The organism is Luteibacter sp. OK325 (assembly GCF_003050935.1).
Classification (GTDB): Bacteria; Pseudomonadota; Gammaproteobacteria; order Xanthomonadales; family Rhodanobacteraceae; genus Luteibacter.
The window spans coordinates 170,536-225,877 of the sequence record NZ_QAOX01000008.1 but is presented as its reverse complement, the minus strand read 5'-3'; the positions used below and the strand labels follow the sequence as shown (position 1 = coordinate 225,877).

Here is a 55,342-nt window from a genome sequence, read left to right as displayed (position 1 = left end):
CAGCTGGCTGCAGTGGCCGGCGGTGCGTGAGTTGAGCAAGACGCATGAGGTGTCGTTACGGCCGATGCTGTTCGGTGCCCTGTTGAAGCAGATGGAACAACGTGGCCCGGCCGAGATCGAGGGCAAGCGCGAGTTCACCTATCGCTACGCCTTGTGGCGCGCGCGGCAGGCCAACGTACCGCTGAAGTTTCCGCCGACCCATCCGTTCAATCCGTTGCCGGCCCTCCGTCTGTGCGTTGCGGCGGGTGGCACCGTCGAAGCCGTGGGATCGATCTTCGAGTGGATCTGGGCTCATGGTCGCGCGGCGGATACGCCGGAGGCGCTGGCACCGCTGGCTGCCTCGCTGGGTATCACCGACCTGCGTGCCGCGCTGTCGGCACCCGAGGTGAAGGCGTCGCTGCAGGCCAACTTCGAGCTGGCCATGCAGGCCCGCGTTTTCGGCGTACCGACGCTCGCCATCGGCAGCGAATTGTTCTGGGGCGCGGACGCCCACGCCTTCGCCATGGATTTCCTTGCTCATCCCGATCTGTTCGACGACGAGGAGATGGCCCGCCTCGGCGATCTTCCGATCGGTTTGTCGCGGATCTAGGCCACGGCCTTTTCGATGCCCGCGATAGCGGTGTCGATCATGAAGTCGATCTCGCCTTCGGTAATGACATAGGGCGGCATGAAGTACACGATGTTGCCGAGGGGCCGCAGCAGCGCGCCCTGTTCCAGGCCGTGGCGGTACACGCGAAGACCACGCCGGTCGGCGGCGGGGAAGGGCGCGCGCGTCGCCTTGTCGGCGACCAGTTCGATCGCGGCGATCAGGCCGGTCTGGCGGACGTCGGCGACATGCGGATGATCGACGAGCGGCGCAATCCGCTTTGCCATGTGGGCGGCAAGCGCGCGGTTGCGCTCGAGCACGGGGTCGTCCCGGAAAATCTTCAGCGTGGCGGTGGCGGCACGGCAGGCCAGCGGGTTGCCGGTATAGCTGTGCGAGTGCAGGAACGCTTTACCCGCCGCGTACTCGGCATAGAAAGCCTGGTAGACGTCCTGCGTGGTGACGACCGCCGATAGCGGCAGGAAGCCGCCCGTCAGGCCCTTGGACAGGCACATGAAGTCGGGCGAGACGCCTGCCTGTTCGCAGGCGAAAAGGCTGCCGGTGCGACCGAAGCCGACGGCGATTTCGTCGGCGATGAAGTGCACGCGGAATTCGTCACAGAGGGCGCGCAGGCCAGTGAGGTACGAGGCGTCGTACATGCGCATGCCACCGGCACACTGGACCAGGGGCTCGACGATCACCGCACAGGTTTCGTGTGCATGGCGTTCGAGCAGTGCGCGCATCTGGCCCAGGCGGCGCGTCGCAATTTCCTTCGGGGTCTCGCCGGGTTCGCCTTCGTAGGTATCCGGTGAGGGTGCGAGCTCGGGGGTCAGCAGGAGCGGTGCGTAGGTCTTGCGGTAGAGCGCCACGTCGCTGACCGAGAGTGCGCCAAGGGTCTCGCCGTGGTAGCTGCCGGTGAGGGCGATGAAGCGGGTCTTCTCGCCATGACCCTGGTTGAGCCAGTAGTGGAAGCTCATCTTCAGCGCCACTTCGATCGCGGCTGAGCCGTTGTCTGCCAGGAAGACGCGATCGAGTCCCTGCGGCGTGATACGGACCAGCTCTTCGGCCAGTTCCACCGCCGGCTCATGGGTGAAGCCGGCGAAGATGACGTGCTCGAGGCGGTCCAGTTGGTCTTTCAGGGCGCCGGCGATGCGCGGCTCCGCATGGCCGAACAGGTTGGTCCACCAGGAGCTGACGGCATCCAGGTAACGTTTGCCGTCCGCGCCGACCAGCCACGCCCCTTCGCCGCGTACCACGGGTACCATGGGCAGGGTTTCGTGGTCGTGCATCTGGGTGCACGGGTGCCAGAGGACGGACAGGTCGCGCGCGACGAGCGCGTCGGCTGCCTGAGGAACGAAAAGGGCGTCGGTCATCCGCCCATGATCGCCCCCTGCCGTCCGGTCCTCAAGTCGAAAGGTGAGGTGATCGTTTGAAGTGGTTCCGTCGGATCGGCCTGGTTGTCGTCCTGCTGGCGTTCGCCGCCGGTCTGTTCTACTGGTTCATGCCCGCCGGCGTGGCCGCGTCCCTCCTCGCCCGGCGCGCGCACGGTTTCGTGCTCGACGACGTCTCGGGGACCGTCTGGAACGGCCGGGCCGGCAAGGTCACGACCGTCGATGGACGCGAGCTGGGCGCCCTGACCTGGCACCTGGGCCGTGATGCCATCCTCGGGCGCACCCATCTTGACCTGAATCTCGACGGTCGTGCGGGTCGGTTCCAGGGGCACCTGGAGCGCCCCGACGCGGACCACTCGATCTGGACGGGCATCGACTTCCGCCTGGATGCGGCAGCCCTGAGCGGTCCGGCGCTCCCACCGGAGCTGATTCCGGTCGGGGTCATCGAAGGCAAGGTGCCGCGCGCGGAGCTACAGGGCAACTGGCCGGTGGCACTGGACGCCGACGTGCTCTGGCGCGCCGCTGCCGTCAAAACACCCGAAGGCCACATCACGCTCGGCGGTATCGCGCTGAAGGCCGCCAGCCAGGGCGGCATCCTGCGTGCGACGCTCGCCGACGACGGTCAGGGCTCACTGGTGGTTCATGCCGCGCTTGCCGCGACGCCACTTGGCTGGCGACTCGATGGCAAACTGGTGCCGCGCATCGAGGACACCGCGCTGTCCCACCTCATCGCGCGTTTCGGTCCGCTGGGCCGCGACGGCGCCGTCAACCTTCAACGCAAGGCGGGGCTCGCGCCCTCGATCATCACGCCATGACCGACACCCTCGACAAGGCCCTCGCCGCCGCTCGCGACGCTGCCGGCGCGGCCGCCGACATCATCCTGCATTACTGGCGCACCGGCGTTGACGTGATCGTCAAGGGCGACGACACACCGGTGACCATTGCCGATCGCGAAGCGGAAATGGCCATCCGCGGCATCCTCGCCAAGGCGCTGCCCGAGGCAGGCATCTATGGCGAGGAATATGGTGCGGACGATACCTCGCGCGAATACCTCTGGCTGGTCGATCCCCTCGACGGGACCAAAAGCTTCGTCCGCCGCACGCCGTTCTTCTCGACCCAGATCGCGCTGATGCACCGCGGCGAACTCGTGCTCGGGGTTTCCTCGGCGCCTGTCTACGGCGAGCGCATGTGGGCCGTGCGCGGGCGTGGCGCATGGCTCGATGGCGAACCGGTCCGCGTCGCTGCCACGGCATCGATGGCCGATGCGTCGATATCCACCGGTAACGTGAAGACACTGACCGCGGATGCTCGCTGGAATGTACTGGGTGGCATGATTCGCGACAGCAACCGCATTCGCGGATACGGCGATTTCTGCCATTACCATCTGCTCGCACGTGGTGGACTCGACCTCGTCGTCGAGTCCGATGTGAACATTCTCGACATCGCGGCACTGGCAGTCATCGTGCGCGAGGCCGGTGGTGTGTTCACCGATCTCGACGGTGCGCCGCTCGGTCTGGAAACACGCGGCGTGCTGGCGGGAACGCCGGCCATCCATGCCACGGCGCTGGCGAGACTGACCGGGGCTACAATCGACCGATGAACAAACGTCCGAAGATCCTGGCGACGCGCGACGCGCCCGACAGCCCCTTCCGCCGCGTGGAAGACGTGGACCTGGAGTTTTCCAACGGCGAACGCCGCACGTACCAGCGCCTCAAGGGTGGCGGGTTCGGTGCCGTGCTGATTGTCGCGATGCGTGATCCGGAAACCGTGTTGCTGGTGCGCGAATACGGCGTCGGCGTGGATCGCTACGAACTGGGCGTGCCCAAGGGGCGCCTCGATCGCGACGAAACAGCCGAGCAGGGCGCCGACCGTGAGCTGAAGGAAGAGGTCGGTTTCGGCGCACGCAAGCTGAAGATCCTCGGGACACTCTCCTTGTCGCCGTCGTACATGACGCATCTGGGTCACGTCGTGCTGGCCGAGGATCTCTACCCGGAACGCCTGCAGGGCGACGAACCCGAGGAACTGGAAGTCGTACCCTGGCGGATGGACAACCTGCACGAGTTGATCGCCCGCGACGATGTCACCGAAGGGCGCTCCATCGCCGCCCTCTTCATGGCCCGCGAGTACCTCGCCGGCCGTTACAAGCCTACGTGACCGCGGCGCCCTGCGACCGCTGGCTCGACCCCGTCTGTGCTATCGCACAGCGTGCGGCCGAAGCGATCCTCACCGTTTACTCGCAGGATTTCGAGGTCATCTGCAAGGATGACAATTCCCCGGTCACCGCCGCCGATCTCGCCGCGCAGCGCGTGATCGAAGAAGGCCTGCATGAACTCGCGCCCGGCGTGCCGGTGATCTCCGAAGAAGCGCTTGCCGCGCCCTGGTCCGAGCGACGCACCTGGCGCCGCTACTGGCTGGTCGACCCGCTCGATGGCACGCGCGAGTTTGTCAAACGCAACGGCGAGTTCAGTGTGAACATCGCGCTGATCGAAGACCATCGTCCCGTGCTCGGCGTGGTGCTGGCACCGGTCACCGGCGATCTCTACGCCGCCGCGCGCGATTGCGGGGCCTGGCGGCAGAGTTCGCCTACGGCCGAACGGGTCGCCATCCGCGTCCGGCCGGCCGGCGGGTTGCTGCGCGTGACCGGTAGCCGTTCGCATACGGGCGTGCGCGCTGCGACACTGCTCGACCGCCTCGGCGAACACGAGACCTTTGCGCTCGGTTCCTCGCTGAAGTTCTGCGTCATCGCGCGCGGCGATGCGGACATCTACCTGCGTCTGGGCGCGACATCGGAGTGGGATACCGCGGCCGCGCAGTGCGTCCTCGAGGAAGCCGGCGGAGCCGTACTGGATCTCGCCGGTCGCCCGTTCCGTTACAACACGCGCGATTCGCTGATCAATCCAGAATTCATCGCCTGCGGCGACACGTCCATCGACTGGGCCGGGCGACTCATCGATCCCGAGGATGCCGCATGACGCGACCGGTGGACGAACTCATCGCCATCATGGCGCGCCTGCGCGATCCGGAAAACGGTTGCCCCTGGGACGTGAAGCAGAGCTTCGCGACCATCGCGCCGTACACCATCGAGGAGGCGTACGAAGTCGCCGATGCGATCGATCGTAACGACATGGTCGACCTGCGCGACGAGCTGGGCGACCTGCTGCTGCAGGTGGTGTTTCATTCCCGTATGGCCGAGGAAGCCGGGCATTTCGCGTTTGGCGACGTGGTCGCGGGTATCTGCGACAAGATGGTCCGCCGTCATCCGCACGTGTTCGAGGACGTCAGGCACGAAGACCTGGCGGCACAGTCGCGCGACTGGGACCGGCTGAAGGCCGAAGAGCGGGCGGCGAAGGGTGGTGAAGACAACAGCGCGCTGGCTGGTATTTCGCACGGCCTGCCAGAATGGCAGCGTGCGGTGAAGCTGCAGAAACGGGCGGCGAACGTCGGTTTCGACTGGCCCGATCATCGTCCGGTGCTCGACAAGATGGCGGAAGAAATCGAAGAAGTGCGCCACGAGTTCGACAACGGTGCCGACGAAGAGCGGCTTGCCGACGAAATCGGTGACGTGCTGTTTGTCGCGGCGAACCTTGCACGGCATGCGAAGGTCGATGTAACGCGCGCGTTGCGTGGAGCGAACGCGAAGTTCGAGCGCCGGTTCCGGGCGATGGAGGCGGTTGCGGCATCCGAGGGACGCTCGCTGGCGTCGTATCCATTGGAAGAGCAGGAAGCGTTGTGGGTTCGTGTGAAGCGCGAGGGTGTTTGAATTGGCGCTGCGCGCCATCGCCGCTGAAGCGGCTCCCACATTTATGCGGCTCCCACATTTATGCGGCTTTCTGTGGGAGCCGCTTCAGCGGCGATGGGTGCTCGCGATAACGCACGAAGAAACGGGGCCCAAGGGCCCCGTTTCTGTCTAACGACTTACTTGCTGCTCGAAGCCGAACCCGCCGCAGCGCGCTGCTGCATGCGTGCCTTGAACGCTTCCATCTCCTGGTGACGCTTCTGGTCCAGGGCGAGGTTCTCGTCGAGGCTCTTGCGCAGCGTGGAGATCGCGGTGTCCACGTTGGCCGGCTGCATCTGCACGCGGGCAAGGTGACGGTAGGCGTAGTCGCGTACGCGCGGGTTCTGCGACTTGGCGAGGACTTCGTTGTACAGCGCTGGCAGTTCCTTGCTACGGCCGGTCAGCACGTAGAGGCGCTCGAGGCTGTGCAGGTCGCCGATGACGCCGCCCTGTTCCTTGCCCCGGCCGTGCCCGGCCCATTCGCCGCGGCCATGGTCACCACCACGGCCCTGGTGGCCGTCACGGCCCCACTGGCCGTCGTGACCCCACTTCTGGCCCTGACCAGCGGAGGCGCCCGCCTGGGCGGAGCGTGCGGCTGGCGCCGACGGGGACTGCGGAGCGGCATCCTGCGCGAACGCGAAGGCGGTCGAGCCGGCGAGGAGGAGGGACGCGGCACTGGCGATCAGGGTCTTGCGTTGCATAGGTTGTCTCCCGGTTAGGTGTTGCACGGGGAAAAACGTGCCGCCTCGCCACCGGTTGACCGGTTCGTTGCCGGCCGGTCAGCTTCGTGTGAAGAAATGAGAAAGCTGCAACCTTTTTCACCTGGGCGGCATCCATCACCGGTACACCGAATCACTACAGGAGCAAAATCATGCGCCACCTGATCCTCGCCGCCCTTCTCCTGGCGCCGGCCGCCGCCATGGCCGACAGCAGCGACTGCAAGTTTCACGCGGACCGTAACCTCGACCTCAACCTGTCCGGCGTTCGCAGCGTGACCTTCGTCGTCAATGCCTACGAGCTTCATGTCGAAGGGAGCGCACCCGCGGGCAAGGGCACCGTGAGGGGCAAGGCCTGCGCATCCACCCAGGACGCGCTAGACAGGCTATCGGTGACGCAAAGGCGCGAGGGCGACACCGTCGTCGTCGAATTGACGAACGACACCTACCACACCTGGAGCTTCGGCCACAGCGCCAGCGACCTCAAGGTCGAAGCGGCCGTGCCGGCGTCCATCGCGGTGACGATCAATGTGGGCTCGGGTGAAGCGAAGGCGCGCGGTCTCGCGACGCTCGACAGCACGGTGGGTTCTGGCGAACTCGAGGCTCATGACATCAAGGGTGCCTTCAACACCACGGTGGGCTCCGGTGAGGTGAAGATCGACAACACCGGTGCGGTCGAAGTGAGCACGGTGGGCTCGGGCTCATTCGCGGCAACCGGCGTGAATGGGGGTGTCCGCATCGCCACCGTGGGTTCGGGTGAAGCGAAGCTTCGCGATGTCACCGGTGATGTCAGCGTGGGAACGGTCGGCTCCGGCGAGATCGACGTCGACGGCGTCAAGGGCAACCTGACCGTCAACACCAAGGGCAGCGGCGATGTATCGCAGCGTGGCGTGACCGGCAAGGTCGACGTTCCGCGGGACCGCTAAAGCATCGCGCCGGGGCATGCACGCTCCGGCGACGCGACCACCCGATATGATCCCGTCCTGGCCGGCGGGATCCTATTCATGACGTGGTTGCCCGAATCGTTGCGCGCCCTGCGACGCGACGTTTTCTTTCTCGTACTTCTGGCGGTGCTCGTCGTCCTGGCGATCGCGAAGCCCTCGCGCCTTCCCGACTGGCCGGCGCTCGTGGACTGGCCGACCATCGCCGCGCTGGCGGGCCTGCTCTTGTTGACCAAGGCCGTGGAATCCAGCGGCGCGCTCCATGTGGCCGGACACTGGTTGATCGAACGGACGTCGACACGCCGCATCGCGGCGCTCGGCCTGGTTGCCGCGACGGCCCTGTTGTCGATGCTGCTCACCAACGACGTATCGCTGTTCGTGATGGTGCCACTCACCCTGAGCATGTGCCGCATCGCGCGCATGCCCGCGACGCGCCTGGTGGTGTTCGAAGCACTCGCGGTGAACGCGGGTTCGATGCTCACACCGATCGGCAATCCGCAGAACCTGTTCCTGTGGCAGCAGTGGAACAACGGATTCGGCGCCTTCGTCTGGGCCATGTTGCCGCTGGTGGCGATCACACTGGCACTCCTGCTCGTGGTGACCGCGCTGGCCTTTCCGGGCGTGGCGCTGCAGGTGCACGAGGAGAGCGAGCAGCAGGTCGACCGACAGATGTTGATCGTTGCCGCGGTGCTCTACCTACCCTTCCTGATCCTGGCCGATTTCCATCATGCGGCATGGGGACTGCTCGGCGTGATGGTGGTCTTCCTGGCCTTCCGCCGTCGTATCGTCGCGAGCATCGACTGGGGGCTGCTGCTGACCTTCGTGCTGATGTTCATCGACCTGCGCATGCTTGCCGGGCTCGACGGCGTGAAGCACTTCCTCGGCGGCCTGGGGCTGGACCAGCCATCGCATCTCTACGCGACGGGTGCCCTGGCTTCGCAGGTGGTCAGCAATGTGCCGGCGGCGATCCTGCTCGCGGAGTACTCAAAAGACTGGCGCACGATTGCCTGGGGCGTGAACGCGGGTGGCTTCGGCTTCGTGCTGGGTTCGTTGGCGAACCTGATCGCCTTGCGGCTGCTGGGTGAGCGCAAGGCGTGGGCTACGTTCCACCTGTGGTCGCTGCCGTTTTTCGTCGTCGTCGGCGTGATCGGCTGGGCGCTTCTTTGATTGAACTGTGGGAGCCGCTTCAGCGGCGATCCCGCAGGGCCATCAAGCTTTGCGGTTGCCGTGCGCGCCGGTGTTGCTGTTGCCCTTGTCGAACTTCGCGATGAAATCGCGGACATCGGGGTAAACCACATCGCGCCAGCGGCGGCCGCTGAAGATGCCGTAGTGACCGGCGCCTTCCACAGTGATGTGCTTCTTCAGCTTCTTCGGAATGCCCTTGCACAGGCCGTGCGCGGCTTCGGTCTGGCCGAGGCCGGAGATATCGTCGAGCTCGCCTTCGATGGTGAGCAGGGCCGTATTCTTGATTTTCGCCGGCAGCACGCGCTCGCCGTGGACGTCCCACGTGCCCATCGGCAGGCGATGTTCCTGGAACACGGTTTCGATGGTGTCGAGGTAATACTCTGCCGGCATGTCGAGCACGGCGTTGTACTCGTCGTAGAACTTGCGATGCTGCTCGGCGTCGTCGAGGTCGCCCTTGCGCAGGTTCTCATAGAAGTCCCAATGCGACATGACGTGGCGGCTCGGGTTCATCGCCAGGAAACCCGCATGCTGCAGGAAGCCGGGGTAGACCTCACGGCCGGCGCCCGGGTACTGGTAGGGCACCTTGTGGATCAGCTGGTTGCGGAACCAGGACAGCGGCCGCGTCGTCGCCAGGTTGTCCACGCTGGTGGGGCTCTTGCGCGTGTCGATCGGGCCACCCATGAGGGTGAGCGTCAGCGGCGTATCTTCACCGCGAGCGGCCATGAGCGAGACGGCGGCGAGCACCGGCACGGTCGGCTGGCACACCGAGACCACGTGCGCGCGATGCACGCCGACGTGGCGGATGAACTCTTCCACGTAGGTCACGTAATCGGCGAGCGAGAACGAGCCTTCGTCGGTGGGAATCATGCGCGCGTCGACCCAGTCGGTGATGTACACCTTGTGGTCACGCAGCAGCGTGCGCACGGTGTCGCGCAGCAGGGTCGAGTGGTGGCCCGACAGCGGCGCGACGATGAGTACGGCCGGGTCGTTCTTCATGCGGTCGACCGTGGCCTGGTCGTCGGAGAAACGCTTGAAGCGCTTGAGCGTGCAGAACGGCTTGGCCATGGCGACCTGCTCGACGATGGCGACTTCGTGGCCGTGCGCCTGCACCGTATGGATGCCGAACTCGGGCTTTTCGTACGCCTTGCCCAGCCGGAACATGAGCTCATAGCCCGCGGCAGCGCGGTCGGCGCCTGGCATGCGGGCAAACGGGCTGGCGATGTCGCCAAACATCTTCGCGCTCGCTTCAGCCCAGTAGGTGAGGGGGCTGAGCATCGAGCGTTGGAATTCGTGCATGAGATAGAGCATGCAGGGTCCGGGGGGCGGGGAGGTGGCGCATCATAACCACTTGCGCCGCGTCATATGTAAAGCCCCTGTTTTTACTCGATTTAAGTGCTGGCCTTGCGGCAGACCAGCAGGACTTCGTCGACGCCGGGGGCCGGGGCGAAGCCCGGTGTGAAGGCCAGGGCCTTCTGGAAGCGGACGCCGAGAGGCATGAAAACCTTGTTGTACCACCACATGGCGCGGGCCCTCTTGTGGGTGAGGTACCACTGGCCCAGGTCGAGCAACTTCGAGGATTTGGGCTGCATGCCGTACACGGCGCTGCGTTCGATGGTGAAGCCGTGCCGGGCCAGCAGGGCGCGGATGGCCTCGGGCTCGTAGCGGCGGAAGTGGCCGACGAAGTCATCGAAGGCGGTCCAGGCCTCGGGATGCAGGGGCACCGAGATCAGCAGGCGGGCGCCGGGCTCGGCCACGCGGGCGAGTTCACCCAGGGCGCCTTCGTCATCCACCACATGCTCGAGGATGTCGAACGCGCACACGAAGTCGAAACTGCCGTCGCGGAAGGGCAGTGCGCCGATCATGGCGTTGGCGACCCTGGCCCCGTGGCGGGAGAGCTCAGCCAGGGCTGGCCGGCTGAGGTCGACGAATTGGGTATCGGCCAGCGGGAGGCGCGGACGCAGGCCTGGTGCCACTTCCAGCCGGCGCGAGGTCTGCGCCGCCAGTTCGGCCACCAATGGCCAGGTGTTGAAACGCTCCGGCGCGAACAGCTTCGCTTCGGACCACAGCGCGTCGTAGAAGCGCTTGTTTCTGCCGATCAGGTCGGCGTCGGTACGCGGGGCAGGCGGGCCCGAGGTAAAGGATGCAACAGTCATGCGGTACCTCGGGCGGTAGACAGCGATCAATCAGCGCAGGCGGGCGAACTCGCGAAGCAGGGGCAGGCGACGCACTCGCACGGCCGTGGCACGGAATACCGCGTTTGCCAGCGCCGGTGCCGCCGAGGGTACGCCGATCACGCTGGCACCGGTCGGCTCGGCCGTCGACGGCACGATGACGGTCTCGATCTCATACGGCAGCGGCTGCGTCGTGGCGATCGGATAGTCGCGGAAGCCCGTCTGCTGCACCTTACCGTCTTTGACCGTGATGGCGAGGTTCAGGGCGGTGGAGAGCGCGTCCATCGTCGCGCCCTGCAACTGGGCTTCCAGGCCCAGCGGATTGATGGCACGACCGACATCGGCCACGCAGACCACGCGGTGGATGTCGATGCCGTCGGCCGTGGGGGCCACCTCGATCGCATGCGCGACGTAGGCGCCAAAGACGTAGGAACAGGCAATGCCCAGGCCATTCTCGCTGCGAAGCCATCGGCTCCAGTCGATCTTGTCGGCGGCCAGCTTGAGCACATTGGCCAGGCGCGCGGTGTCGATCGGGCCGCCGCGTCCGCTGTAAGGCAGCTGGCGCGGCTCACCGAGCAGGGCAAGGCGGAAATCGAGCGGATTGGCCTTGACCGAATGAGCCAGTTCGTCGATGAAGCTTTCCGAGGCGAACGTGGGCGTCACATGGGGCGATCCACGCCATTCGCCGCGGGCAAGTTTCGAGTCGAGCGGATACCAGTCGCTGCGGAAGTTCGGCACGAGACCGGCCGGCAGGGCGTCGGCGACCAGTTCGGATTGCCACAGGCGATTGTCGGGCGTGCTGCGGCCGACGAGGGCGGAAGGGCTGGCCATGCGCTGGTGCCAGCCGACGATTTTCTTACTCTTGTCGAGCGAGGCATTGAGGCGGTGTACGGCCATCGGACGGTAGTAATCGCGGGCGAGATCGTCGTCGCGGGTCCAGAGAACCTTGAGCGGTCGACTGCGGATGGCCTCGTCTTTCTTGGCCAGCGCCACCGCCATTGCCTCGGCGATGTAGTCCTGCTCGAGCCGGCGACCGAAGCCGCCGCCGCCGCGTGGCACCTGGATATCGATCTGGTCGGGGCGGAACCCGGTCATCCGCTGCACGACGGTGTAGACCTGGCGCGGCGACTGGGTCGCCGCGATCACGGTCACGCTGGTGTCCGGATCCAGGCGAACGACGCAATTGGGGGTTTCCGCAGTGGCATGCGCCACCCACGGCTGGAAATAAGTGGCCTCGAGGGCCCTCGCCGCTTTCTTCCGCGCGACGGCGATGTCGCCATTTTCGCGCACGATGGTGGGCGTGGCGGTGTCGTCACCGAACAGCTCCAGCGCCTTCTGTTCCAGCACGGAGGAGGAGGGCTCGGGGCTGTCGCCGGCTTTCCACGTCGCGTTGAGCGCCGCGCGGCCGGCCAGCGCCGCCCAGGTGTCCTCGGCCAGCACGGCCAGCGCCGGCGCCTGTGCGGCCATGCCTGCCGGCTGGCCCTGCTCGGGTGTGATGGTCACGACGTCATAGACGCCCTTGACCTTCTTCGCCGCGTCGCGGTCGGCGGTATCGAGCGTGCCGCCGGGATAGGGGCAACGCGCGATCACGACGATCACCGGATTTCCCAGGCTGTCGTCGAGCGCGTAACGCAGGCTGCCCGTCACCACGGCCGTGGCGTCCACGTCGCCGGCCGGCTGGCCGATGAGCGTGTAGCGCTCGGGCTGCTTCAGCGGCGGCAGGGTCGCCGGGGCGTCGATGCCGGCGGCCGCGGCGGCGAGGTCGGCGTAGGAAATCTTGCGGCCATCAGCGGCGACGGCCATGCCGTTCTCGCCACGAAGCTGGTCGGCCGGTACGCCGAGGCGGCGGGCTGCCGCCTGTAACAGCAACCACCGCGCCAGTGCGCCGGCCTGACGCAGGTCGGCCCAGGCCGCCGGAATGCTGGTGGCATCGCCGCTGCGTTGACGGCCGTAGGTGAAGCGCGGCTCGCCGTTGCCTTGCTCGACGCCCAGCCCGAGCGGCTCGACGATGACGCGGCCCCAGTCGGCGCTCATTTCTTCGGCGATGATCCGTGCCAGCGACGTGGACGTGCCTTCACCGTTGTCCGGGTCACGCACGCCGATGAAGATACGACCGTCCGCGGCGACACGCAGATAGGGGCCGAGCTGGCTCCAGGCATCGCCGAGCAGGGCGACCGGCGTGGGACGATCGAGCGCCTCGGCACTGCCGATGCCGATGACCAAGGCACCCGCGGTGCCCGCGGCGTACCTCAGGAAGCGGCGGCGGGAAAGACGGACTTCACCGCTCATGCCTTCGAATCCTTCATCGCGCCCGCCGCACGCTTGATCGCCTTGCGGATGCGGCCATAGCTGCCGCAGCGGCACAGGTTGCCGATCTTGTCGATGTCCGCGTCCGAAGGATTCTTCTGGTGCGAGAGCAGATCCACCGCGGCCATGATCTGGCCGGGCTGGCAGAAGCCGCACATGATGGCGTCCTCGTCGATCCAGGCTTGCTGCACCGGGTGCAGCTTGCCGTCGGCGCCGGCCAGGCCTTCGACCGTGGTTACGCGCTTGCCACTCATCTTTTCCATCTTCGTCTGGCAGGCGGCGAGCGCCTTGCCGTCGACGATGACCGTGCAGAAACCACAATCGCCCTGGTCGCAGCCGTACTTGGCGCCGGTGAGGCGAAGCACGTCGCGCAGATACCAGAGCAGGGGCATGCCTGCTTCGCCGGTATGGCGATAGCGTTTGTCGTTGACGATGAGGTCGATGCCTTCACGTACGGGTTTGGACACCGGTTGACTGGCATCCTTGTTGGGGACGGGTACGGGAGACGTCGGGCCTTGCTGTGCCATCTGCTTTCCTCAGCTGAACCGGGCCATTGTGGCATCGGTGCCCTTGTTCAGCGAGTCACTTTACTGAACAGACGTCGCCACACGGCATACACGGGCAGGCCGGCAAGGACGACGAGGCAGACCACACCGGCGCTGAGCGGCTTGTCCAGGCTATAGGCAACGACTACGCCGATGACCGCGACGAGGAACAGAAGTGGCAGTAGTGGATAGGCAGGTGTGGCAAACACCGGACGTTCCTTACTGCGCCGGCGGTACCAGAACAGCGTGGCGATAGTGACCGCATAGGCTGCCCAGTCACCGAACGTGGCGAAGTCCAGCAACTGGCCGTAATTGGCCAGCAGGACCAGCACGATCGCCCACGCCGAAAGCATCATTAGCGCGATGTTCGGCGTGCGGTAGCGCGGATGCAGCCGTGCCACGCTGGAGAAGAACAGGCCGTCCTGCCCCATCACCTGCAGTACGCGCGCACCGGCGACAAGAGTGATGTTGCAGAAGCCGAGGGTGGAAATAGCGATGCCGATGGCGATCAGCTTTGCACCCGGCGCACCGAAGACGCGGCTCATCACGTCGGCAGCGGGCGCGTTACTGTTGGCCAGTCCGTCATGGCCGAGGACGGCCAGGTACGCATAGTTGACCAGCACGTAGGCCGTAATTACCACGAGCATGCCGACGACCAGGGCGCGGGGAAGAGTCCGCTGCGGATCGCGCACTTCGCCGGCGAGGTTGTTGAGATAACTGAAGCCGGAGAAGGCGAACAGCACGGGCAGCAGGGCGCCAGCCAGCGAACCGGTTACCGCGGTCGGACTGGTGGCCAGTGCCTGCGTCGTGCCGACGCCGGCGAAGGCCAGGCCGGTGACCACGAGCACGGCGATGGCGGCCAGCTTGAGGATCGCGAACACGTTCTGTACCTGGGCGCCGAAGCGGATACCGAACAGGTTGATACCGGTGACGAAGACCAGGGCACCTACCGCGAGCGGCTTGACCAGGCCGGGCGAGAGGCCGAAGACGGAGGTCGCATAGCTGCCGAAGATCGTGGCCACGGCGGCGGCGCTGCCGCTGTAGATCACCAGCAGCATGGTCCAGCCGAACAGGAAGCCCGCCAGCCGGCCGAAGGCCTCGCGCAGGTAGACATAGCTGCCGCCCGCCTCGGGGCGACGCGCCCCGAGTTCGGCGTAGCAAAGGCAGCCGATCAGGGTGAGCAGGCCACCGGCCACCCACAGGCTGAGCAAGACCCAGCCGGAGGCGGTGCGCTGCGCCACGATGCCCGGATTGAGGAAGATGCCCCCGCCAATGATGCCGCCGACGACGATGAGCGCGGCGTCCATAAGGGTGAGACGGCGGGCGTATCCGGGATTTTCCATGTGTGTCGATGGCCTTCGTGCGAGAAATGAATCATGCCATGTGGGAGCCGCTTCAGCGGCGAAAAGCCAACGGAGCGGCTTGGCGGGAGAGGCCATCGCCGGCACAGCCGGCTCCCACACAGGGCAGCATCCCCGATACCTGGCTCCCCACATTGCCTTTTTTCCGTTGCAGCGCAACACTTCGGGGGTTTTTCACTGCAAAGAATCCCGTGAGCGAAAACGCAAACGCGCCGTTGCCCGCCAACGCGCCCTGGATCGTCATGAAGTTCGGTGGCACCTCCGTGGCCACCGCCGCACGCTGGCGCAACATCCTCGAGCTGGCCGCCAGCCGCCGCGCCGAAGGCGCGCGCGTGCTGATCGTGGTCTCGGCCTTGTCCGGAATCACCGACGGCCTGAAACAGCTTTGCACGCACGCGGATTCGAAACGGCGCTCGGACGCGGCCGCCGCCCTGGCCGATCGCCACCACGCCCTGCTGGCCGAGATGTCGCTGGCAGTGCCCGATACCCTGGGCACACGTTTGGTCGATCTGGCCGATCTGGCGCAGGCAGGCGCGGCCGACCTGGGTGAGCTGGCCTGGCAGGCACGCGTGCAGGCCCACGGCGAACTCATGTCCAGTGCGCTGGGTGCGGCGTTCCTCAGTGCGAACGGCTTGCCGACCACCTGGGTGGATGCGCGCGAGTGCCTTCACTCGGTGGCTTTACCCAACCAGAACGAGCGCACACGCCTGCTCTCGGCCATGGTCGAGCCGCATCACGATCCGGCTTTGTCGGCGGCGTTGGCCGCACGTGGCGAGGTCTTCATCACCCAGGGCTTCATCGCCTGCGACGAAGCCGGTCGCACCGTGCTGCTCGGCCGTGGCGGCTCGGACACCTCGGCGGCGTATTTCGGCGCACTGCTCGCGGCCCTGCGGGTAGAAATCTGGACCGACGTGGCGGGCATGTTCAGTGCCAATCCGCGCCAGGTCGCCGGTGCCCGGCTGCTCCAGCGTCTGGATTACGAAGAAGCCCAGGAAATCGCCTCCACCGGCGCGAAGGTGCTGCATCCGCGCTGCCTGTCGCCGCTGCGTGAGCCGCGCGTGCCGCTGCTGATCAAGGACACCAACCGTCCCGAGCTGGAAGGGACGTCGATTGGTCCCGAGGTGCGCGAGCATGCGCCGAGCATCAAGGCGATCAGCGCGCGCAAGGGCATTACCCTGGTATCGATGGAGTCGGTGGGCATGTGGCAGCAGGTCGGCTTCCTCGCCGACGTGTTCGACGCCTTCAAACGCCACGGCCTGTCGGTGGACCTGATCGGCTCGGCCGAGACCAACGTCACCGTGTCGCTGGATCCCACTGAGAACCTGCTCGACTCCGACGCCATCGCGGCGCTGGCCGCGGACCTGGCGCGCGTGTGCCGGGTCAAGGTGATCGCCCCGTGTGCGGCGATCACCCTGGTCGGCCGCGGCATGCGTTCCATGCTGCACAAGCTGTCGGGCGTGCTGGCAGAGTTCGGTCAGTTGCGCGTGCACCTGATTTCGCAGTCCTCGAACAACCTCAACATCACCTTCGTCGTCGACGAGGACGTGGTCGACGACATGCTGCCGCGACTGCATGAACTCCTTATCGGCGCGGGTGCCCTGCGCACGGATGACAGTATGGTATTCGGCCCTTCCTGGCAGACCCTCTACGGCGCCGGCGAACCGGTGCTACCGGCGGCGGCATGGTGGCAGGGCGAGCGCCTGAAGCTCGTACAACTCGCCGACGAGCGCACGCCCCGCTACGTGTATCACCTGCCGACGGTGCGCGCGCAGGCACGTCGCGTGAAATCGTTGCGCGCCGTCGATCGCGCTCATTATGCGGTGAAGGCGAACACTCATCCGGGCATCCTTAAAGTGCTGGCCGAGGAAGGCTTCGCATTCGAATGCGTGTCGCCCGGCGAGCTCACCGCCGTGTCGGCCGCCGTGCCCGACAACGTGCCTCTGCTGTTCACGCCGAACTTCGCCGCCCGCCGGGATTTCGAAGCCGCTTTGCAGACGCGGGCAACGATCACGATCGACGCGCTGCATCCCATCGAGCACTGGGGCGACATGTTCACCGGTCGCGACATCATGTTGCGCGTGGACCTCGGTCGCGGTCTCGGCCATCACGACAAAGTGAAGACTGGCGGTACGGGCAGCAAGTTCGGCGTGCCCATCGAGCATCTGGATCGCTTCCTGCGTCTCGCCGACGCGGCTGGCGCGCGCGTCATCGGCCTGCATGCGCATCTGGGTTCGGGCATTCTCGACGCCGCGCACTGGGGCGAGGTGTATTCGCAACTGGCCTCACTGGCCGAGCGCATCGGAACCATTCGCGTGCTCAATATCGGTGGTGGCCTGGGCGTGCCCTCGCATCCGGGCGAGACCGCACTGGACATGGCGGCTCTCGACCGCGTGCTCACCTCGGTGCGCCAGGCTTACCCGCAGTTCGAACTGTGGATGGAACCGGGTCGTTACCTGGTGGCTGACTCGGGCGTGCTGCTGGCCAAGGTCACCCAGGAGAAGGAGAAGGGCGCAGGCATGCGCTACCTCGGCCTCGACACCGGCATGAACAGCCTGATTCGCCCGGCGCTCTACGACGCCTGGCACGAAATCACCAATCTCAGCCGCTACAGCGAACCGGCGACCACCATGTACCAGGTGGTCGGCCCGATCTGCGAGTCAGGCGATATCCTCGGATCGGACAGACGCCTTCCCGAGTCGAAGGAGGATGATGTGATCCTCGTGGCGCAGGCCGGTGCGTATGGCGCCGTCATGTCCTCGCGCTACAACCTGCGTGACGAAGCCGACGAGGTGCTCCTGCCGTGACCGACACGCTCATCGATCCGCGTGGAAGCCAGCGCTTCCGCTTCGTTCGCCACGGCTTCGCCGACGGCGTGGCCGAACTCGTCTATGCCTTCGACGAGGGCCCGGAACTGATCGAGCGCGTGACCTTCCCCGGCGCCCCCGCGGTGCCGGTGGAACGCGAGGCCGCCTTTGCAGCCGCCCTGCGTCTGCTTCACCTGGTTGCCGGTGTCAGCTACTACAAGGCGGGCATCCCGGAGACGATCGTCGTCGAAGGTGAATCCCTCGATGAAGACAGCGCTTCCATGCTCAATGCGCTGTACGTGCACGGCCTGGCCGAGTTCGCCTATCGCAACCGGCTCGACCTGCGCTCGCGCATCGCCTTTCCGTCCGAACGCAAGGCGGCCGCGCGCGCGTCGGCGATCGGCCTGCCGCATCGTTCGCTGCTTCCCATCGGCGGCGGCAAGGATTCGGTCGTGGCTGTGGAAGCCGTGAAATCGATCGGCGCCGACGCGACGGCAACGTGGGTTGGCAACTCGCCACTCATTGCCGAGTGTGCGGCGCGCACCGGGTTGTCGACACTGAATATCTCGCGCGAACTCGCGCCGGGCCTGTTCGAGCTCAATCGTCTGGGCGCCTGGAATGGCCACATCCCGGTCACCGCGATCAACTCGGTGATCCTCATCGTAGCGGCTGTGCTGTACGGCTACGATTCGGTGGTGTTCGCCAACGAGCGCTCGGCATCGGTCGCGACTCTCGAGTACGAGGGTCAGGAAGTTAACCATCAGTGGAGCAAGGGCTTCGGTTTCGAGAAGACCCTGCACGACTACATCCATACGCATGTCGCCGCCGATCTCGACTATTGCTCGCTGCTGCGGCCATGGTCGGAGCTCGCCGTCACCAGCGCGTTCGCCCGTCTGGGTGGCGCGTATTTCGACGTGTTCTCCAGCTGCAATCGCAATTTCCGCATCCTCGGCCCCAAGCCGGCGGACCGCTGGTGTGGACAGTGCCCGAAGTGCCATTTCGTTTTCCTCGCGCTGGCGCCGTTCATGGCCAAGCCGCGGCTGGTGTCGATCTTCGGGCGCAACCTGCTCGACGACGACGCGCTCGCCGGTGCGTTCGATGCGCTGCTGGAATACAAGGATCACAAACCCTTCGAGTGCGTGGGCGAGGGTGCGGAAGCCCGCGCCGCGCTGGCCTCGCTGGCCGAGCGACCGGAGTGGCGAGAGGATGCGCTGGTCGCGCGTTTCCGTCGCGAAATACTGCCGCAGCTGGACCGCGACGAGCTCGCGCTCGAGCCGTGGCTGAAGCCGGGTGCTTCGCATCTGGTGCCAGCGCGTCTGGTTGGAGCGCTGGATGCGTTGGGCTGATCTCACCGGGCGACGCGTCGCCGTCTGGGGGTTTGGTCGCGAAGGGCGTGCTGCGCTGAATGCACTCTCGCGGCATGTGCCGGGACAGGCAGTTGATCTGTACTGCGCAGCTGATGAAGCCGACGCGGCGCGTGACGTATTCCCTGATGTGAATGTTCGTGACGTTGCGCCGGATGCAGACGCTCTCGCCGGCTACGACATCGTCATCAAATCACCCGGCATTTCGGCGTACAAACCGGAGCTGCTCGACGCTCAAGTGCGCGGCACGCGATTCACGTCCGGTACCGCGCTATGGTTCGCCGGCCACCCGATGGCGAACACCATCGCGGTGACGGGCACCAAGGGCAAGAGCACCACCTCGGCATTGATCGCGCACCTCGCCCGTTCGATCGGTGTGCGTACGGCGCTCGTCGGGAACATCGGTCTTCCGTTGCTGGAACTGGACGATGAAACGGCCGACCTCTGGGTTGTCGAACTATCCAGCTTCCAGACAGGTGAGGCCTCGGGCGTGAGCCTCGGTGTGGTGACCAGCTTGTACGAGGAGCACCTCGACTGGCATGGCTCACGCGAGCGCTATGTCGACGACAAGCTGAAGCTACTGGCGTCGTCGACCAAGGTGCTGGTCAACGCCATGCAGCCTGCGCTGCTGGCCCGCGCTGGCGATCATCCTGGGTTGTATACCTTCGGTGGTGCAGCCGACTGGCACGTCGCCGACGGCTGGATCCGTCGGGGCGTGGAAGACGTCATTCGTGCTGATCGTGTCTCGGCCCCCGGCCTGCACAACGCGATTAACGCCTGCGCCGCGTTGGCTGCTCTGGAGATCATGGGACTGGACGCGCGTGCTGCCGCACCGGCCCTGTCTAGCTTCGTGCCCCTGCCGCATCGACTGCAGCCGCTAGGCAAGCGCGATGGCCTGGACTGGATAAATGATTCGATCAGCACGACGCCACTGGCGAGTCTTGCCGCGCTCGAAACCGTCGGCACGGCACGCGCCGCGCTGATCGTCGGAGGCCACGATCGTGGGCTCGACTGGACGCCGTTCGTCGAAGCGATGCGGACGCACGCGCCCGAAGCGATCATCTGCCAGGGCCGCAACGGGCCGCGTATCGCCGATGCACTGGAGGCCGCCGGCATCGGCAATGTTTACCGCGCACTCGACCTTGCCGCCGCAGTGGGCGCCGCACGCGATGCCCTGCGCGGTGACGGCGTCATCGTGCTGTCGCCCGGCGCGCCGAGCTTCGACCAGTTTCGTGACTATGCGGAGCGCGGCAAGCGCTTTGCCGAACTCGCAGGTTTCGAATCCGGTACGGCCAGCATCCAGGGCCTCGGCATTCTGTAACGGTATCGCCGCTGTAACGGCATCGCCGCTGAAGCGGCTCCCACAGAAGGTCTGCGCAGCGGCTGTGTGGGAGCCGATTCATCGGCGATGGGTGCTAGCGAAGGCAGCAGATCAATGCGATCAGTCCCGGGTCGCACTCAACAACGTCCCCACCACGGCTGCCAACGCGGCATACAACTCCGGCGGCACGTCATCACGCAGACGCACGGCAGCCAGCAATGTTGCAATCTGCGGATCCAGCTGTGGCGCCAGGCCAAGTGCCTGCGCACGCTCCAGCATGGACTTCACGCCCGCGGCGTCGATGCGCTGGTTGCTGCCGTTGCTGGTGGGTGAGGCGAGGCGAAGCGTGACGCTGCGCCGGGGTGACGGCAGGGACTGGGTCATGCGCGTGCTTCGAGCAGTACGGCGCTGTACGCGCTGGTCGGAACGGGAAGGCCGTGCATGCACGCAAAGTGGTCGAGCTGCAGGCCGCTCTTTTCGAGTTGCCGGCGCAGCGACATGAATTCGGTTTCCAGGCGCGACACGGTCTCACCATGCTGCGCCCACAGGCGCACCGACACCCGCGGTACGCGGAGCTGGATTTCGCCCTGCACCGCGCCGAGTGTCGGCGGGTCGATAGCGAAACCCACGGTCCACATGCCATCCGGTTCGGAAGTGCTCGGCTTGCCTTCTTCAATGCGCAACTGCAGCACGTCGTAGCCGCGCACGCCGGCCAGCGGAATCTCGATCATCCACAAGCCGGACTGCGGCTGGGATTCCAGTTGGGCGATTTCGACGCGGGATACGGCAGCACGAACGTCGCCACGCAGCTGGGTCACCAGTTCGTCCACGTTTTCTTCGGTGACGACGAGTTCGGCCAGGCCGGTGGCGCGGGGCTGCGGGAACAGGGCGCGCTGCGCCAATGGCGGCGGTGTGTCGTTGAGCGGGCGTGCAGGCACCGAGCCGTCGCCGGGCCGGGTAGCGGGACGAGCGGCCGGAAGGTCGGCGAGGGTGCGACGAAGGGCGAGCAAGGCTGCCTTGAAATCGTCGGCGGCCGGCGTCTCGTCCTTCGGCTCGGCAAGATGGGCCTCGAGGAAGGCACCGCTCTTGGCGATAGCTTCCTTCATGCCAAGGGGCGAGCTCACATCCTCGGGCTTGCTGATCGCGGCTTCCAGTGTGGCCAGTGCGGCACGCAACGGCGCAGGCAAGGTCCTGGCGATGGGGCGGCTGGCCAGCGCGGAAAGCGCGCCGAGCAACTGGGCGTAACCATTCTGCAGGGGCAACCGCTCGCGCAGGCCCTGCATGGCGACCTGATCGTCCACCTTGCCGGGAAGGACTTCGAGCTGAGGCTGGGCGCCTTGCGTCAGCACCCGGACCTGGAACTGCTGGGGCAGGGAGGTCCCTGCCGCGTCGGCTTCGACGGTCAATCCGCCAATGTCGAGCAGGAGCTTGCCGATATCGGTCTGCCCCATGATCCGCGCCGTCAGAAGGGTGCCCACGCGCCACGTATCCGCGGCGGCGGTGGTGCCCGCTACCGCGCCCGCCCAAAGCTGGGCAGCGATACTGGTCGGCTGGATGATCAAGGGCAGGTCCTCCATAGGGCCTGGGCGAGTCCCGGCTGGGCGCGCTCCTGTGGCTTAGAAGATCGGCGGAATCTTGCGAAACTTTAGGGGCGGTGGCTAGCTCCGCCCCATCTGTGGGAGCCGCTTCAGTGGCGATGGGTGCTGGCGGAATACTGCCCCGGCTGCCGCCGGATCGCCGATGAATCGGCTCCTACAGCGGCTACGCCTGCTCTGGGGCGGGTCCAAGCTAGAATAGGCGGATGACCCAGCTCCCTTTCGACCTCCTCGCCACCGATGGCGCGGCCCGGCGTGGCCGTCTCCGATTCGGCCGTGGCACCGTGGAAACCCCGGCTTTCATGCCGGTAGGCACCTACGGTTCCGTCAAGGCCATGACCCCGCGCGACGTGCTCGACACCGGCGCGGAGATCATCCTCGGCAACACCTTCCACCTGTTCCTGCGCCCTGGCCTGGAGATCGTCGGCGAGTTCGGCGGCCTGCATAAGTTCATTGGCTGGGACAAGCCGATCCTCACCGATTCCGGCGGCTTCCAGGTGTTCTCGCTGGCGCATAAGCGAAAAATCACCGAGGAAGGCGTGACCTTCGCCTCACCGGTGGATGGTTCGAAAGTGTTCCTGTCCCCGGAGGAGTCCATGCGGATCCAGAAGGTGCTGGATTCGGACGTCGCCATGATCTTCGACGAGTGCACGCCGTATCCCGCTACCGAAAAGGTCGCCTCCGATTCGATGGAGCTCAGCCTGCGCTGGGCCGAGCGGTCGCGCCAGGCCTTTGACGACCTGAAGAATCCGAACGCCCTGTTCGGCATTGTCCAGGGCAGCACCTACGAAAACCTGCGCCATCGCTCGGCCGAGCGGCTGATCGAGATCGGCTTCGACGGCTATGCCGTGGGTGGTCTCGCGGTGGGTGAGCCGGAGGCCGAGCGCAACCACACCCTTGACCTCACGCTGCATGTGCTGCCGAAAGACCGCCCGCGCTATCTCATGGGCGTGGGCCGGCCTGAAGACATCGTCGAGGCCGTGCGCCGCGGCGTCGACATGTTCGATTGCGTCATGCCCACCCGTAACGCCCGCAACGGCTTCCTGTTCACCCGCGAGGGCACGTTACGTATCCGTAACGCGAAGTTCTCGATGGATACGCGCGTGATCGAGGAAGATTGCGACTGTTATGCCTGCGCCAACGGCTTCAGCCGGGCTTATCTGCGCCACCTGGACCGCTGCAACGAGATCCTCGGCAGCCAGCTGGCCACGATGCACAATCTCCGCCACTACCAGCGGCTGATGGCCGGGCTGCGCGGCGCGATCGAGGCCGGCACGCTGGACGATTTCGTCGCCGACTTCTACGCCGCGCGACGCAAGGCCGAAGTCGACGGCTGACTTGCGGGCGTTACACGGCGCCCCCAAGCCATGACGGGGCGCCGTACATAAGCACCGGGGTGCGTGGCATAATCCACGATCTTTTTACGTGAACAGCCGCTTTTCCGTGGCTGTTCCATGACTTGCGAGAATTGACGATGAGCCTTCCGACCTTCGCCGCCATTGCCCAGGCCACCGCTCCCGCTGCCGGGGCCACCCAGGGTGGGGCGCTCGGCCTCTCGCCGCTGATCATGATGGCGGTGCTGTTCGGCATCTTCTATTTCATGATGATCCGCCCGCAGATGAAGCGTCAGAAGGAGCATCGCGCCCTGCTGTCGGCCCTCGCCAAGGGCGACGAAGTGGTGATGGGCGGCGGTCTCGCCGGCCGCATCGAGGACGTGGGCGAGTCCTTCGTTCGCGTGGAGATCGCCCCGGGCACCGTCGTCCAGGTGCAGAAGGGCTCGATCACCCAGGTCCTGCCGAAGGGCAGCCTCAAGAAGTCCTGAGCTTCGTCTCAATGGCGTCAGCCGCGGCCGCTTGTGGCCGCTTTTCATGGAATGGCAAGGCATGAGTGATTTTCCACGCTGGAAATACGCGCTGGTCGTGATCGTGTTGCTGCTCGGCATCGTGTACGCGCTGCCGAACGTCTTCCCGCCCCAGCCGGCGGTACAGATCTCCGGTAACCGCGGCGCGACGGTCGACGACGCACTGAAAACCAAGGTCCAGGACATCCTCGCCACGGCGAAGACGCCAGCCTCGGTGATCGATGTCGATACGAAGACCAGTCGACTGTTGGCGCGCTTCGCCACGGCGGATGCACAGACCAAGGCGTCGGACGCACTGCGTACCGCGCTGGGCGAGAGCTACACGGTGGCGCTCAACCAGGCCTCGACCGTGCCGGCGTGGCTGCAGTCGATCAATGCGTTCTCAATGCCGCTCGGCCTCGACCTTCAGGGTGGTGTGCACTTCCTGATGGAAGTGGACCAGGGTGCGGTCGTCGACGCGCAGGAAACGCGCTACGCCGATGACATCCGTGCGTTGCTGCGCGAAAAGAAGGTGTCTTACGACGCCGTCAATCGCAATGCGCGCGGCCAGGGCGTCAGCGTGGTGCTGCGCACAGACGCGGACCGCCAGTCCGCGGCGTCGCTCATCGCTACCGACTATCCGGAACTCACCGCTACCGATGGTGCGGCCACGGGTAATCGCTTCATCCTCAATGCGGTGATCAAGCCGACCAAGCTGCGCGAGCTCTCGCAAAGCATGATCACGCAGAACCTCACCACACTCCGTCAGCGCGTGAACGCGTTGGGCGTGTCCGAGCCGCTCATCCAGCAGCAGGGCGCCAACCAGATCGTGGTGGAGCTCGCCGGTGTGCAGGACACCGCCGAGGCGAAGAAGATCATCGGTGCCGTGGCCACGCTGCAGTACCGCGCCGGCCTGTACACGCCGCCGCAGGCTGCCGACGCCGCCCGCTCGGGCAGCGTCCCGCCGGACGCCAAGCTGTACTACGGCCGCGACGGCCGCCCGTACCTGCTCAGCAAGACGATCATCGCCACCGGTGACGAACTCACCTCGGCGGTCTCCGGTCGCGACCAGCAGAATGGCTCGCCCAACGTGAGCGTCTCGCTGAACAGCTCCGGCGCACGCAAGATGCAGGATTTCACCAACGGCAATGTCGGCAAGCCGATGGCCGTGCTCTACATCACGCGTACCACCGAAACCAAGATGGTCGACGGCAAGGAAGTGAAGACGCCGAAGATCACCGAAGAGGTCATCAACTACGCGAACATCAGCTCGCCGTTCGGCAAGCAGTTCTCGACCAATGGCCTGCCCAGCGATTCGGAAGCTTCGGAACTGGCGTTGCTGCTTCGCGGCGGCTCGCTGGCCGTGCCCATCGACATCGTCGGTGAGAGCGTGATCGGTCCCAGCCTCGGCGCAGACAACATCGACAAGGGCTTCAAGGCGGTGATGCTCGGCCTCGGCCTGGTGCTGGTCGCCGCAGCTATCTACTACAAGCTGTTCGGCCTTGTCGCCGACGTCGCGCTGTTCTTCAACCTGGTGCTGCTCATCGCGGTCATGTCGATGATCCATGTCACCCTGACCATGCCTGGCATCGCGGGTATCGTGCTGACCCTGGGTATGGCGATCGACGCCAACGTGCTGATCTGCGAACGCATCCGCGAGGAACTGCGTAACGGTTCCTCGCCGCTCGCGGCGATCCGCACCGGCTACGACAAGGCCTGGGCGACGATTCTCGACGCCAACGTGACCCACCTGCTCGCCGCGCTCGGCCTGATGACCATGGGCTCGGGTCCGATCAAGGGCTTCGGCGTCACGCTATTCATCGGTATCCTCACCTCGATGTTCACGTCGGTGACGGTCACGCATGCCATCACCGCGCTGATCCACGGCGGCCGCAAGCTCAAGACCCTGTCGGTCTGAGGAGGAGGAAGCCATGGAAATCTTCAACCACAATTCGAACTTCAACTTCCTCGGCCTGCGCCGTTTCAGCATCGGCCTCGGCATCCTGCTGATGCTCGGCTCGATCGGCCTCATCATCGGCAAGGGTTTCAACTACGGGCAGGACTTCGTCGGTGGCGTGGCGGTCGAGGTGGAATACCAGTCCGCGATCGACCCGGCGGACGTTCGCTCCGCGCTGGAGAAATCCGGCCTCGAGAACCCGCTGGTCCAGGCCGTTGGCGGCACGCGCGACTACACCATCCGCATGCAGCCCAAGGACGACAAGAACTCGGTCGCGCTGACCGGCGATGAAGCCGCCGCCAAGGTGGCGGGCGACGTCATCGCCGCGCTCAAGGTCTCCCGTCCGGACGTGATCCAGAAGAGCCGCTCCTTCGTCGGCCCGCAGGTCGGTGAAGAGCTCCGCAGCGACGGCGTGGTCGCCGTGGCCTTTGTCATCATCGGCATCATGGGCTACCTGTGGCTGCGCTTCGAATGGCGCTTCGCCGTCGCGGCGCTGGCCACCGAAATCCACGACGTATTGGTCACCCTGGGCATCTTCGCGATCACCCAGCGCGACTTCGACCTGACCGTGCTTGCTTCGGTCCTGGCCGTGGTCGGTTACTCGATCAACGACAAGGTGGTCGTGTTCGACCGTGTCCGCGAACTGTTTCGCGCCAGCCGCAACGCCACGCCGGAAGAGGTGCTCAACCGTTCGATCAACAGCACGCTGTCGCGAACGATCATCACCTCGCTGTTCACCGGCATCACCATGGCGGCGCTGTTCTTCATCGGCGGCCCGGTCGTGCATGGCTTCGCGATCACCATGCTCATCGGCATCCTGGTCGGCACGCTGTCCTCGATCTTCATCGCCAGCCCGATCCTGCTCTGGCTCGGCGTGTCGAAGAAAGACCTCATGCCGCGCAGCAAGGAAGATCCGGAGCTGGAGCGTCGTCCGTAAGTCGGTTGCTCGGGCTTTGTGTGGGAGCCGGCTATGCCGGCGATGGGGCTGGCGCAACCTGGCTATCGCCGCTGAAGCGGCTCCCACAGGGTAAATCCGACAAGGTCAAAAAAGCCCGCCGTCTCCGGCGGGCTTTTTTCTTTGGTCACACCCCGTCCCTGAGATCAGAAATCGTCCCTGTCCTCGGTGGCGCCTTCGGCATCGTTGGCCAGCATCAACACCACGTAGGCGGAGCCTACGAGCGATGCGCAAAGCCAGGCGTAGACGATCTGGATCGCCGTCCTGGGGATCGCCGCAGCGACCCTGGGCGCGAGGGCCAGGCCGATGATGCCGGCGATCGCGAGTACGGCGGATACGGTCCACGCAAGACGCCGGGAAGGCGGCGCGGTGGTTATGACATTCATGGTGTTACTGCCCCTGTTCCCCTGTTTCGCGGCTTTCGTGAATTTGGTGTGAGGCCGCTTGATGTAGGAAATACCCTACAAGAACTTGAGGAGCAAGTGCCCATTGGCTGAACGAAGGACGTGACCTGTTTCACGTTTTCGGAGGTAGGGCACGCAAGGTCCCGGCTGGGCTAGAATTTCCACCCCCGATGAGGTCCCACCCATGGCAGAACGCGAATTTCCTGGTTTCACCCTGCGCAGCAGCGCCACAAAGGATGGTTCGCGCTTCAAGGCGTTGCTGTCCTCGCACCCGGCGGTCAGGGGATTTCCCAGCTACTTCACCGTCTACGACAATCGTAGCTTTCGCGACGAGGCGAGTGCACTGGTGGCTGCCGAGAAAGCGCTAGGCCTGGTGCTGGGCGTCGAGGAAGACGGTGCTCCCATCTTCGCCGAAGGCGAGACTGGCTTCGATGATGACCTTCCCGGCGACGAGACGACTGAGACGGACGACGACGACACCGATGACCAGGACCTTGATGAGGGTCCGGACGACGGGGATCACCACGACGTGCGTTCGTGACGCCCGCTCAGTGAGGGATGGCGTCATCAACGGCCTTCAGCAGGCTCCGGCGGTCGTAGGGCTTGGCCAGGAAGGCGGCGGGTTTGCCCAGCTTGCCGAGCTTGCCCGGCTCTCCGGCCTTGCCCAGCTCGCTGAGCCTTTCCGCCGCTTGCAGCGCGTCGCCTGAGACGACGACGCAACTCACCGGGTTGCCCTGGCGGCGCAGTTCGCTCACCAGGCCGATCCCGTCCATGTCGCCCGGCATGTTCACGTCGGTGAGCACAAGGCTGACCTCCGGGTGGACGGCAAGAAGAGTCAGGGCCTCATTGGCATTCATCGCGGTAAGCACGTCATAGCCCTCCAACTCCAGCATGTAGCTGGTGATGTCGAGCACGTTGGGGTCGTCTTCCACGACGAGTACGTGTCCAGTGGCAGTCATGGGCAATCCGTGAGGGCGATGGACGGCACTCTCCGCTAGCCTTCGTCGGGGAGACGTGACAGATTTGCCTTGACAGAGCTAGGGGATGACGGGCGCGCCATGAGCACTGGGGACGGGCGATACAGGCAGTTTGTCGAGGCCTCCGCTGATTGCATGAAGGAACTCGACCGCGACGGCGTCATTCGCTTCGTGGCCGGACTCGGCTGTGCGGCGCTGGCGCCCGATGGCATCGACCACCTGCTGGGAACGCGGTGGGTGGACCTGTGGCCGGTGGAGGCGCGCGACATGGTTGCCCGCGCGCTCGACCGCGCTGCGGGCGGCGAGCGGGTGGACTTCGTCAGTGCGCGGAGGACCTCGGCGGGTGCGTCGCGGTGGTGGGAGGTCATGGTCGCCCCTGTGGTCTGCAACGACACCCTCGACCACTTCATCGTGATCAGTCGCGATGTCACCGAGCGGGTCGCCTTGCAGGCGGCACTCGAGGCGATCAATGAGCTTCTGCAGGACAGGCTGAACGAATCGGTCGCGCGATCGGCCAGCGCCACGACCCAATACGGCACGCTGCTGGAGCGGCTCGAATCGGAGCACGGCGCCCGGCGGGAAGCGGAGAGCACGCTGGCCGGTGTCAGCGAACAGCTGGCCATGGCCAACCGGGGGCGCGATCTGGCGGAGGCCAGCGCGCGCCAGGCCCAGAAGCAGCAGGCGATCGGTCAACTGGTCAGCGGCATCGCCCACGACTTCAACAACATGCTGCAGACGGTGATCGTCAGCCTATCCGGCCTGCAGGACGATGTGGACGAACTGGCCCCCCGGCACAGGCGCATGCTCACCTACGCCGTGGAGGGCGCCCGACACGCGACGGCACTGACCCGGCGACTGCTCGCCTTCGCCCGGAACCAGCAGGCCCGCCCCGAACCCTTCGACCTGGGCGACCTCGTGGAAGCCTTCGCGGACTTTGCCCGCCACGGCATGAGCGGCCGTATCGCCATCGAGGTCTTTCGCCAGCCAGGGCCCCTTCCGGTTTGGATCGACCGCCACGGGCTCGAACAGGCACTGATGAATGTCTGCCTCAATGCGCGCGACGCCATGGAAGGCATGGGCAAGATGGTGATCGAGGTGGGCGAACGGATGGGGGGCGCCTCCACGGGCGATGTGCTGCGTGAACGCGCCGCCAGCCGGCAGATCTTCGTCAGCGTGGCCGATACCGGCGGAGGCATGGCCGAGGAGGTGCGCCAGCGCCTGTTCGAGCCGTACTTCACGACCAAGGAGGGCGGCTCGGGGTTGGGCCTGGCCCAGGTCTACGGGACGGTGGCGCAGGCCGGTGGCGGCATAGAAATCGAGAGCGAGGCAGGTGTCGGCACACGCATCCGGCTGGTGTTTCCGCGCTACCCGGAACCCCTTGAGTTACCTGAGTGAATCGTTCAGAAATCGTGACGAAGTGCCTCAATTTCTGGCCATGCCGGCCGATAAGAAAAGCGACTGGGAGGAAGCTACGTCATGTTGGTGATCATCGGTTTTATCGTCGTCCTGGTCTCGGTGCTTGGCGGCTATGTACTTTCACACGGTTCGATCGGCGCCCTCTGGCAGCCGTATGAGCTACTGATCATCTTCGGCGCTGCCTTAGGTGCGTTCGTCAGCGCCAATTCGATCGACATCGTCAAGAGTGCCGGCCGTGATGCCATCGGCCTGTTCAAGGGCCCGCGTTACCGCAAGCAGGACTACATCGACCTGCTGTCCCTGCTGTACGACATCTTCACCAAGATGCGTAAGGAGGGTCAGCTGGGCATGGAGGCCCACATCGAGGACCCGGCCAACAGCAGCCTGTTCTCGGCCTACCCGCGCCTGATCGCGGAGCACCACCTCATCGATTTCATCACCGACTGCCTGCGCCTCATCGTCGGCGGCAGCATGGATCCCCACGAGCTCGAGCAACTGCTCGACGTGGAACTGGAAACGCATCACCACGAGGCGATGGCGCCGGCACTGGCCGTGCAGAAGATGGCCGATGCGCTGCCGGGCTTCGGTATCGTCGCCGCGGTGCTCGGCATCGTCATCACCATGAAGTCCATCGATGGCGACGCCGCGGTGATCGGCGAGCACATCGCTGGCGCGCTGGTGGGTACCTTCCTCGGCATCCTTCTTTCGTACGGCTTTGTCGGTCCGCTGTCCGCGGCGATGGAAGCGCGTGTGAGTACGGACGGCCGTGCGTTCGAGTGCGTGAAGGTCGGTCTGCTGGCCAACCTGCGCGGTTACAACCCGATGGTCTCGGTCGAATTTGCTCGCAAATCGCTGCAGACCACCACGCGGCCGAGTTTCCAGGATCTCGAAGCGCACCTGAAGGGCGCGCGGTAAGTCCCGATGAGTGACCTGAAGCAAGTCATCGTCATCCGCAGGAAAAAAAAGGGTGGCCACGTTCATCACGGCGGCGTGTGGAAGGTGGCGTATGCCGACTTCGTCACGGCGATGATGGCGTTCTTCCTGGTCATGTGGCTGGTCGGTGCCGGCACCAAGCAGCAGCGTGCGGCGATCTCCGAATACTTCAAGAACCCGAGCATGACCCAGGGGCAATCCACCATGGCGCCCTCGGGCAAGATGGGTCCGGGCGGAGCGAGCACCAGCATGATCAAGCTCGGCGGCGCCATGGACCTGCCCAAGGGTCCGGGTGACAACCAGGCCTTCGCCAAGCCCAGCGGGTCGGATATCGACAAGCTGGCCAAGGAAAAGGAAAAGCGCCGCCTCGAGCAGCTGATGAAGGACCTGACCGAGGCGATCGCCAAGAGCCAGGCGATGGCGCCATACAAGGATCAGTTGCTGATCGACATCACCTCCGAAGGCCTGCGCATCCAGATCGTCGACAAGCAGAACCGCCCGATGTTCGACCTCGGCAGCGGTGCGCTGAAGCCGTACACCGTACAGATCCTGCATGAGTTGGCGGGCTTCGTGAACCAGGTGCCGAACAAGATCAGCATCTCCGGTCATACGGATAACGCACCGTATATCCGCGCTGACAGTGCCTATGGCAATTGGGAACTTTCCGCCGATCGCGCAAACGCGGCCCGTCGTACGCTGACCGAAGGCGGCATGCAGCCCGACAAGGTCGCCCGCGTGGTGGGCCTGGCAGCGTCGGTGCCCTTCGACAAGGCTGATCCGTCTTCCGCGATCAATCGTCGCATCAGCATCGTGGTGATGACGAACGAGGCGGCAAGGGCGGCCATGTCGACGGAAGTTGCGACGGAGACGAAGACGCTCCCGGCCGTGCCCACGCTGCACTCGGCCGAAGCGCAGCACGTGAATGGCGGTGCGCCCGACGCGCCGGTCGGTACGCCGGCATCGGCGGTCGGCAGCGCCTCGCCGGTGGCCGCGGAAGGCACACCTGGCAGCTGATCCGGGTCACTTGCAACCGTCACCTTCCCCGGTCAGTATCGGGGTACAGGGGAAGGAAAAGCGCAATGGAAAATCACAGTAAGTTCAGAGTGGTGGCCAAGGCGGTGAAGTATCACGACGACGGCGGTGGGCAGGTTTACCGGTCGAGTTACCGGATCCTGGATCACGTCGGCGAAGAGATCGAAACCAACACCGGCACCAATGATTTCGACGATATCACCAGTGCATTCAACGAAGCGTTCGCCATGGGTCATGAGCGCCTGCGTGCACTTAGCACCGAAACGATCCAGTAACGTCCTACCTGATCAAATACGTCTGATCACGCGCGTCGGGAGTCCAGGTTTTCTCGCAGCTCGTCGAGCTGTGCTGGTGTCCCGACGTTGCGCCAGAAACCGGCGTATTTTTCACCGGAAAGCCGGCCCGCCTCGATGGCCCGCTGGTACATCGGCAGCAGCTTGAAGCGCCCCGCGACTTCGTCCCTGACGATCTCGCGCCGGTAAACGCCAACGTTGCCGAAAGTCAGGCGCTCCGCGCCGGTCGGCCCGTCTCCCTCATATAGCCGTCCATTCTTCAGCGCGAAATCGCCGTTCGGGTGGAAATCGGGATTGCCGACCATCACCAGGTGCGCCACGCCTTCGGGTTCGCGGGGTAGCGCGGCATAGTCGATGTCGCTCCATATGTCCGCACTCACCACGATGAAAGGCTCGGGCCCCAACAGGGGCAGGGCCTTGTGCATGCCGCCGCCGGTTTCCAGCGGGGTCGGACCTTCGTAGGAATAGCGGATGCGCACGCCCCAGTGCGATCCGTCGCCGAGGGCTTCGGGAAACTGCGCGGCGAGGTGCGAGGTGTTGATGACGATGTAACGGACGTCGGCAGCGACGAGCTTTTCGATGTGGTGCACGATCAGCGGCTTGCCGTTCACCTCGAGCAGTGGCTTGGGCGTGTGCGTGGTCAGCGGACGCATGCGCTCGCCGAGTCCGGCGGCGAGGATCAGCGCATGCCTCATGCGTCCGCCACCACGCGGATGTCACGCTGGCCGATCCTGGTTTCGATCAGGTCGGCCAGTGGCGCGACGTCGGCGTGTCGACGTGCGGTATCGAGCACGTAGCGCAGTACGCGGGGCAGGTCGTTGAGATAGCCGGGCTTGCCGTCGCGATAGCACAGGCGGCAGAACAGGCCGAGGATCTTGATATGGCGTTGCAGGCCGGTGAGGTCGAACCAGCGACGGAAGCGGTCGGTGTCGACTTTTTCCTCGAGCAGGTGGGCGTCGAGCAGGCGCAGGCGATAGGCCTCGACCCAGCCTTCCACGCGTTCGTTGTCCCACACGATGTACGCGTCGCGCAGCAACGAGGCGAGATCGTAGGTGATCGGCCCCGACATGGCACCCTGGAAGTCGATGACACCGGGCGAGCGCTCCGAGGTTACCAACAGGTTCCGGCTGTGGAAGTCGCGATGCATGAACGCGCGTGGCTGTTCGGCGATGGTGTGCATGATGGTCGTGAACGCATTCTCCACTATGTCCCATTCGCCGCATTCCAGTGTCACGCCGAGGTGCCTTTCGAGCAGCCACGTTGGCATGATTTCCATCTCCATGGTCTGCCATGCGTGATCGAACATGGGTAGTCCTTCGGTGCTCACGTGCATCTGCATGCGGAGCAGGGCGTCGAGTGCATCGCCGTACAAGGCATCGGCCGTGTTGTCGTCCAGTTCCGGCAGGTAGGTGCGGGTGCCGAGATCCTCGATGAGCAGGAAGCCTTGCTGGAGGTCGGCGATCATCACGGTAGGCACGTGCAGCCCGGCATCCGCCAGTCGCTTGCCGATGGCCACCCAGGGTGCGGGGTCTTCCTTCTCAGGCGGAGAGTCCATCACGATCACAGGCTGGCCGTCGATGTAGCCGCGCCAGTAGCTGCGAAAACTTGCGTCGGCGGAGGCGCTTTCCACGGTGAGTTCGTGCTGGCCGGTGGCATGGCGTGCCCAGGCGAGGCGGGCGGCGGCGCGGTCTTCGGTAGGGTTCATAAGACGAGCTTAGAGTGTTTGCGCGGGCCTGTCATAGCACCGCGTTGGTGCATGTGGAACGGCATGTTGTTGTGCACTGCAACGTGTGGTTATCTTGCTCAACGGGGCCGCTATCGGGGATGGGTGGATGGAAGACGACTGTAAGTCCGCGTCCATGACGCGTCGCGATTTGCTACGCATGATCGGTGTCGCCGGCGGTGGCGCGCTGATGTACCAGGCCATGAATAACCTGGGTTTCGCCGCGGAATCGCCTTATCGAAGGCTGCCGGGCCTGCAGGGCACCGGGAAGGGTACCGTCCTCATTCTGGGTGCCGGCCTGGCCGGTCTGGTGGCTGCCTATGAGCTGGGCAAGGCCGGCTACACGGTGCAGGTACTCGAGTACAACGCGCGCGCCGGTGGGCGCAACTGGACCCTGCGCGGCGGCGATGTCTATACCGAGCTCGGCGGACACAAGCAGGTGTGCGAGTTCGACAAAGGGCTTTACTTCAATCCCGGCCCCTGGCGCATTCCTTACCACCATCACGGCGTGCTCGATTACTGCCGCCAGTTCGGCATTCCTCTCGAGCCGTTCGTGCAAGTCAATCACAACGCTTACCTGCACAGCGCCAGCGCGTACGGTGGGAAGCCGCAGCGGCTGCGCGAAGTGCAAGCCGATCTCAATGGCGGTGTCGCCGAGCTACTGGCCAAGGCAAGCGACAAGGGGCGGCTCGACGACCTGGTGAGCAAGGAAGACCGCGAAATCCTGCTCGAGGCGCTGCGTGAGCTCGGCGGACTCGACAAGGGATTCCGTTACACGGAGGGCCGCGCGAGCAGCGAGCGCCGCGGCTTTGCCAAACATGCCGGTGGCGGCCCCGACGGCAAACCGGAGTTCTCCAGGCCGAATGGCCTGTCGGACGTACTGCAGGCGAAACTGTGGTCCGCGCTGGGCATCAACGAGCAGCACGAGTACCAGACCACGCTGATGCAGCCGATCGGCGGCATGGACGCTATTTCAAGGGCGTTCGTCGAGCGCATCGGCAGCGTCGTGACCTACGACGCGAAGGTCACGGCGATTGCCCAGGACGAGCATGGCGTCACGGTCACTTATGAAGACGCCAGGACCACTGGGCCGTCGCGACAGGCCAGGGCAGATTGGTGCGTCTGTACAATTCCATTGTCCATTCTCAGCCAGATTCCCATCCAGGTTTCGGCGGCGAAGACCGAGGCGATCTCGGCGGTACCGTACTGGGCATCGTCGAAGATCGGCCTGCAGTTCGATCGCCGTTTCTGGGAAGAGGACGACGCCATCTATGGCGGCATCACCAGCACCGACCTGCCGATCGGCATGATCTCGTATCCGAGTCATGGCTTCGGCACGAAGAAAGGCGTGTTGCTGGGTTCGTACACCTTTTCGACGGAGGCCTTCGAGTTCACCTCGCTCGCACCGGCCGAGCGCGTGCGCAAGGGCGTGGAGTACGGTGCCATGATCCACCCGCAGTACACGAAGTCGTTCGAGAACGGCATCGCCGTGGCGTGGCACCGTTCGCCCTTTACGCTGGGCTGCTTCGGCGGCTGGAACGATGCCAGCCGTGCGAAGCACTATGCGGACATCTGCTCGATGGATGGGCGCATCGTGCTCGCGGGTGAGCACGCGTCCTACCTGCCCGCCTGGCAGGAAGGCGCGATCCTGTCGTCGCTTTCGGGGATCGATGCCTTGCACGCGCGCGCCATCGCGGGAGGTCGTGCATGAAGCGACTTGCCGTGATGTTCGTGTTGATCGTGGCGGGTAGCCTGCACGCGCAGAGCAACGATGCCGCCTTCATCGCCGAGAAAGACATCCCGCATGCCACGGGCGAGCAGCTGTTCACTCATGTCTGCCAGGGCTGCCACATGCCTGACGGCAAGGGCGCGGTGGGTGCCGGGCACTACCCGGCCCTGGCGAACAATCCCAAGCTCGCGTCCGCGGCGTACCCCGTCGTGATGGTGGTGAACGGGCGCGGCGCCATGCCGTCGTTCGGCAACGGACTGTCCGATGCACAGATCGCCGATGTGGTGAACTACGTCCGCACGCACTTCGGTAACGCCTATACGGATACGTTGAAGCCCGAGGACGTCAAGCCGTTCCATCCCGCCAAGCCGCCCGAGGAGGGCATGTGACATGTTGAAGAGAGGCATCCTCCTGCCGCTGTTACTCCTGGCCGCGACGCCCGGCTTCGCCGCCGATGTCGTTCGGCACAAGATTCCGAACAGCACGTTCCCCATCTCGGCGGCGGTCGAGGTGCCGGCGGGCAAGACCCTGGTCTTCCTCAGTGGCGCCGTGCCTCCCGTGGCCGACACCGCCGCGGCCAAGGACACCCCGCAGGCTTACGGCGACACCCGCACGCAGACGGTCGGCGTCCTGACCTCCATCGAAAAGCAGCTCAAGGGTATGGGCCTGTCCCTGGGTGACGTGGTGAAGATGCAGGTCTTCCTGGTCGGCGACCCGGCCAAGGGCGGCAAGATGGACTTCGCCGGCTTCATGGCCGGTTACACGCAGTTCTTCGGCACGCCGGCCCAGCCGAACCTCCCATCGCGCTCGGCGATGCAGGTGGCGGGGCTTGCCAGCCCCAACTTCCTGGTCGAAATCGAGGTCACCGCGGTCCGTCCCTGAAGGCCCATGCCGGGGTGGTGGTACTAAGCCGCCGCTCCGGCGTGTACGCTTCGTTTCTTTTGGACGCCCGGGCGCCCTATGGCTCTTACTCCTGATCCGCGGATCGGCATCATCGGTCTCGGTTACGTCGGCCTGCCCCTCGCCGTCGAATTCGGCCGGCACTTCGATACGCTTGGCTTCGATATCGATCCGGCAAGGCTCGAGCAGCTTCGCGCCGGCCACGACCATACGATGGAAGTCACCGGCGACGCCCTCTCGGCCGCCGCGCGCTTGCGCTATAGCGGCGACCTCGCCGACCTGGCCGATCGCAACGTCTACATCGTCACCGTACCCACCCCGATCGACGAGGCCCAGCGCCCGGACCTCGAGCCGCTGGAAAAGGCTTGCCGCACGCTGGGTACGGTGATCCGACCCGGCGACCTGGTGATCTTCGAGTCCACCGTCTATCCGGGAACGACCGAAGAAATCTGCGTGCCGATCCTCGAAGCCGGTTCGGGCCTGGTCTTCAACGTGGATTTCCATTGCGGCTACAGCCCTGAGCGTATCAATCCGGGCGACCACGCGCGCCGCGTCGTGGACATTCGCAAGTTGACGTCGGGCTCCACTCCGGAAGCGGCCGATCGCGTGGACGCGCTCTATCGCACGATCATCCGCGCAGGTACCCACAAGACCTCGTCCATTCGGATCGCCGAGTCGGCCAAGGTCATCGAGAACGTGCAGCGCGACGTCAACATCGCCCTGGTCAACGAGCTCGCGCTGATCTTCAACCGTCTGGGCATCGACACCGGTGAGGTCCTCGAGGCGGCCGGCACGAAGTGGAACTTCCTGCCGTTCCGGCCCGGGCTGGTCGGTGGGCACTGCATCGGTGTCGATCCTTACTACCTCACCCACAAGGCGGAAGTCACCGGCTATCACCCGGAACTGATCCTCGCCGCGCGCCGGATCAACAGCCGCATGGGCACCTACGTGGCGGATCGTGTCATTCGCCTGATGAGCGAACGCCGTCTGCATATCGTCGACGCGCGCGTGCTGGTCCTCGGTTTCGCTTTCAAGGAGAACTGTCCGGACCTGCGCAACACGCGCGTGATCGATATCGTCCGCGACCTGAAGAAGTCGATGGCGAATGTCGACGTGTACGACCCGTGGGTCGACAACGAAGAGTGCTCGCGCGAGTACGGCGTGCGCACGATCGACGCGATCGAAGAAGGTGTCTACGACGCGGTCATCATCGCCGTCGCGCACGACGAATTCCGTGCCTTCGGCGCGGAGAAGATTCGCGGCTTCGGCAAGAAAGGCGCGGTGGTCTACGACGTAAAGTCAGTGCTCCCGCAAGACACCGTCGACGGCCGCCTATAACCCTCACCGGCCCCTTTGACAGGCATGCTCCGCGCTTTTTGTGGGAGCCGATTCATCGGCGAAGGGCACTTGCGAAGAAGCGCAATAACTTGCGCTTCTTCGCCTCAAATGAACGTTGCTGAATGCACCGCAGTACGTTCTTGCAGACCGTATTGACTAGCCCTCCCGGAACAGCGACGTTGTGCTCCCCACAGAGGAGACCAGCATGATTACCAAAACCGCCGGAAGCATCACCCGTCATCGCTCGCGAGTCGTCGCACTACTCGTGATGGGCGCCGCGTTCATGGCACCGCTGGCCGCCCATGCCGACGACCATCATCCGGATCCCCACCATCCTCCGGCGCACCATCGTCACCAGGTCTGCCACAACGCGCGCGTGTCCGACCACCATGGTCACTATCACACCACCCGCCAGTGCCATTGGGTGAATCGCTGATCTTCTGCGTGGATGCAAAAAAAGAGCCGGCATATCGCCGGCTCTTTCTTTGCATCCACTGTCTTCTGTAGGAGCCGATTCATCGGCGATCCCCGCGGCAGCGGGTCAGGATGTCGCAAGCGCCCATTCGCCGATGAATCGGCTCCTACAAAGAGCTGGCTTAAGAGAGGTTGTAGCCGCGCTCTTCGTGCAGCGCGAGATCCAGGCCGATCTGTTCCTGTTCCTCGTCGACACGCAAGCCCATGGTGACCTTGATGCCCTTGAAGATCGCGTAGCTGAGCACGGCGCTGTAGACGACGGTGAACGACACGCCCTTGAACTGGATCCAAAGCTGCAGCCCGAGGTCCGTGACCGTTCCGAAGCCGCCGAGTGCGGGTGCGGCGAGCGGGCCGGTGAGCAAGGCGCCGATGATGCCGGCGATGGCGTGCACGCCGAAGACATCGAGCGAGTCGTCGTAACCGAACTTGCGCTTGAGGCTCGTCGCACTGAAGAAACAGACGAAGCCTGCGACGAGACCGAGCACGAGTGCGCCGCCTGGTCCGCACGTGCCGGCTGCCGGGGTGATGGCGACGAGACCGGCCACGGCACCCGACGCAATGCCAAGCACGCTGGCCCGGCGGTGGATGATCCACTCGATGGCGGTCCAGCCGATGGCCGCGGCGGCGGTGGCGATCTGCGTCACCAGCATGGCCATGCCGGCACTGCCGTTGGCGGCAACCGCGGAACCGGCGTTGAAGCCGAACCAGCCGAGCCAGAGCATGCTGGCACCGACGAGCGTGTAGCCGAGGTTGTGCGGTGGCATCGCCGTCGTCGGATAACCACGGCGCTTGCCGATGACGAGACAGCCGATCAGTCCGGCGATACCCGCATTGATGTGCACCACCGTGCCACCGGCGAAGTCGAGCACGCCCAGATCGCCAAGGAACGAGCCCGGGCCACCCCAGACCATGTGCGCGATGGGCAGGTAGACCAGGGTGAACCACAGCGCGGTGAATACGAGTAGCGCGGAGAACTTCATGCGTTCGGCGATCGCGCCGACGATCAGGGCGGGGGTGATGATCGCGAAAGTCATCTGGAACATCACGAACACGGCTTCGGGCACGGTCTGGTAAAGGCTGCCCGGCGTGAGGCCAGTGAGCATGCCGTGCCCGAGGCCGCCGATGAAGGAATGCAGGTTGGTCGTGCCGGCAGTCATGCCGGTCGTGTCGAAGGCGAGGGAGTAGCCGTAGACCACCCAGAGGATGGTGACCAGGGCGGTGATTGCGAAGCACTGCATGAGCACGGAGAGCAGGTTCTTCGCGCGCACCATGCCGCCGTAGAACAGCGCCAGGCCAGGGATGGTCATCAGCAGCACGAGCATCGTGGCGGTGAGCATCCAGGCGGTATCGCCGGAATCGAGCTTTGCCGGTGTGGCGGCCTGGGCGAAGGCGCTACAGGGAAGCAGTGTGGCGGCGGACGCCGCGGCGAGCGTGCGTGCGAACTTAGAGCGCATCGGCGTCGACCTCCTGCGTACGGATCCGGATGGCTTGCTCCAGGTCGATGACGAAGATCTTGCCGTCGCCGATCTTGCCCGTGCGTGCGGCGGTGCTGATCGCCTCGACGGCGCGCTCGAGCTGTTCGTCGGTCACGGCGATTTCGATCTTCAGCTTGGGCAGGAAGTCCACGACGTACTCGGCGCCGCGATATAGCTCGGTGTGCCCGTGTTGCCGGCCGAAGCCCTTCACCTCGGTCACCGTCATGCCCTGCACCCCGGCCTCGGCGAGGGCCTCCCGAACGTCGTCCAGCGTGAACGGCTTGATGATCGCGTTGATCCACTTCACTACCGTTGCTCCCCATGGTTGGACTGGGGGAGAGGGAGCAGGATGCGTGCCAGAGGTCGGTGAGACGCTACAGGCCTTGTGCGGTGCGGCATGGGGCCGGGGCCATCGAGCCGTCGGCCCGTCATTTGCACCAAGATAGGGATTTTCGATTCCCGCTAAAGGTGCGAACACGCGCTCGTGTAGGAGCCGATTCATCGGCGAACGGGTGCTCGCGACACCCTTCCCCGCTGCCGCGGGATCGCCGATGAATCGGCTCCTACAAGGTGTCGGGTGTCAGGCAAGGCATCGGGTGTCAGGCTTCCGCAGGGCCCCCGCTCAGCACCGGCAGCCGCACGCGGACCCGTAACCCACCGGAAACCCGGCTCTCCAGCAAAATATCACCGCCGTGGCCGCGCACTGCGGAGCGCGCCGCGGCGAGACCCAGTCCAACGCCGCCTGTCTTGCGGTTGCGTGAACTTTCCACCCGGTAGAACGGTCGGAAGACATCCTGGCGCAGATGTTCGGGAATGCCGCTACCGTCATCATCGATCAGAACCTCGACCCACTCGGTGCCTGCGGATAGGCGAACCGTCGCGCGCACGCCGTATTTCACTGCGTTGTCGACCAGGTTGGCGATTGCGCGGCGCAGGGTCAGCGGGCGACCGACATAGGCGATGCTTTCACTGGCGCGGAAGGCGACGTCGTCACCCGCGTCGCGAAAATCATCGAGGACGGTGTTGATCAGTTCGGACAAGTTGAAGCGAGTGGCGGCTTCCTGCTCACTGTCGTCGCGAAAGAAGTCCAGCGATGCGTTCACCATCGCCTGCATCTCGTCGACGTCGCGGAACAGCTTTCGTTGTTGCTCCTCGTCCTCGATGAACTCGCCGCGCAGGCGCATGCGCGTCAACGGGGCTCGGAGGTCATGGGAGATGGCGGCGAGCATGTGCGTCCGATCCGCCACGTAGCGCTGCACGCGGGACTGCATTTCGTTGAAGGCCTGGCCGGCGAGCCGGATCTCGAGGGGCCCGGTGACTTGCACCGGAGGCGCGTTGACGTCGGCACCGAAACGCTGCGCCTGCCGGGCAAATCGTTCCATGGGGCGAGCCAGTCGTCGGCTGGCGAGCGCGGCGACACAGAGGCTACAGGCGAGAACGAAGCTGCCGGTAAGAAGCGTGCGAACCCATGCATGTAGGCCCCAGCTTCGTTCAGGCGTCACGAATAGCACCCAGGATCCATCCGACAGGCTGATCGCGAGTCCGTAGTGCGTTTCCGCGCGGCCCTGGCGATACGCATCGCCGGGTTCGTAGGCGATGACCCGCACACCGGGGCGTTGGAGCAACGTCCTGATCTTTTCACTGCCGGAGCGGAACATTGAATTTGTGACGGGAACGGGCAGTGCGTCTTCGTTGGGGAGCCAGGTTGCGTCGAAGGTCTCGTTCTTCGCGGCCGCTGCCAGTTGCGGCCGCCATGCGACCGGTGCGCCATCCATGATTCGCGTAATGGTGACGGCCTGATCGACAAGGCCGATCTCCTCGATGCCCGGCTTCGCCCAGACACCTGCCAGGGCAACGAATGCAGCATTCATGCCTGCCGCGATGATCACCGCCACTACGATGTTGATAGCGAACCACCGGCTGATCGTGTCTGCCGCCCAGCGGCGCGGGTGAATCACAGCCGTTCCACGGTCGACGCGAACAGATACCCCACGTTGCGCACGGTGCGGATGATCTCGGGATCGCTGGGGTCTTCCTCGATCTTGCGGCGCAGGCGGCTCACCTGCACGTCGATGCTCCGATCGAAAGCGTCATGTGCCGGCCCGCGCGACATGTCGATGAGTTGCTCGCGGGTGAGGATGCGCTGCGGGTGTTGCACGAAGGCCACCAGTAGTTCGAACTCGCCACCGGAGAGCGGCGTCAGGGTGAAATCGGAAGAGCGTAGTTCGCGCCGCATGACGTCGAGGCGCCACCCGCTGAAGCAAAGCATGGGGGCAAGGCTGCTCGCCGGGGGCTGGTGCGGTGCGACTTCACTTCGGCGAAGTACGGCGCGCACGCGGGCGAGCAGCTCACGCGCATCGAAGGGCTTCGTGACGTAGTCATCCGCGCCGAGTTCGAGTCCGACGATACGGTCGGTGGCCTCGACGACGCCGGTCACCATGATGATGGCCGTCCGCCCGGTCGCACGAAGCCGCTTGCAAAGGCTGAATCCATCCTCGTCAGGCAGCATCACGTCGAGCAGGATGAGATCGTAGGAGGCCTTTGCGAGATGGGCATCCATCTCCTTGCCCGAGGCTGCCATGTCGGTCTCGAAGCCGTTCCTGTGGAAGAACCGCTGCAGCAGCGAGCGGATTTCCTCGTCGTCGTCCACGATGAGAAGGCGTTGCATGGCGGGCCGGATTCCGTTGTACGTGGCGATATGTATATCGGGTTGCCGTCTCTCTTTGTCATTTATTTCTGCCCGGAAACACTATGTCCGGCCAGACGCGAAGTGGATAAACGCGGTACGCAAACGGTCGTCACTCTCAGGCGAAGCCCGCCCAACCGAGAGATCAAGATGACCGTTTCCCAGTGTTCTACCCCGAAATTCACAGCGATTGTCGCGATGCTGGCGCTTTCCGCCTGCTCTCACGGCGTAAAGAAGGGCGAGACGAACGAGGGCGCCGCTCCCGCTGCGCAGGACGAGCCAATCAACCGCAAAGTGTTCGCTTTCAACAAAGGCGTGGACCGCGCGATCCTGCGTCCGGTGGCGCGGGGCTACTCCCATCTGGGTCAGCCGGTGCGCAACGGTGTGCGCAACTTTGCGCAGAATCTGCAGGAGCCGCTGGTCTTCGCCAACGACCTGCTCCAGGCGAATATGCTGCGATCCCTCAACACCGCCGGCCGCTTCATCGTAAACAGCACGGTAGGTGTGGCCGGCATCTTCGATGTCGCCAATCACTGGGGCATGCCGCACCACAGTGCCGATCTCGGCCAGACCTTCGGTGTGTGGGGAATGGGGCCCGGGCATACCGTGGAGCTACCGGTGTTCGGGTCATCGAACGTCCGCGACACCTTCGGGCGCATCCTGACCCTGGGTTTCAATCGGCTTGGGAATAACTCCGACACCGTGGGGGACGTCCAGCTCGTCGGCACGGTAGGCGGCATCGTCGATGGGCGGGCCCGTGCTCTGCCGCTGACCGACAAGCTCGAGCAGTCGCCCGATTACTACGCCGCGCTACGCGATGCCGCCGCTGCACATCGCGTCGCGCTGGTCGAGGATGGACGCGAGGGCTCGGTCCACACCACCGTGCCCAGCAGTGACGGGCGGGCCGCCACAGGCCTACCGGTCAATCCCTGAGACTCCCCCATGAGCGTTCGCCTGCTTTGCGATACAGCGCGTGTGATGGCCGCGGCCCGCCATGTCGAGCCGAACCGGGCCAGGCGCCGCGCCTGGTTCGTCGAGGACCCCATTGCCGAGCTGGGCTTCCGGACCGCGGAGGATCTGGTGGAAGCGGGTGAGACCTCGCGGCTGATCGCCATGATCGCTTCCATCCGGGCGCACGAGCGCGGCAGCTGACCGGGCCGGGGCGCCGGTTTTTCTGTGGGAGCCGCTTCGGCGGCCTGTCACATTGCACAGTCGGCCGGAAAACAGTACCATTTTGGTCCGGTATTGACTGTGCCCCTTCCCCGATGCTTCGTGTCAGCCGATTGACCGATTACGCGACCGTGGTGATGACATGCATCGCCGCGCACCCTTCCGACGTTCTGAGCACTGCCCAGATCGCCGATGAGGCGCGTCTGGAGCTGCCCACGGTGTCGAAGCTGCTCAAGCTGCTCGGCCATGCGGGGCTGGTGGAGTCGTTTCGTGGCGTTAACGGCGGCTATCGGCTGGCGCGTCCGGCCGAGGCGATCAGCCTGGCCGACATCGTCGAGGCGATGGAAGGGCCGATCGGCATGACGGAATGCAGCGTGGCCCAGGGCCAGTGCGACCGTCAGGCCCAATGTGGTGTCAGCGACAGCTGGCGCTCGGTTTCCGGGGCCATCGGCGGCGTGCTGCGCGCCATGACCCTGGCTCAGATGCTGGCCGGGCGCCCCACGGCGCCGGCGAAGGATGCGACCCAGGTCGCGCAGGCGAACGCATGAACGAGAGTGAGAACATGACACGCGACGTGGCAGCCCCGGTGCGCGACAACGCCGAAGTCGTAGAGGCGCTCAACCGCCGCTACGAGGCCGGGTTCGTCACCGATATCGAATCGGACAGCCTTCCTCCCGGCCTGAGCGAGGACATCGTCCGCCAGCTCTCCGCGATCAAGGGTGAGCCGGAATGGATGACCGACTGGCGTCTGGCCGCGTATCGGCACTGGCTGACCATGCCCGAGCCGGACTGGGCGAAGCTCGACATCGCGCCGATCGACTACCAGTCGGTCAGTTACTACTCGGCGCCGAAGGCGGGCCCGAAGTCGCTGGATGAAGTGGATCCGAAGCTGCTCGAAACCTACGAGAAGCTCGGCGTGCCGCTGCATGAGCGCGCGAGACTGGCTGGTGTGGCCGTCGACGCGGTGTTCGACTCGGTCTCGGTCGGCACGACCTTCCGCAAGGAACTGGCCGAAGCCGGCGTGATCTTCTGTTCGATGTCCGAAGCGATCCGCGAGCACGGTGACCTGGTGCGCCAGTACCTCGGCAGCGTGGTTCCCACGGCGGACAACTACTTCGCGGCGCTCAATTCGGCCGTGTTCTCCGACGGCAGCTTCGTCTTCATTCCGAGCGGCGTGCGTTGCCCGATGGAACTGTCGACCTATTTCCGCATCAACGCCATCAATACCGGGCAGTTCGAGCGCACGCTGATCATCGTCGAAGACGACGCTTACGTGTCCTACCTCGAAGGCTGCACCGCGCCTATGCGTGACGAAAACCAGCTGCACGCGGCCGTGGTCGAACTGATCGCGCTGGAACGCGCGCAGATCAAGTACTCCACCGTGCAGAACTGGTACCCGGGCGACGAGAACGGCGTGGGCGGCATCTACAACTTTGTGACCAAGCGCGGTGACTGCCGTGGCGCGGACTCGAAGATTTCGTGGACCCAGGTCGAGACCGGTTCGGCGATCACCTGGAAGTACCCCAGCTGCATCCTCCGCGGCGACCGTTCGGTGGGCGAGTTCTACTCGGTGGCGCTCACGCATCACCGTCAGCAGGCCGACACCGGCACCAAGATGATCCACATCGGCAAGGGCACCAAGTCGAAGATCGTCGCCAAGGGCATCAGCGCCGGCCGCAGCTCGAACAGCTATCGCGGCCTGGTGAAAATCGAGAAGGGCGCCGATGGCGCGCGCAACTACACCCAGTGCGACTCACTGCTGATCGGCAAGAAGTGCGGCGCGCACACCTTCCCGTACATGGAAGTGAAGAACCCCAGCGCGATCGTCGAGCACGAGGCCACCACCTCGAAGATCTCCGACGACCAGCTGTTCTACTGCCTCTCGCGCGGTATCGGTGAGGAAGACGCGGTCTCCATGATCGTCGACGGCTTCTGCAAGCAGGTGTTCCGCGAACTGCCGATGGAGTTCGCCGTGGAAGCCAAGAAGCTGCTCGAAGTCTCACTCGAAGGCGCGGTGGGCTGAGCATGGGCATCGCCGGCTCCGCACCGGGCCTGACCGATCTGCGCACCTTGCTGGCTGCGCTGGATCCGGAACTCGACCCGGTGCCCAAGCGCTTCCTGCACGCCTCCCATGAGAAGGCGCGTGAGCGTATGGCCGACGCCCTGATGATGTTTCGCGAGGCCGAGGGCACCACGCTCATCGTCGATGTCGACGAAGAAACCCTCGGCAACGAGCGCATGCTATGGGCTCGCATCACCTTGCGCGTGCAGTCGAGCCTTACCGCGGTGGGCCTGATGGCCGCCGTTTCCGCCGCGCTGGCTAAGCGCGGTATTCCCTGCAACCCGGTTTCCGCGTTCCTGCACGATCACCTCTTCGTGCCCTGGGATCGCCGCGACGACGCGCTCGACGCGCTGTCGCACCTCACGCCCTGATGGACAGCACCATGCACATGCTTACGATCGACAACCTCCACGCCCGCGTCGAAGGCAAGGAGATCCTCAAAGGCCTTTCGCTCGCCGTGAAACCCGGTGAAGTGCACGCGATCATGGGACCGAACGGCGCGGGTAAATCCACGCTGGCTAATGTCCTTTCCGGTCGCGACGGCTACGAGGTCACGGCAGGTTCCGTAAACTTCGACGGTCGCGACCTGCTGGCGCTGGAGCCGGAAGAACGCGCCGCGGTAGGCATGTTCCTCGCCTTCCAGTACCCGGTGGAGATCCCGGGCGTGAACAACACCTACTTCCTGCGGGCAGCACTCAACGCGCAGCGGAAGTTTCGTGGCGAGGAGGAGCTGGATTCCATGCGCTTCCTCAAGCTGGTTCGCGAGAAACTCAAGGTGATGCAGATCTCCGACGATCTGCTCCACCGCGCGGTGAACGAAGGGTTCTCCGGTGGCGAGAAGAAGCGCAACGAGATCTTCCAGATGGCCGTGCTCGAGCCGAAGCTGGCTATCCTCGACGAGACCGATTCCGGCCTCGACATCGACGCGCTGAAGCAGGTTGCCGAGGGCGTGAATGCCTTGCGCTCGCCGGACCGCTCCTTCCTTATCGTCACCCATTACCAGCGTCTGCTCGACTACATCGAGCCGGACTTCGTGCACGTGCTCGCCGGTGGTCGCATCGTCGAGAGCGGCGACAAGAGCCTCGCGCTGAAGCTCGAAGAGCAGGGCTATGCGTGGCTGGCAGATACCCACCCGGAACTGCGCAAGGCTGACCTCGCCGGAGCACCGGCATGAGCCAGGCGCCGTCCCCGTTCGTGCGGGCGGCGCTGGACGCCGCCACGGCCGTGCCGCCCAGCGGCATCGCCTGGCTCGATGCCGCGCGTCGCGAAAACCTGGAGTCGCTCGCCGAAACCGGCCTGCCTGAATCCCGTAACGAGTCCTGGAAATACACGCCGCTCCGCGCGCTATCGCAGCGCGCGTTTTCACTCGCCGATGCCGGTGTGGCGAACGGCTTCGTGGTGGATCCCTCCTCGTTTGCCCTCCCGGGTGTCGAAGGCTCGCGTATCGTCTTCGTCGACGGTGCGTTCCGCGCCGACCTGTCCGCACTGGAAGGGAGCGTCGGCGTGTCGCTGGCGCCGCTGGGCGTAGCGCTGGAAACGCAGCCGGAACCGCTACGCTTCGCGCTGGCAAACCGTTACCGCCGCGGCGCCGCCGATGCCTTCGCCCACCTGAATGCGGCGTTGGCGATCGATGGCCTCGTGCTGCATATCGCTGACGGGGCGCATGTCGGCAGGCCGCTGCACATCGTCCACGTGTCGAGTGGTTCGCAACCCGATACCGCGTGGCACGTTCGCGTGCTGGTCGACGTGGGGCAGGGCGCCCGTGCCGACGTGGTCGAGCATTTTGTTTCCCTCGGTGAAGCCACCCAGCTGGGTACCGTTGTCGCCGACGTTGTCGTGCGGGAAGGCGCCACCCTCGGACTGGTCGTCCTGCAGGACGCCTCTGCCGCAACGACCCTGGTCCGTCGCAGTCATGTACGGATTGAGGCGAATGCCGCCGCAACCGTACACGCGCTGGAGCTCGGTGGAGCGCTGGTGCGCCACGAGCTCACCACTGAACTTGTCGGTGATGGCGCGCGTTTCGATTCGCGCGGCGTCTTCGCGCTGAGCGGCCGCCAGCACATCGATACCCAGCTCGAGGTGCGTCACAACGCCCGCGACACGGCGTCGGATGCGCTGTGGCGCGGTATCGCCGACGGCCGTTCGCGTGGCGTATTCCGCGGCGCCATCGTCGTCGCGGAAGGTGCCGACGGTAGCGACGCCTCCCTGAGCAACAAGAACCTGCTGCTTTCGGCCCAGGCCGAGATCGACACCAAGCCGGAACTCGAGATATACGCCGATGAGGTCAAGGCCGCGCACGGCGCGACCATCGGCCAGCTCGACGAACGTTCGTTGTTCTATCTGCGTTCGCGCGGTATTCCGTTGGCGCAGGCGCGCAGCCTGCTCACCCTGGCGTTCTGCCGCGCCGCCCTCGAATCGCTGCCGAACGAGGCCCTGCGCGAGCATCTGGGTGACCTGCTCGTTGCGCACCTGCCCACCGGTCCGTCCGCCGAATAACGCCAACACCGAATACCGGAGCCAAGCCATGAACGCCAAGCCCGAGCCAGCGGTTTTGCCGCTCGATGTCGAGCGCATCCGCGCCGATTTCCCGCTGCTGTCGCGTACCGTCCACGGCAAGCCGCTGATCTACTTCGATAACGCCAACACGAGCCAGAAGCCGGTGTCGGTGATCGAGGCCGTGGACCGTCACTATCGCCAGCACAACGCCAACGTCGCGCGCGCCGTGCATACGTTGGGCGAAGAAGCGACCGCCTCGTATGAGGGTGCTCGCGATGCCCTGGCGCGGTTCATCAATGCGTCGTCGCGTGACGAAGTCATCCTCACTTCCGGCACCACGCAGGCGATCAACCTGGTCGCCTATAGCTATGCGTTGCCGCGACTGAAAGCCGGCGACGCTATCCTCACTACGGTGATGGAGCATCACGCCAACATTGTTCCGTGGCAGCTCGTGGCCGAGCGTACCGGCGCGACCGTCAAGGCCGCACCGATCGATACGAACGGCGAACTGATCCTCGAGAAGTTCTTCGAGATGCTGACGCCCGAGGTGAAGCTCGCCTGCGTCGGGCACGTTTCCAACGTGCTGGGTACGGTGAATCCGATTCGCGAGATAGCACGCGAATGCCGCAAGCGCGGCATCCCGCTGCTGGTTGACGGCTCGCAGGCGGCGCCGCATCGTCGTATCGATGTGCAGGCCCTGGGCTGCGACTTCTACGCCATTACCGGGCACAAGATGCTCGCGCCCACCGGCACTGGTGCGCTCTGGGCCAGGCGCGAGCACCTGATGGCGATGCCGCCGTTCTTCGGCGGTGGTGAGATGATCCGCGAGGTGCGCTTTGAAGGCACGGTGTTCGCCGATCCGCCGCATCGCTTCGAGGCCGGCACGCCGAACATAGCCGGTTTCGCAGGCATGGCCGCAGCTATCCGTTACATCGAGGACATCGGCTTCGATCGCCTGGAGGCGTACGAGCAAGACTTGCTGGCCTATGCCACCAAAGCCATCGAGAACCTGCCCGGGGTGCGGATCTTCGGCCGCGCGAAGGAGAAGGAGCCGGTCGTCTCGTTCCTGCTCGAGGGCGCGCACGCCAACGATATGGCAACCCTGCTGGACCTGCAGGGCGTGGCTGTTCGCTCGGGCCACCATTGCGCGCACCCGCTCATGCATTTCTTCGGTGTACCGGCAACGCTGCGCGCGTCGCTGGCCTTCTACAACACGAAGACCGAGGTTGACGGTTTCATCGAGGCGATCGGCAAGGTCCGCAAGCTGTTGCTTTGACGCAACGATATTATCGCGAGCACCCATTCGCCGATGAATCGGCTCCTACAGAAATAGCCGCCGCCCGCCCATGACACCGACGCACACTTTCCGTACGGCTACCGCCGCCGACGCGCCCCTCATCGCGGCCCTGGTCGAGTCTGCTTACCGCGGGGACGCCAGCCGTGCCGGGTGGACCACCGAGGCCGACTTCCTCCATGGCCGTCGTACCGATGTCACCGAGATCGAGGCGTTGCTGACCAGCGAGGACGGTCGCTTCGTGCTGTTCGAGCGCGATGGCGCCATCGGCGCCTCCTGCTACATCGAACACCAGGGGCCGGTCTGCTACTTCGGCATGTTTTCCGTGCACCCTCCGCTGCAGGGAGCCGGCATCGGCCGCCTGGTCATCGAGGAAGTCGAACGCATTGCCCGCAGGGAATGGGGGAGCGAGCGAATCGAGATGACGGTGATCGACATCCGCGCGGAACTGATCGCCTGGTACGAGCGTCGTGGCTATGTTCGCAGCGGTCGGACCAAACCGTTTCCCTACGGGGATGAGCGCTTCGGCCTGCCGCAACGGGACGATCTCCGTTTCGAGTACCTGGTCAAGGAGCTCAGCGCATGAACGACTGGGTTCGCGTCGGCACGCGTAGCGAGCTCCTGCCGGGCGAGTTCCGGGTGGTCTGGGACGGCGATACCGCCATTGCCGTCTATAACATCGACGGGGCGCTCTATGCCATCGAGGATGTCTGTACGCACGATGGCGGCGAACTGGCCGGAGGCCCGGTGGTCGGCTTCGAAGTGGAATGCGTGCGTCACGGAGCGCGTTTCGACCTGCGCACGGGAGAGGTGACCTGCCCACCGGCCTACGAGCCGGTCACGGTGTTCCCCATCCAGGAGCGCGACGGCGCGATCTGGACCCGCGACGACCGCTGAACCTATGGCGCACAACGCGTTCACGCCCTAAGCTTGCCGGCAGCGACACTCGTACCGGGGAATCCATGGTTTCGAACGGCCGTCGGCGCACCGCGCTCGCGTTCGCGCTCCTGTTCGTCCTGTATCAGGCGGCCGAAGGTATCGGCACTCGCCTGCTCGGCAGTGTGTCCGTCCAGGCAGCCTTCCTTCTCGCCATGCTGGTGGGCGCGTGGCCGCTGGCTCGCTGGCTGGGCTTCCGCGGCTATGAGGCGTATGCGTTGGAATGGCGACGTGCGACACCGCTGCTGTTAGTCGGCGGCCTGGCACTCGCGTTGCTCATGAAGTACGTCGCCGTGTGCGTCGGCATGGCCCTGAACGTTTACGCCGCACGGGCGCCGGAGTCGACGCCGGTGGCGGCAGTGTCTTTCCTGTCGTCGATTCCCTGGGCGTTACTCGTCACCCTGGTGCCGTCGCTGGCCGAGGACATCCTCACCCGTGGATTTCCGTATCGCGCCGCTCGCATCCATTGGCAGCCGTGGATGTTTGTCCTCGCATCCAGCGTGCTCTATGTACTCGACCATCTCTACCGGTTGGGGCGAGGACCGACGGAATGGGTGACGCTGTTTTGTTTCGGCCTGGCCTATGGGACCGCCGTCGTGCGCACGGGCTCGTTGTGGCTGGCTGTCGGCATGCACTGGGGCTGGAACCTGGCCAATGTGCTGATCGGGGACATCCTGCCGCACGACGTGCTGTCGGCGATCTGGGCGCCATTCCTTTCGGCCGCGGCGCACCTGATCATGATGGGCGTGCTGTTCGCGATACCGACGCAGTTCGAACGCGATGGCCTGGATGCCGACCTGGCCTGAGGCGTCGCCTCAGAAGTGATAGACGAAGGCCAGCGTCTCGGTGACCTGGCGGCTGGATCCGAAGCGGTCGACCAAGGGGCTGGACGCGGCATCGCCGTAGAGCTTCCCGTACTTCACGGCTAATGCGAAGCCGGTCTGCTGCGAAGTAGGGATGAACGCGTCGTATTCGATGTCCGCCGATTCACCGCCGGCGCCAGGGCGCCATGCGCGCGTGCCGAGATTGCCGGCTTCGATAGGCGTGACGCCGAAGAAGCGGCGCATCGCGGGGCCGTTCATGCCTTCCACCTGCACTTCGAGGGAGTGTTGTATGTACCAGACATCGGGCAACTGGTAGTCGGCGTAGATTGCCGCATAGGCGCCGGCACCGTTGGTATCGTGCGCGAGGTGACTGCCGATGCTGAACTTTTTCGTGAAGGCGTATTCGAGGTAGCCGCCGGTCTGGAAACGTGGTGAAAGCGAAGCGACCTTGCCGCCCAGCGGCCCCAGGTCGTCGCGTGTGCGACCCCACAGCCAGTTGCCGTACAGGCCGCCATGCCAGTGCTCGCCGTGGATGAGGTCGACCATGAGGCCGTCCGCGGTGGAAAGTTCGCCCAGCCCAGGAATCTCGATGTCGATATACGGGATGCCCTGGTTGCGGTGATCTTTTGATCCCTGCCAGGCGGGCATGCGCTGTGCGCCCGCGCCGAACGCATACGTCGGCGCATTATCGTCTTCGGCATGGACGGCCGCGCAGGCCACGAGCAGGGACAGGGCGGCAGAACACGAACGACGCATGCGAATAGCCGGGGTGGGGATGGCCAAAGCATGCCATAAGCTGGCTTAGCTCACGCTTTCCTCACCGGGAAAGGGGTCGGAAAGGGAGGCCACGTAGCCTGCGCAGCATCCTGAAAAACGGCTGCTTACGTTGTGCTGAGCTCACCTGACTGGAACATCCTGTGCGACTTCGACGGCACGATCGCCGTCGAGGACGTCATCGACTCATTACTGGACCGCTTCGGCCGTCCCGGATGGGAAATCCTCGAGCGCGACTGGCGTGCGGGCGTGATCGGTTCGGCCGTGTGCATGGCCGGCCAGGTTGCCCTGCTCGACATGAGCCGCGCCGAACTGGATCGTCATCTCGATGGTCTGCATATCGACCACGGTTTCGCCGCCTTCGTAAAGTTGACGATCGATTACGGCATCCCCATGGAGATCGTCAGCGACGGTCTGGACCAGGCGATCCACGCCATCCTTGCCAGCCACGGCATCGACAGCCTGCCGACCGTGGCCAATCATCTGAACCAGGTCGACACGCGCGCGTGGAACCTCACCTCGCCCTATAGCGTGGCCGGTTGCCGTAGCGGCACCTGCAAGTGCGCACGGGTCGACATCGCCAAGGCGCGCGGTGGCAAGACACTACTGATCGGCGATGGCGCTTCGGATTTCTGTGCCGCCGATCGTGTGGATTTCGTCTTCGCCAAGAACCGCCTGATCGAGCACTGCCGCGCCGCCGGCATTCCCTATGTGCCGATTGCCAGCTTCGACGAAGCCATCGAACTGCTTCCCTCCCTGATCGACGGCACCTTGCTGCCGCAGACCGTAATGCCCATGACCGCGACGAACGTCCAGGAAATTCCCGTATGACCATCCTCACCAAGACTCCGCAGGTCGTCATCGACGACGCGACCCTGCTCGCCGACGAGGCGAAGTACTGTTCTTTCGGCGACACCGTGCATTACGTCGACCCGCCGAAGATCTTCCGTCATGCCGAAGGCAGCTACATCTACGACAGCGAGAACATCCCGTTCCTCGACCTGCAGATGTGGTATTCGGCCGTGAACTTCGGTTACGGCAACAAGCGCCTCAACGACACCCTGAAGGCGCAGATCGACCTGCTGCCGCAGGTGGCCAGCCAGTACCTGCACCAGGGCAAGATCGAGCTCGCCAAGACCATCGCGGTCGACGCGAAAGAGAAGTTCGGTCTCGACGGCCGTTGCCACTTCAACGTCGGTGGCGCGCAGGCGGTGGAAGATTCGCTGAAAATCGTGCGCAACGCGCGCGGCGGCAAGAGCCTGATGTTCGCCTTCGAGGGCGGCTACCACGGCCGTACGCTCGGTGCCTCGTCAATCACCTCCAGCTACCGCTACCGTCGTCGCTTCGGCCATTTCGGCGAGCGGGCGCAGTTCATCCCGTTCCCGTATCCGTTCCGTCGCCCGAAGGGCATGACGCCGGAAGAGTACTCCGACGCCTGCGTGCGCCAGTTCGCGCGCCTGTTCGAAACCGAATACAACGGCGTGTGGGATCCCAAGGTCGGTGAGGCCGAGTACGCAGCGTTCTACGTCGAGCCGATCCAGGGCACCGGCGGCTACGTCATCCCGCCGAAGAACTTCTTCATCGATCTGAAGAAGGTGCTCGACAAGTACGGCATCCTGATGGTGGTCGACGAAATCCAGATGGGCTTCTGGCGCACCGGCAAGCTGTGGTCCATCGAGCATTTCGGCGTGAGCCCCGATGTGCTGGTGTTCGGCAAGGCGCTGACCAACGGCCTCAATCCGCTTTCGGGCATCTGGGCGCGTGAAGAGCTGATCAACCCGGAGATCTTCCCGCCGGGCTCGACCCATTCCACATTCAATTCCAATCCGCTCGGCACCGCGCTGGGCCTGGAAGTGATCAAGATGGGCTACGAGCTCGATTACGGCACGCGCGTGGCGGAGAAGGGCAAGCACTTCCTCGACGGCCTGCGCGACCTGCAGAAGCGTCACAAGGAAATCGGCGACGTGGACGGCCTCGGTCTCGCACTGCGCGCCGAGATCTGCACGGACGACGGCTTCACGCCGAACAAGGCGCTGCTCGACCGCATGGTCGACATCGGTCTTGCCGGCGGTCTCACCCACAACGGCAAGAAGATCGGTCTCGTGCTCGATGTGGGCGGCTGGTACAAGAACGTGATCACGTTCGCGCCGTCGCTCGACATCACGCATGACGAAATCGACCTGGCCATCGCGTTGCTCGACCAGCTGTTGACGCTGGCCAAGCGCGGCTGATACCCGGCAGCCTTGCGATGGTTTAAGTGAGCTTGCCCGGGCCGGATGCACGGCCCGGGTTTTTTTGTATAAGTAATGTGGGAGCCGCTTCAGCGGCGAAAAGCCAACAGAGCGGAGTTGCCGCAAGCACCCATCGCCGATGAATCGGCTCCTACATGTGCGGGCTACCAGCGCCCGATAAGGTGCTGCACAAGCAGGCTGGTCAACGCCACTGCCGCCCACACCCCAAGCCCCAGCAGAATCGGCCGCGGCCCCGTCGAAGCCATCCGACGCAGATCCGCCGACAGGCCTATCGCCGTCAGCGCGACGATGATCAGGCACTCCGCAACGAAGTGAATCACCGGCAGGGCGACTTCGGGAACGAAGCCGGCCGTGCGGATGCCCGAAGCCACGAGAAACCAGACGATGAACCAGGGGAAGATCTTCGCCAGGCTGAAGTCGGTCGCACCGCTGCGCTTCTCCCGCCAGGCGACGATAAGCGCAATGCCGAGGCTGATCGGGATAATCAGCGTGGCGCGCGTGAGCTTCACGATCGTCGCGAAATCACCGGCCGCGTGGCTGTAGCTGTAGCCGGCCGCGACCACCGACGAAGTATCGTTGATGGCGGTGCCTGCCCAGAGGCCGAAGCCCAGGTCGGAGAGGCCCATCCAGTGGCCAAGCGCGGGAAATAGCAGCACCGCGACGAGATTGAACAGGAAGATCGTCGAGATGGCGAAGGCGGTGTCGTGCTCGTCGGGCTTGATGATGGGAACCACCGCGGCGATGGCCGAGCCTCCGCAGATGGCGGTGCCCACGCCGATCAGCAGCTTCAGCTTGCCATGCACGCCGAGCAAGCGGCCGAGGATCCATGCCGCCAGGCCCGCGGCGGCGACCGTCGCCAGCGTCACCGAGAGCGATTCCATGCCGGTATGGGCCACCTGAGTGAGGCTGAGACCAAAGCCGAGGGCAATGATGGACCACTGAAGTACCTGCTTCGAAGCGAAGCGGATGCCGGGCTGGAAACGTTCCTCGGGCGGCGCGAAATGGCGCACGAGGATACCCAGCACGATGCCGCAGACGGCACCGCCGATCAGGGGCATGAGCCGGCCGAGGCCGAAGGCCGCGGCGGCGACCGACAGGGCGAGGAGGATGCCCGGAAGGCGTGGCGCGGATTGAGGCGGGAGGGCGACAGCGGGCACGGGGACGATCCTTTCGGGCAAGGAGGTCATTTTCCCGTATTGCCATGGATAAGAATATTGAAAATACCTGATCAATCGTATAAGTAAGACTTATGCATGCCATCAGCCCCCGTCAGCTCGAGGTTTTCGTTGCCATCGCCACCGCCGGTAACGTCCGCGCTGCCAGCGAACGCCTTTTCCTCAGTC

The 55,342-nt window shown here is 64.9% G+C and carries 58 protein-coding genes (2 of these 58 running past the window's edge); 39 read left to right on the top strand and 19 right to left on the bottom strand.

What is annotated here, in order from left to right:
- A protein-coding gene (locus tag C8J98_RS17565; protein ID WP_107914469.1) for a DsbA family protein crosses the window boundary here: on the top strand, positions 1-589 show its 3' portion. Its footprint begins 38 nt before the window's first position; 589 of the gene's 627 nt are visible here — the last part of the coding sequence; its start codon lies off the left edge, out of view; the stop codon is at positions 587-589.
- On the opposite strand, the gene C8J98_RS17560 is transcribed toward C8J98_RS17565, so the two are convergent.
- On the bottom strand, positions 586-1,956 hold the full coding sequence (locus C8J98_RS17560; protein ID WP_107914468.1) for an adenosylmethionine--8-amino-7-oxononanoate transaminase: 1,371 nt from the start codon (positions 1,954-1,956) through the stop codon (positions 586-588). The genes C8J98_RS17565 and C8J98_RS17560 overlap by 4 nt on opposite strands.
- Positions 1,957-2,012: 56 nt before the next feature.
- On the opposite strand from C8J98_RS17560, the gene gspN reads away from it, so the two are divergent.
- The 5 genes from gspN to mazG are packed head-to-tail and all read left to right on the top strand — an operon-like array spanning position 2,013 to position 5,734.
- Positions 2,013-2,789, top strand: coding sequence for a type II secretion system protein N (gene gspN, locus C8J98_RS17555; protein ID WP_107914467.1), 777 nt, complete (start codon positions 2,013-2,015; stop codon positions 2,787-2,789).
- On the top strand, positions 2,786-3,574 hold the full coding sequence (locus C8J98_RS17550; protein WP_107914466.1) for an inositol monophosphatase family protein: 789 nt from the start codon (positions 2,786-2,788) through the stop codon (positions 3,572-3,574). Before gspN ends, C8J98_RS17550 begins: the two co-directional genes overlap by 4 nt.
- On the top strand, positions 3,571-4,128 hold the full coding sequence (gene nudE, locus C8J98_RS17545; protein WP_107914465.1) for an ADP compounds hydrolase NudE: 558 nt from the start codon (positions 3,571-3,573) through the stop codon (positions 4,126-4,128). Before C8J98_RS17550 ends, nudE begins: the two co-directional genes overlap by 4 nt.
- On the top strand, positions 4,125-4,946 hold the full coding sequence (cysQ, locus tag C8J98_RS17540) for a 3'(2'),5'-bisphosphate nucleotidase CysQ (protein WP_107914464.1): 822 nt from the start codon (positions 4,125-4,127) through the stop codon (positions 4,944-4,946). The genes nudE and cysQ overlap by 4 nt, the downstream gene beginning before the upstream one ends.
- Positions 4,943-5,734 carry a nucleoside triphosphate pyrophosphohydrolase gene (mazG, locus tag C8J98_RS17535; protein WP_107914463.1) on the top strand — a complete coding sequence of 264 codons (792 nt, stop codon included), beginning with the start codon at positions 4,943-4,945 and terminating at the stop codon, positions 5,732-5,734. The genes cysQ and mazG overlap by 4 nt, the downstream gene beginning before the upstream one ends.
- 155 nt (positions 5,735-5,889) lie before the next feature.
- Here the strand turns inward: mazG and C8J98_RS17530 are convergent, their stop codons facing one another.
- On the bottom strand, positions 5,890-6,450 hold the full coding sequence (locus C8J98_RS17530; RefSeq protein WP_107914462.1) for a hypothetical protein: 561 nt from the start codon (positions 6,448-6,450) through the stop codon (positions 5,890-5,892).
- 170 nt (positions 6,451-6,620) lie between these two features.
- Between C8J98_RS17530 and C8J98_RS17525 the strand changes: the two genes are divergently transcribed.
- The gene (locus C8J98_RS17525; RefSeq protein WP_107914461.1) at positions 6,621-7,391 is read left to right on the top strand and encodes a hypothetical protein; all 771 of its coding nucleotides are present in this window, start codon (positions 6,621-6,623) and stop codon (positions 7,389-7,391) included.
- Positions 7,392-7,469: 78 nt separating this feature from the next.
- Positions 7,470-8,573 carry an SLC13 family permease gene (locus tag C8J98_RS17520; protein WP_107914460.1) on the top strand — a complete coding sequence of 368 codons (1,104 nt, stop codon included), beginning with the start codon at positions 7,470-7,472 and terminating at the stop codon, positions 8,571-8,573.
- Between the two features lie 42 nt (positions 8,574-8,615).
- Here the strand turns inward: C8J98_RS17520 and phaZ are convergent, their stop codons facing one another.
- The 5 genes from phaZ to C8J98_RS17495 all read right to left on the bottom strand — a co-directional run bounded on the left by phaZ (position 8,616) and on the right by C8J98_RS17495 (position 14,957).
- On the bottom strand, positions 8,616-9,899 hold the full coding sequence (gene phaZ, locus C8J98_RS17515; protein ID WP_107914459.1) for a polyhydroxyalkanoate depolymerase: 1,284 nt from the start codon (positions 9,897-9,899) through the stop codon (positions 8,616-8,618).
- An 80-nt stretch (positions 9,900-9,979) separates the two neighbouring features.
- Positions 9,980-10,744, bottom strand: coding sequence for a class I SAM-dependent methyltransferase (locus tag C8J98_RS17510; RefSeq protein WP_107914458.1), 765 nt, complete (start codon positions 10,742-10,744; stop codon positions 9,980-9,982).
- 30 nt (positions 10,745-10,774) lie between these two features.
- A complete protein-coding gene (locus tag C8J98_RS17505; protein WP_107914457.1) occupies positions 10,775-13,051 on the bottom strand; it encodes a molybdopterin cofactor-binding domain-containing protein in 2,277 nt (758 codons plus the stop codon).
- Positions 13,048-13,596 (bottom strand): (2Fe-2S)-binding protein, encoded by a 549-nt coding sequence (locus tag C8J98_RS17500; protein WP_107914456.1) that lies wholly within the window; start codon positions 13,594-13,596, stop codon positions 13,048-13,050. The genes C8J98_RS17505 and C8J98_RS17500 overlap by 4 nt, the downstream gene beginning before the upstream one ends.
- Positions 13,597-13,643: 47 nt before the next feature.
- Positions 13,644-14,957 carry an amino acid permease gene (locus C8J98_RS17495; RefSeq protein WP_107914455.1) on the bottom strand — a complete coding sequence of 438 codons (1,314 nt, stop codon included), beginning with the start codon at positions 14,955-14,957 and terminating at the stop codon, positions 13,644-13,646.
- Positions 14,958-15,166: 209 nt separating this feature from the next.
- Between C8J98_RS17495 and C8J98_RS17490 the strand changes: the two genes are divergently transcribed.
- The 3 genes from C8J98_RS17490 to murD are packed head-to-tail and all read left to right on the top strand — an operon-like array spanning position 15,167 to position 20,464.
- Positions 15,167-17,779, top strand: coding sequence for a bifunctional aspartate kinase/diaminopimelate decarboxylase (locus C8J98_RS17490; protein ID WP_255417750.1), 2,613 nt, complete (start codon positions 15,167-15,169; stop codon positions 17,777-17,779).
- Positions 17,776-19,125: a UDP-N-acetyl-alpha-D-muramoyl-L-alanyl-L-glutamate epimerase gene (gene murL, locus C8J98_RS17485; protein WP_107914454.1), complete on the top strand. Its 1,350-nt coding sequence runs from the start codon at positions 17,776-17,778 to the stop codon at positions 19,123-19,125. Before C8J98_RS17490 ends, murL begins: the two co-directional genes overlap by 4 nt.
- Positions 19,112-20,464, top strand: a complete 1,353-nt coding sequence (murD, locus tag C8J98_RS17480) for a UDP-N-acetylmuramoyl-L-alanine--D-glutamate ligase (protein ID WP_107914453.1) — start codon at positions 19,112-19,114, stop codon at positions 20,462-20,464. Before murL ends, murD begins: the two co-directional genes overlap by 14 nt.
- Positions 20,465-20,584: 120 nt before the next feature.
- Here murD and C8J98_RS17475 read toward each other — a convergent pair whose 3' ends face one another.
- Both C8J98_RS17475 and C8J98_RS17470 read right to left on the bottom strand, forming a co-directional pair.
- Positions 20,585-20,848 (bottom strand): hypothetical protein, encoded by a 264-nt coding sequence (locus C8J98_RS17475; RefSeq protein ID WP_046969445.1) that lies wholly within the window; start codon positions 20,846-20,848, stop codon positions 20,585-20,587.
- Complete coding sequence (locus C8J98_RS17470) at positions 20,845-22,026, bottom strand: flagellar hook-length control protein FliK (RefSeq protein WP_107914489.1); 1,182 nt, start codon at positions 22,024-22,026, stop codon at positions 20,845-20,847. Before C8J98_RS17470 ends, C8J98_RS17475 begins: the two co-directional genes overlap by 4 nt.
- 239 nt (positions 22,027-22,265) lie before the next feature.
- Between C8J98_RS17470 and tgt the strand changes: the two genes are divergently transcribed.
- The 4 genes from tgt to secF all read left to right on the top strand — a co-directional run bounded on the left by tgt (position 22,266) and on the right by secF (position 26,793).
- Positions 22,266-23,396 (top strand): tRNA guanosine(34) transglycosylase Tgt, encoded by a 1,131-nt coding sequence (gene tgt, locus C8J98_RS17465; protein ID WP_063570441.1) that lies wholly within the window; start codon positions 22,266-22,268, stop codon positions 23,394-23,396.
- Positions 23,397-23,533: 137 nt separating this feature from the next.
- On the top strand, positions 23,534-23,881 hold the full coding sequence (gene yajC, locus C8J98_RS17460) for a preprotein translocase subunit YajC (protein WP_107914452.1): 348 nt from the start codon (positions 23,534-23,536) through the stop codon (positions 23,879-23,881).
- A gap of 61 nt (positions 23,882-23,942) precedes the next feature.
- The gene (gene secD / locus C8J98_RS17455) at positions 23,943-25,817 is read left to right on the top strand and encodes a protein translocase subunit SecD (protein ID WP_107914451.1); all 1,875 of its coding nucleotides are present in this window, start codon (positions 23,943-23,945) and stop codon (positions 25,815-25,817) included.
- A 13-nt stretch (positions 25,818-25,830) separates the two neighbouring features.
- A complete protein-coding gene (gene secF, locus C8J98_RS17450) occupies positions 25,831-26,793 on the top strand; it encodes a protein translocase subunit SecF (protein ID WP_107914450.1) in 963 nt (320 codons plus the stop codon).
- Positions 26,794-26,957: 164 nt separating this feature from the next.
- Here the strand turns inward: secF and C8J98_RS17445 are convergent, their stop codons facing one another.
- Complete coding sequence (locus tag C8J98_RS17445; protein ID WP_107914449.1) at positions 26,958-27,197, bottom strand: hypothetical protein; 240 nt, start codon at positions 27,195-27,197, stop codon at positions 26,958-26,960.
- 202 nt (positions 27,198-27,399) lie between these two features.
- Between C8J98_RS17445 and C8J98_RS17440 the strand changes: the two genes are divergently transcribed.
- Positions 27,400-27,756 carry a hypothetical protein gene (locus C8J98_RS17440; protein WP_233260271.1) on the top strand — a complete coding sequence of 119 codons (357 nt, stop codon included), beginning with the start codon at positions 27,400-27,402 and terminating at the stop codon, positions 27,754-27,756.
- 7 nt (positions 27,757-27,763) lie between these two features.
- Here the strand turns inward: C8J98_RS17440 and C8J98_RS17435 are convergent, their stop codons facing one another.
- Positions 27,764-28,174: a response regulator gene (locus C8J98_RS17435; protein WP_107914448.1), complete on the bottom strand. Its 411-nt coding sequence runs from the start codon at positions 28,172-28,174 to the stop codon at positions 27,764-27,766.
- A 99-nt stretch (positions 28,175-28,273) separates the two neighbouring features.
- Between C8J98_RS17435 and C8J98_RS17430 the strand changes: the two genes are divergently transcribed.
- From C8J98_RS17430 to C8J98_RS17415, 4 genes are all read left to right on the top strand, one after another.
- Positions 28,274-29,587, top strand: a complete 1,314-nt coding sequence (locus C8J98_RS17430; protein ID WP_107914447.1) for a PAS domain-containing sensor histidine kinase — start codon at positions 28,274-28,276, stop codon at positions 29,585-29,587.
- Positions 29,588-29,668: 81 nt separating this feature from the next.
- Positions 29,669-30,523, top strand: coding sequence for a flagellar motor stator protein MotA (gene motA / locus C8J98_RS17425; RefSeq protein WP_107914446.1), 855 nt, complete (start codon positions 29,669-29,671; stop codon positions 30,521-30,523).
- 6 nt (positions 30,524-30,529) lie between these two features.
- Positions 30,530-31,555: a flagellar motor protein MotB gene (motB, locus tag C8J98_RS17420; RefSeq protein WP_107914445.1), complete on the top strand. Its 1,026-nt coding sequence runs from the start codon at positions 30,530-30,532 to the stop codon at positions 31,553-31,555.
- 65 nt (positions 31,556-31,620) lie between these two features.
- Positions 31,621-31,848, top strand: coding sequence for a hypothetical protein (locus C8J98_RS17415; protein WP_046966000.1), 228 nt, complete (start codon positions 31,621-31,623; stop codon positions 31,846-31,848).
- Between the two features lie 26 nt (positions 31,849-31,874).
- Here the strand turns inward: C8J98_RS17415 and murU are convergent, their stop codons facing one another.
- Together murU and C8J98_RS17405 are read right to left on the bottom strand one after the other, a co-directional pair.
- Positions 31,875-32,561, bottom strand: a complete 687-nt coding sequence (gene murU, locus C8J98_RS17410; RefSeq protein WP_107914444.1) for an N-acetylmuramate alpha-1-phosphate uridylyltransferase MurU — start codon at positions 32,559-32,561, stop codon at positions 31,875-31,877.
- Positions 32,558-33,571 carry a phosphotransferase gene (locus C8J98_RS17405; protein WP_107914443.1) on the bottom strand — a complete coding sequence of 338 codons (1,014 nt, stop codon included), beginning with the start codon at positions 33,569-33,571 and terminating at the stop codon, positions 32,558-32,560. The genes murU and C8J98_RS17405 overlap by 4 nt, the downstream gene beginning before the upstream one ends.
- A gap of 127 nt (positions 33,572-33,698) precedes the next feature.
- Here C8J98_RS17405 and C8J98_RS17400 point away from each other — a divergent pair, with 127 nt between their 5' ends.
- The 5 genes from C8J98_RS17400 (at position 33,699) to C8J98_RS17380 (ending at position 37,992) form a co-directional block, all read left to right on the top strand.
- Positions 33,699-35,300 carry a flavin monoamine oxidase family protein gene (locus C8J98_RS17400; RefSeq protein WP_199229945.1) on the top strand — a complete coding sequence of 534 codons (1,602 nt, stop codon included), beginning with the start codon at positions 33,699-33,701 and terminating at the stop codon, positions 35,298-35,300.
- Complete coding sequence (locus tag C8J98_RS17395) at positions 35,297-35,707, top strand: cytochrome c (RefSeq protein WP_107914442.1); 411 nt, start codon at positions 35,297-35,299, stop codon at positions 35,705-35,707. The genes C8J98_RS17400 and C8J98_RS17395 overlap by 4 nt, the downstream gene beginning before the upstream one ends.
- A gap of 1 nt (position 35,708) precedes the next feature.
- The gene (locus C8J98_RS17390; RefSeq protein ID WP_107914441.1) at positions 35,709-36,200 is read left to right on the top strand and encodes a RidA family protein; all 492 of its coding nucleotides are present in this window, start codon (positions 35,709-35,711) and stop codon (positions 36,198-36,200) included.
- 78 nt (positions 36,201-36,278) lie between these two features.
- Positions 36,279-37,556: a nucleotide sugar dehydrogenase gene (locus C8J98_RS17385; protein ID WP_107914440.1), complete on the top strand. Its 1,278-nt coding sequence runs from the start codon at positions 36,279-36,281 to the stop codon at positions 37,554-37,556.
- 205 nt (positions 37,557-37,761) lie between these two features.
- Entirely contained in the window at positions 37,762-37,992 is a 231-nt protein-coding gene (locus tag C8J98_RS17380) for a hypothetical protein (RefSeq protein WP_107914439.1), read from the top strand.
- Between the two features lie 160 nt (positions 37,993-38,152).
- Here C8J98_RS17380 and C8J98_RS17375 read toward each other — a convergent pair whose 3' ends face one another.
- From C8J98_RS17375 to C8J98_RS17360, 4 genes are all read right to left on the bottom strand, one after another.
- A complete protein-coding gene (locus tag C8J98_RS17375; protein ID WP_107914438.1) occupies positions 38,153-39,484 on the bottom strand; it encodes an ammonium transporter in 1,332 nt (443 codons plus the stop codon).
- Positions 39,474-39,812 (bottom strand): P-II family nitrogen regulator, encoded by a 339-nt coding sequence (locus C8J98_RS17370; RefSeq protein ID WP_107914437.1) that lies wholly within the window; start codon positions 39,810-39,812, stop codon positions 39,474-39,476. Before C8J98_RS17370 ends, C8J98_RS17375 begins: the two co-directional genes overlap by 11 nt.
- 292 nt (positions 39,813-40,104) lie before the next feature.
- Entirely contained in the window at positions 40,105-41,463 is a 1,359-nt protein-coding gene (locus tag C8J98_RS17365) for an ATP-binding protein (protein WP_199229944.1), read from the bottom strand.
- Positions 41,460-42,173: a response regulator gene (locus C8J98_RS17360; protein ID WP_107914436.1), complete on the bottom strand. Its 714-nt coding sequence runs from the start codon at positions 42,171-42,173 to the stop codon at positions 41,460-41,462. Before C8J98_RS17360 ends, C8J98_RS17365 begins: the two co-directional genes overlap by 4 nt.
- A 216-nt stretch (positions 42,174-42,389) precedes the next feature.
- Here C8J98_RS17360 and C8J98_RS17355 point away from each other — a divergent pair, with 216 nt between their 5' ends.
- The 11 genes from C8J98_RS17355 (at position 42,390) to C8J98_RS17305 (ending at position 50,955) form a co-directional block, all read left to right on the top strand.
- Positions 42,390-43,124 carry a VacJ family lipoprotein gene (locus C8J98_RS17355; RefSeq protein ID WP_199229943.1) on the top strand — a complete coding sequence of 245 codons (735 nt, stop codon included), beginning with the start codon at positions 42,390-42,392 and terminating at the stop codon, positions 43,122-43,124.
- A 9-nt stretch (positions 43,125-43,133) separates the two neighbouring features.
- Complete coding sequence (locus C8J98_RS17350; protein ID WP_107914434.1) at positions 43,134-43,343, top strand: hypothetical protein; 210 nt, start codon at positions 43,134-43,136, stop codon at positions 43,341-43,343.
- 113 nt (positions 43,344-43,456) lie between these two features.
- Complete coding sequence (locus C8J98_RS17345; protein WP_107914433.1) at positions 43,457-43,909, top strand: SUF system Fe-S cluster assembly regulator; 453 nt, start codon at positions 43,457-43,459, stop codon at positions 43,907-43,909.
- 14 nt (positions 43,910-43,923) lie between these two features.
- On the top strand, positions 43,924-45,384 hold the full coding sequence (gene sufB, locus C8J98_RS17340) for a Fe-S cluster assembly protein SufB (RefSeq protein ID WP_107914486.1): 1,461 nt from the start codon (positions 43,924-43,926) through the stop codon (positions 45,382-45,384).
- A gap of 2 nt (positions 45,385-45,386) precedes the next feature.
- Positions 45,387-45,794, top strand: a complete 408-nt coding sequence (locus C8J98_RS17335) for an ACT domain-containing protein (RefSeq protein ID WP_107914432.1) — start codon at positions 45,387-45,389, stop codon at positions 45,792-45,794.
- Between the two features lie 17 nt (positions 45,795-45,811).
- Positions 45,812-46,597, top strand: coding sequence for a Fe-S cluster assembly ATPase SufC (gene sufC, locus C8J98_RS17330; RefSeq protein WP_107914485.1), 786 nt, complete (start codon positions 45,812-45,814; stop codon positions 46,595-46,597).
- Positions 46,594-47,919, top strand: coding sequence for a Fe-S cluster assembly protein SufD (gene sufD, locus C8J98_RS17325; protein WP_107914431.1), 1,326 nt, complete (start codon positions 46,594-46,596; stop codon positions 47,917-47,919). The genes sufC and sufD overlap by 4 nt, the downstream gene beginning before the upstream one ends.
- 28 nt (positions 47,920-47,947) lie before the next feature.
- The gene (locus tag C8J98_RS17320) at positions 47,948-49,195 is read left to right on the top strand and encodes a cysteine desulfurase (RefSeq protein ID WP_107914430.1); all 1,248 of its coding nucleotides are present in this window, start codon (positions 47,948-47,950) and stop codon (positions 49,193-49,195) included.
- Positions 49,196-49,265: 70 nt separating this feature from the next.
- Positions 49,266-49,799, top strand: a complete 534-nt coding sequence (locus C8J98_RS17315; RefSeq protein WP_107914429.1) for a GNAT family N-acetyltransferase — start codon at positions 49,266-49,268, stop codon at positions 49,797-49,799.
- Positions 49,796-50,110 (top strand): non-heme iron oxygenase ferredoxin subunit, encoded by a 315-nt coding sequence (locus C8J98_RS17310; protein WP_107914428.1) that lies wholly within the window; start codon positions 49,796-49,798, stop codon positions 50,108-50,110. The genes C8J98_RS17315 and C8J98_RS17310 overlap by 4 nt, the downstream gene beginning before the upstream one ends.
- 65 nt (positions 50,111-50,175) lie before the next feature.
- The gene (locus C8J98_RS17305) at positions 50,176-50,955 is read left to right on the top strand and encodes a CPBP family intramembrane glutamic endopeptidase (RefSeq protein ID WP_107914427.1); all 780 of its coding nucleotides are present in this window, start codon (positions 50,176-50,178) and stop codon (positions 50,953-50,955) included.
- Between the two features lie 9 nt (positions 50,956-50,964).
- Here C8J98_RS17305 and C8J98_RS17300 read toward each other — a convergent pair whose 3' ends face one another.
- The gene (locus C8J98_RS17300; RefSeq protein ID WP_107914426.1) at positions 50,965-51,729 is read right to left on the bottom strand and encodes a MipA/OmpV family protein; all 765 of its coding nucleotides are present in this window, start codon (positions 51,727-51,729) and stop codon (positions 50,965-50,967) included.
- A gap of 135 nt (positions 51,730-51,864) precedes the next feature.
- Between C8J98_RS17300 and C8J98_RS17295 the strand changes: the two genes are divergently transcribed.
- Positions 51,865-52,578, top strand: coding sequence for an MtnX-like HAD-IB family phosphatase (locus C8J98_RS17295; RefSeq protein ID WP_107914484.1), 714 nt, complete (start codon positions 51,865-51,867; stop codon positions 52,576-52,578).
- Positions 52,575-53,978 (top strand): aminotransferase class III-fold pyridoxal phosphate-dependent enzyme, encoded by a 1,404-nt coding sequence (locus tag C8J98_RS17290; RefSeq protein WP_107914425.1) that lies wholly within the window; start codon positions 52,575-52,577, stop codon positions 53,976-53,978. The genes C8J98_RS17295 and C8J98_RS17290 overlap by 4 nt, the downstream gene beginning before the upstream one ends.
- Positions 53,979-54,142: 164 nt before the next feature.
- Here the strand turns inward: C8J98_RS17290 and C8J98_RS17285 are convergent, their stop codons facing one another.
- Positions 54,143-55,156, bottom strand: a complete 1,014-nt coding sequence (locus C8J98_RS17285; RefSeq protein WP_233260270.1) for a putative sulfate exporter family transporter — start codon at positions 55,154-55,156, stop codon at positions 54,143-54,145.
- 92 nt (positions 55,157-55,248) lie between these two features.
- On the opposite strand from C8J98_RS17285, the gene C8J98_RS17280 reads away from it, so the two are divergent.
- Positions 55,249-55,342: the beginning of a LysR substrate-binding domain-containing protein gene (locus C8J98_RS17280; RefSeq protein WP_107914423.1), read on the top strand. The gene runs 782 nt beyond the window's last position; the window shows 94 of its 876 coding nt (coding positions 1-94); it begins with the start codon at positions 55,249-55,251; its stop codon lies off the right edge, out of view.

Coding starts and splice junctions, on each gene's coding strand:
- C8J98_RS17525 (WP_107914461.1), top strand. CDS start 6,621: ATGCGCCACCTGATCCTCGCCGCCCTTCTCCTGGCGCCGGCCGCCGCC.
- motA (WP_107914446.1), top strand. CDS start 29,669: ATGTTGGTGATCATCGGTTTTATCGTCGTCCTGGTCTCGGTGCTTGGC.
- sufB (WP_107914486.1), top strand. CDS start 43,924: ATGACACGCGACGTGGCAGCCCCGGTGCGCGACAACGCCGAAGTCGTA.
- secF (WP_107914450.1), top strand. CDS start 25,831: ATGGAAATCTTCAACCACAATTCGAACTTCAACTTCCTCGGCCTGCGC.
- C8J98_RS17290 (WP_107914425.1), top strand. CDS start 52,575: ATGACCATCCTCACCAAGACTCCGCAGGTCGTCATCGACGACGCGACC.
- C8J98_RS17520 (WP_107914460.1), top strand. CDS start 7,470: ATGACGTGGTTGCCCGAATCGTTGCGCGCCCTGCGACGCGACGTTTTC.
- C8J98_RS17430 (WP_107914447.1), top strand. CDS start 28,274: ATGAGCACTGGGGACGGGCGATACAGGCAGTTTGTCGAGGCCTCCGCT.
- C8J98_RS17395 (WP_107914442.1), top strand. CDS start 35,297: ATGAAGCGACTTGCCGTGATGTTCGTGTTGATCGTGGCGGGTAGCCTG.
- C8J98_RS17435 (WP_107914448.1), bottom strand. CDS start 28,174: ATGACTGCCACTGGACACGTACTCGTCGTGGAAGACGACCCCAACGTG.
- C8J98_RS17360 (WP_107914436.1), bottom strand. CDS start 42,173: ATGCAACGCCTTCTCATCGTGGACGACGACGAGGAAATCCGCTCGCTG.
- C8J98_RS17345 (WP_107914433.1), top strand. CDS start 43,457: ATGCTTCGTGTCAGCCGATTGACCGATTACGCGACCGTGGTGATGACA.
- tgt (WP_063570441.1), top strand. CDS start 22,266: ATGACCCAGCTCCCTTTCGACCTCCTCGCCACCGATGGCGCGGCCCGG.
- C8J98_RS17530 (WP_107914462.1), bottom strand. CDS start 6,450: ATGCAACGCAAGACCCTGATCGCCAGTGCCGCGTCCCTCCTCCTCGCC.
- C8J98_RS17415 (WP_046966000.1), top strand. CDS start 31,621: ATGGAAAATCACAGTAAGTTCAGAGTGGTGGCCAAGGCGGTGAAGTAT.
- murU (WP_107914444.1), bottom strand. CDS start 32,561: ATGAGGCATGCGCTGATCCTCGCCGCCGGACTCGGCGAGCGCATGCGT.
- C8J98_RS17405 (WP_107914443.1), bottom strand. CDS start 33,571: ATGAACCCTACCGAAGACCGCGCCGCCGCCCGCCTCGCCTGGGCACGC.
- C8J98_RS17560 (WP_107914468.1), bottom strand. CDS start 1,956: ATGACCGACGCCCTTTTCGTTCCTCAGGCAGCCGACGCGCTCGTCGCG.
- secD (WP_107914451.1), top strand. CDS start 23,943: ATGAGTGATTTTCCACGCTGGAAATACGCGCTGGTCGTGATCGTGTTG.
- C8J98_RS17380 (WP_107914439.1), top strand. CDS start 37,762: ATGATTACCAAAACCGCCGGAAGCATCACCCGTCATCGCTCGCGAGTC.
- C8J98_RS17510 (WP_107914458.1), bottom strand. CDS start 10,744: ATGACTGTTGCATCCTTTACCTCGGGCCCGCCTGCCCCGCGTACCGAC.
- murD (WP_107914453.1), top strand. CDS start 19,112: ATGCGTTGGGCTGATCTCACCGGGCGACGCGTCGCCGTCTGGGGGTTT.
- sufC (WP_107914485.1), top strand. CDS start 45,812: ATGCTTACGATCGACAACCTCCACGCCCGCGTCGAAGGCAAGGAGATC.
- C8J98_RS17300 (WP_107914426.1), bottom strand. CDS start 51,729: ATGCGTCGTTCGTGTTCTGCCGCCCTGTCCCTGCTCGTGGCCTGCGCG.
- phaZ (WP_107914459.1), bottom strand. CDS start 9,899: ATGCTCTATCTCATGCACGAATTCCAACGCTCGATGCTCAGCCCCCTC.
- C8J98_RS17310 (WP_107914428.1), top strand. CDS start 49,796: ATGAACGACTGGGTTCGCGTCGGCACGCGTAGCGAGCTCCTGCCGGGC.
- C8J98_RS17505 (WP_107914457.1), bottom strand. CDS start 13,051: ATGAGCGGTGAAGTCCGTCTTTCCCGCCGCCGCTTCCTGAGGTACGCC.
- yajC (WP_107914452.1), top strand. CDS start 23,534: ATGAGCCTTCCGACCTTCGCCGCCATTGCCCAGGCCACCGCTCCCGCT.
- mazG (WP_107914463.1), top strand. CDS start 4,943: ATGACGCGACCGGTGGACGAACTCATCGCCATCATGGCGCGCCTGCGC.
- C8J98_RS17500 (WP_107914456.1), bottom strand. CDS start 13,596: ATGGCACAGCAAGGCCCGACGTCTCCCGTACCCGTCCCCAACAAGGAT.
- C8J98_RS17385 (WP_107914440.1), top strand. CDS start 36,279: ATGGCTCTTACTCCTGATCCGCGGATCGGCATCATCGGTCTCGGTTAC.
- C8J98_RS17350 (WP_107914434.1), top strand. CDS start 43,134: ATGAGCGTTCGCCTGCTTTGCGATACAGCGCGTGTGATGGCCGCGGCC.
- C8J98_RS17375 (WP_107914438.1), bottom strand. CDS start 39,484: ATGCGCTCTAAGTTCGCACGCACGCTCGCCGCGGCGTCCGCCGCCACA.
- C8J98_RS17400 (WP_199229945.1), top strand. CDS start 33,699: ATGGAAGACGACTGTAAGTCCGCGTCCATGACGCGTCGCGATTTGCTA.
- motB (WP_107914445.1), top strand. CDS start 30,530: ATGAGTGACCTGAAGCAAGTCATCGTCATCCGCAGGAAAAAAAAGGGT.
- C8J98_RS17320 (WP_107914430.1), top strand. CDS start 47,948: ATGAACGCCAAGCCCGAGCCAGCGGTTTTGCCGCTCGATGTCGAGCGC.
- C8J98_RS17355 (WP_199229943.1), top strand. CDS start 42,390: ATGCTGGCGCTTTCCGCCTGCTCTCACGGCGTAAAGAAGGGCGAGACG.
- C8J98_RS17440 (WP_233260271.1), top strand. CDS start 27,400: ATGGCAGAACGCGAATTTCCTGGTTTCACCCTGCGCAGCAGCGCCACA.
- C8J98_RS17475 (WP_046969445.1), bottom strand. CDS start 20,848: ATGACCCAGTCCCTGCCGTCACCCCGGCGCAGCGTCACGCTTCGCCTC.
- C8J98_RS17315 (WP_107914429.1), top strand. CDS start 49,266: ATGACACCGACGCACACTTTCCGTACGGCTACCGCCGCCGACGCGCCC.
- C8J98_RS17550 (WP_107914466.1), top strand. CDS start 2,786: ATGACCGACACCCTCGACAAGGCCCTCGCCGCCGCTCGCGACGCTGCC.
- C8J98_RS17305 (WP_107914427.1), top strand. CDS start 50,176: ATGGTTTCGAACGGCCGTCGGCGCACCGCGCTCGCGTTCGCGCTCCTG.
- C8J98_RS17390 (WP_107914441.1), top strand. CDS start 35,709: ATGTTGAAGAGAGGCATCCTCCTGCCGCTGTTACTCCTGGCCGCGACG.
- sufD (WP_107914431.1), top strand. CDS start 46,594: ATGAGCCAGGCGCCGTCCCCGTTCGTGCGGGCGGCGCTGGACGCCGCC.
- C8J98_RS17495 (WP_107914455.1), bottom strand. CDS start 14,957: ATGGAAAATCCCGGATACGCCCGCCGTCTCACCCTTATGGACGCCGCG.
- C8J98_RS17335 (WP_107914432.1), top strand. CDS start 45,387: ATGGGCATCGCCGGCTCCGCACCGGGCCTGACCGATCTGCGCACCTTG.
- nudE (WP_107914465.1), top strand. CDS start 3,571: ATGAACAAACGTCCGAAGATCCTGGCGACGCGCGACGCGCCCGACAGC.
- C8J98_RS17445 (WP_107914449.1), bottom strand. CDS start 27,197: ATGAATGTCATAACCACCGCGCCGCCTTCCCGGCGTCTTGCGTGGACC.